Origin of the sequence: Streptomyces sp. NPDC047014, assembly GCF_040644195.1 — a bacterium.
GTDB lineage: Bacteria > Actinomycetota > Actinomycetes > Streptomycetales > Streptomycetaceae > Streptomyces.
Genome location: NZ_JBEYVX010000045.1, coordinates 1 through 45,952, shown reverse-complemented (window position 1 = coordinate 45,952; position 45,952 = coordinate 1). Strand labels below are relative to the sequence as shown.

The window sequence follows — 45,952 nt, the reverse complement described above, 5'->3', positions numbered from 1 at the left end:
ATTTTTCCCACCAACCATATTTTCCCCCCTTTGGCGCCCCGCCGGGGCGGGGGGCCCCCACCCCGGGGGGTGTCGTTACCAACCGCCCCCCCCCCGCCCCGCCCCCGCCGCCCGCCCGGCGCGGGCCCCCGGGGCGCGGAAGCCTTCGCCGGACGCGCGCGGTCAGTAGGAACGCGCGACGATCGCGAGGGTACCCGGGGCGTCGTCCGCCTCCGGCACCGACCCGTCCTCGGCCACCAGGCAGCGCACGGACACGGCCTGCTCGGCCAGCTTCGCCTCGCCCTCCGGGCCCAGGTCGGCCCACGGGATCCGCGCCCAGCCGCCCGCGACGGCGGCCTCGCCGGCCTCCTCGATGGTGGCGACGTCGGTGGTACGGGCCTCACGGCGCTCGCGGGACTCGCGCAGCAGCTGCGCCTGGTCCTCGTCCAGCACCTTGGGCAGCAGGTCGGCGAGGGCGTCGATCTGCACCGGGGTCTTCCCGCCCGGGATCCGGCGGGCCAGCATCGCGGTGCCGGCCTCCAGGTCGCGGGGGCCGATCTCGACGCGCACCGGTACGCCCTTGAGCTCCCAGTCCACGGCGCGGCGGCCGAAGGGGGTGTCGACGCGGTCGTCCACGTGCACGCGGATACCGGCGGCCTTGAGCCGGTCGCCCAGCTCGCGGACCTTGGCCACGGCCTCGTCGCCCTTGATCGCCATGACGACGACCTGGACGTGCGCCAGCCGCGGCGGGACGCGCAGGCCGTTGTCGTCGCCGTGCGACATGATCAGGCCGCCGACCATGCGGGTGGAGACACCCCACGAGGTCTGCCAGACCAGCTCCTGCTGGCCCTCCTTGGACAGGTACTGCGTGTTGAACGCCTTGGCGAAGTTGGTGCCGAGCTCGTGGCTCGTGCCCATCTGGAGGGCCTTGCCGTCGCCCATCATGCCTTCGAGCGTGAGGGTGTTGATGGCGCCGGCGAAGCGCTCCTTGGCGGTCTTGCGGCCGAGGACCACGTCGATGCCGAGCACGTTGGTCATGAAGTCGCCGTACACGTCCCGGTGGATCCGCGCCGCGTAGTCGCGCGCGTCCTCGTAGGTGGCGTGGGCCGTGTGGCCCTCCTGCCAGAGGAACTCGCTCGTACGGAGGAACACGCGGGGGCGCATCTCCCAGCGGACCACGTTCGCCCACTGGTTGATCAGCAGGGGCAGGTCGCGGTAGCTCTGGACCCACTTGGAGAAGTAGTCGTTGATGATCGTCTCGGACGTGGGCCGGACGACGACCGGCTCCTCCAGCTCCTTGCCGCCGCCGTGGGTGACGACCGCCAGCTCGGGGGCGAAGCCCTCGACGTGCTCGGCCTCCCGCGTCAGGTAGGACTGCGGGATGAAGAGCGGGAAGTAGGCGTTCTGGGCCCCCGCGTCCTTGATCCGCGCGTCCATCTCCTGCTGCATCCGCTCCCACAGGCCGTAGCCGTACGGTCGGATGACCATGGTGCCGCGGACCGGACCGTTGTCGGCCAGCTCGGCCTTGTTGATCAGATCCTGGTACCAGCGGGGGAAATCCTCCGCCTGGGGGGTGAGAACGGGTGCCTTAGCCATGCCGCGCATCGTACGGCGCGTGGCGCGGGATGCGTGAATCGGGTGCCGCGCTCCTCTGGACGGGAGGGCGATTGGGGAGTTCTCTGTCAACGGGGGCAGGGGGGCGACACGGAATCAGGAGCGCTCTTTCGATGACACCGACGCCGACCGCGACACTCGTCGCCCGGGACTGGGCGGAGATCCAGGAACGGATGCTGGTACCGCTGTACGAGGCGGTCTACGACCGGCTGGAGGTCGGGCCGGGCGACCGGCTGCTCGATCTCGGCTGCGGGGCCGGGCTGGCCCTGCTGCTGGCCGCCGGGCGGGGAGCCGCGGCCACGGGGGTGGAGCCGGACCCGGCCCGGCGGGCCCTGGCCCGCGAGCGGCTGCTCGACGTACGGGCGGCCCCGCAGCAGGGGGCCCGGCCGTACGACGCGCTGCTGGCCTTCTCGCCCCCGGCGGGGGCGCTGGCGGCGGCGCTGCCCGCGGTGCGGCGCGGCGGGGCCGTGGTGCTGGCGGGCTGGGGTCCCGCGGAGCGCTGCACGGTGCCCTCGGTGCTGGGCGGCGGCCCGGCGCCCCGGGACCTGGACGCGCTCGCGGAGGAGGCCGGGCTGCGGCCGGACGGCTCGGGGCGGGTGTTCTGCCCGTTCGGCTACGCGGACGTGGACAGCGCGGTGCGCGGGCTGCTGTCGACGGGGCTCTACGACGGCGCGGCCGATTCCGCGCTGGCGGAGAAGGAGCTGGCGGAGGCGCTTCACCCGTTCGGGCGAGCCGACGGCGCGGTGTGGCTGCCGAACATCTTCCGGTACGTGATCGCCCGCGTGGGCTGACGTCCCCCGGGCGGATGCGGGCCGCCCGGTGGACCGTCAGGCGGTGCCGTGGTCCTTCGTCAGCCGGGTGATCCCGGCGGCGGCGTAGGCGGCGGCCTCGTCCAGGGTCTCCTCGGCGAGCAGGGCCCGCGCCAGCGCGTCCAGCCTGGGGCGGTTCTCGCGGAGCAGCCGGCACGCCTCCTCGTAGCACTCGTCGACGATGCGGCGCATCTCGTGGTCCACCGCGTCGAGGGTGGCGGGGGCGGCGGAGAGTCCGTAGGGGCTCTGTCCGTCGGAGGGCACGGCGGTCAGGCGTCCGACGCGCTCGCTCATGCCCCAGCGGCCGACCATGCCGCGGACGATGGTGGTGACCTGCTCCAGGTCGTTCTCCGCCCCGGTGGTGACGACGTTGTAGACGAGGTGCTCGGCCGCCATACCGCCGAGCGCTCCGATGATGCGGCCGCGCAGGTACTCCTCGGTGTACGCGTACCGGTCGGCGTCCGGGGTGGAGAGGGTGACGCCGAGCGCGCGCCCCCGGGGCACGATGGTGATCTTGCGTACGGGGTCGGCGCCGGGCTGGAGCATGCCCAGCAGGGCGTGCCCGCCCTCGTGGTAGGCGGTGCGCCGGCGCTCCTCCTCGGGCATGACGAGCGGCCGTTCCGCGCCGAGCTGGACCTTCTCCAGGGCGTCCGAGAGGTCGGAGGCGGTGACCTCGGACCGCCGGCGTTTGACGGCGAGCAGCGCGGCCTCGTTGGCGAGGTTGGCGAGCTCGGCCCCGGTCATGCCGGGGGTGGTACGGGCCACCTGCGCCAGGTCCACCCCCTCGGCGAGCGGGATGTCCCGGGTGTGGATGCGCAGGATGGCCTCGCGCCCGGCGCGGTCGGGCGGCGGGACGACGACCATGCGGTCGAAGCGGCCCGGCCGGGTCAGCGCGGGGTCCAGGACATCGGCGCGGTTGGTGGCGGCCAGCACGACCACGCCCTCGGAGCCGGAGAAGCCGTCCATCTCGGTGAGGATCTGGTTGAGGGTCTGCTCGCGTTCGTCGTGGCCGCCCATGCCGGCGGCGCCGCCCCGGGCCCGGCCGATGGTGTCGATCTCGTCGATGAAGATGATCGCGGGGGCGACCTTGCGCGCCTCGGCGAAGAGCTCCCGGACCCGGGAGGCGCCGACGCCGACGATCATCTCGATGAACTCGGAGGCGGAGGCCGAGAAGAACGGCACCCCGGCCTCCCCCGCGACGGCCCGCGCCAGGAGGGTCTTGCCGGTGCCGGGCGGTCCGGAGAGCAGCACCCCGCCGGGCATGCGGGCCCCCATCCGCCGGTATTCCTGCGGGTGCTCCAGGAAGTCCACGACATCGTTGAGCTCGCCCTCGACCTCGTCGATGCCCGCGACGTCCTCGAAGGTGGTGCGCCGGGCGCCGCTGTCCAGTTCCACCGGCTTGGGCGGCGCCTTGCGGCCGAGCCCGCCCACGGCCCCGCCCATCGCGCCGCCCATCCGGCGGGCGATGACCACCCACAGCAGGACGAGCAGCAGCATGGGGGCGAGGGAGAGCAGGAGGTTGGCGAGGAAGCTGCGCTGTACGACGACGGGTGAGGCCGTGACGGTGACGTTCTGCCGCGTGAGGTTCGCCCACAGGTCGTCCTCGGCGAAGGCGGGCCGCTGGGTCTCGAAGGTCTTGTAGTCGCCCTTGCCGCCGTCGGGCTTCGGCCGGCCGGATTTCAGCTCGCCCTGGATGGCGTCGCCCTTGGCGTAGATCGTGGAGACGTTCCCGGCGGCGACCTGCTTGCTGAACTCGGTGTAGGAGATCGTCGGCTCGTCGCCCTCGTTGAAGAAGGAGAGCACGACGTTGGCGATGACGAAGACCACCGCGGCGGCGAGGATCAGCCCGCGCCAGCCGCCGGGCATGCGCCTGCGGGGCGGCGGGGTGGGCGGCGCGCCCTCCGAGCGCCAGGGCGTGTCGGCCCGGTCGCGGGGAGGTACCGGGGTGGGGCTGGGCACGGGGCGCCTCCTTCGGGCGTCCGGAGGTCCGGACGTCCTTCCTCCCCGACGACCATAAGCGACAAATCGACATGTCGCTCTGGTGGCAGCGGAAGGGCCCCGGCCGTTCGTACCCGGCCGGGGCCCTCGTCGCGGGAGCTCCCGCGTGCTACTTCATGAACTTCTTGAACTCGTCCGGAAGGTCGAAGTTCTGCCCGTCCAGGCCGCCCGGGGGCAGACCGAAGGGGTTGGAGGCGGCAGCCGGGTCGGCCGTCTGCGGACCCTGCTCGCGGCGCGCGGCGGCCGCCTCCTCGTCCGCCTTGCGCTTCATGGGGTTGCCGCTCTTGCGCTTGCCCTTGGCCTGCTTGATCTGCTTCTTCTGCCGGCCGGGGCCGCCGCCCATCCCGGGGATGCCCGGCATACCGGGCATGCCGCCGCCCTGGGCCATGCGGGACATCATCTTGCGGGCGTCGAAGAACCGCTCGACCAGCGCCTTGACCGCGCTGACCTCGGTGCCGGAGCCCTTGGCGATACGGGCGCGGCGCGAGCCGTTGATGATCGTCGGGTCCTGGCGCTCGGCCGGGGTCATCGACTTGATGATCGCCGCGGTGCGGTCGACATCGCGCTCGTCGATGTTGTTGATCTGCTCCTTGATCTGCCCCATGCCGGGCAGCATGCCGAGCAGCTTGGAGATGGAGCCCATCTTGCGGACCTGCTCCATCTGGGCCAGGAAGTCGTCGAGCGTGAACTCCTTGGGGCCCTTGGCGAGCTTGGCCGCCATCTTCTCGGCCTCGGCCTGCGAGAAGGTCTTCTCGGCCTGCTCGATGAGGGTGAGCATGTCACCCATGTCGAGGATCCGGCCCGCCATGCGGTCGGGGTGGAAGGCGTCGAACTCGTCGAGCTTCTCGCCGTTCGAGGCGAACATGATCTGCTTGCCGGTGACGTGCGCGATGGAGAGCGCGGCACCACCGCGGGCGTCGCCGTCGAGCTTGGAGAGCACCACGCCGTCGAAGCCGACGCCGTCGCGGAACGCCTCGGCGGTGTTGACCGCGTCCTGGCCGATCATGGCGTCGACGACGAAAAGGATCTCGTCGGGGCTGACGGCGTCACGGATGTCCGCGGCCTGCTGCATCAGCTCGGCGTCGATACCGAGGCGGCCGGCGGTGTCGACGATGACGATGTCGAACTGCTTGGTGCGCGCGTACTCGACGGAGTCCTTCGCGACCTGGACCGGGTCGCCGACGCCGTTGCCCGGCTGGGGCGCGTAGACGGCGACGCCCGCGCGGTCGGCGACGACGGAGAGCTGGTTGACGGCGTTGGGGCGCTGGAGGTCGCAGGCGACGAGCAGCGGGGCGTGGCCCTGCCCCTTGAGCCAGAGGCCGAGCTTTCCGGCGAGAGTGGTCTTACCGGCACCCTGGAGACCGGCCAGCATGATCACGGTCGGGGCGGTCTTGGCGAAGCGCAGCCGGCGGGTCTCGCCGCCGAGGATGGTGATGAGCTCGTCGTTGACGATCTTCAGCACCTGCTGGCCGGGATTCAGCGCCTTGCTGACCTCTTCGCCGCGCGCGCGTTCCTTGACGTTCGCGATGAAGGAGCGGACGACCGGGAGGGCGACGTCGGCTTCGAGGAGCGCGATACGGATTTCCCGGGCCGCCGCGTCGATGTCAGCCTCGGACAGCCGGCCTTTGCCGCGCAGGCCCTTGAAGGTATTCGCCAAGCGGTCGGAGAGCGTATCGAACACGGTGGTCGCGATTCCTCGGGTCGGGGGCGTGGTGGTCGTCCCCCAGGGTATCCGCCCCCGCCGCTCCTCCGGTCCTGTGGTCGGGATTCCCCGGGGCGGGTGCCCCGGGGAACGGCGGGGTCCGGTGCTCGCGGAGGCTAGGCCAGGGCCGATGCCACCCGCTCGGCGAGGGCCGTGGCCGCCGCCGGGTCCAGGGGTTTGCCCTCCGGGGTGGTCACGTACAGGGTGTCGACCGCGTTCGCGCCCAGCGTGGAGACGTGCGCGCTGCGGACGCGGACCCCGCCGGATTCCAGGGCGCGGCCGATCCGGTGCAGCAGCCCCACCGCGTCCGGTGCCCGGACCTCCAGGACCGTCGCCAGCGGGGAGACCTCCGGGACCACCGTGACGCGGGGCGGCGGCGGGACCACCCCGCGCCGGCGCGGGTAGGCGGCCTCGCGGTCCGCGAGCCGGGCGGGGACATCGAGCGAGCCGTCCAGCGCGCGGACCAGGTCGGTACGGAGCCGGGCCGCCTCCGGGAGCGCCCCGTACTCCGCGGCCACCCGCCAGCGCAGCACCAGTACCTCCCCGAGCCGGTCGGGAAGCTCGACGGAGCGCAGGTCGGCCGCCCGTACGGTGAGCCGGTGCAGGGCCAGCACCCCGGCGGCGGCCGGGAGCAGCCCCGGCTGGTCGGGGACGGCCAGGACCAGTTCCACGCCGACCGCGTCCTCCTCGTGGCGGGCGTGCAGCGCCAGCACCGGCTCCCCCGTACGCAGGGCCTCCACGGCCAGCCGTTCCTGCTCGGTGCTGGGGATCTCCGGTGCCCGTTCGGCGGGGGCGGTGCCGCGCAGTACCGCGGCGACGCGGGCGACGAGGTCCGCCACGAGGGAGCCGCGCCAGGCGCTCCAGGCGGCGGGGCCGGTGGCGAGGGCGTCGGCCTCGGTCAGGGCGTGCAGTATCTCCAGGGTCCCCACGGAGCCGACGGCGTCGGCGACCGACCGGAGGGTGGCCGGGTCGTCGAGGTCGCGCCGGGTCGCGGTGTCGATGAGCAGCAGGTGGTGGCGGACGAGCGTGCCGAGCACGGCGACGTCCTCGGGGCCGAAGCCGACGCGCGCGGCCATGTCCTGGGCGATGGTCTGCCCGACCACGGAGTGGTCGCCGGGCCAGCCCTTGCCGATGTCGTGCAGCAGGGCGGCCATGAGCAGCAGGTCGGGGCGGTGGACGCGGCGGGTGAGGGCCGCGGCGCGGACGGCCGTCTCGATGAGGTGGCGGTCCACGGTCCAGGTGTGGACGGGATTGCGCTGGGGGCGGCAGCGGACGCGTTCCCAGTCCGGGAGCAGCCGGGTGATCAGCCCCTCGGCCTCCATGGCCTCCCAGACGGCCACGGTGGGCTCGCCCGCGCCCAGCAGGGTGAGCAGCTGCTCGCGGGCCTCGGCCGGCCAGGGCACGGGCAGCGGTTTGGCCTGGGTGGCGAGCCGGCGGACGGCGTGCGGCGAGACGGGCAGTCCGGCCTGCGCGGCGGCCGCGGCGAGGCGCAGCGGCAGGACGGCGTCCCGGTCGGGCCGGGCGGCGAGGGCGAGGACGGCCTCGCCGTCGGACTCGACGATGCCTTCGGCGAGGGGTGCCCGGGGGACGGTCCGCTCCCCGCGCCCGCCGAGGAGGCCGCGCAGCCGGGGCCGGGCGGCGCGGGCCCGCAGGACCCGCCCGACCTCGCGCCAGGTGACGTCTCCGGCGTACGCGACCACGCGCGCGGCCTCGTACACCTCGCGCAGCAGCGCGTCGGCGTCGAGCAGTCCGAGCTGGGCGGCGACCTGGTCGTGCTCCTGGAGCGAGAGGCGGTCGGTGGCCCGGCCGGTGACCAGGTGGAGGGCGTCGCGGGTGTCGAGGAGCCGGCGCCGGGCCTCGGCCAGGCCCTCGCGGGGGGCGTCGGCCAGCCAGGAGGCGGCGACGGCCCGCAGCGCGGTGATGTCGCGGAGCCCGCCGCGGGCCTCCTTGAGGTCGGGTTCGAGGAGGAAGCGCAGCTCCCCGGCCCGTTCGGCGCGCTCGCGGCAGAGGGAGTGCAGTTCGGGGAGCCTCCTGGGCGCCTGGTTGCGCCAGTCGGCCAGGACGGAGGTGCGCAGTCCGGCGAGGAGGCCCGCGTCCCCGGCGACGGAGCGGGCGTCCAGCAGGCCGAGGTGGACCTTGAGGTCCTCGGCGGCGGTCCTGCGGGCCTCGGCGGGGGTGCGTACGGAGTGGTCCAGGGCCAAGCCGAGGTCCCACACCGGGTACCAGAGGCGGTCGGCCAGGGCGGCGAGGGCCTTCGGGTCTGCCTTGCCGTCGTGGAGCAGGACCAGGTCGAGGTCGCTGCGGGGGGAGAGTTCGGCCCGCCCGTAGCCGCCGACGGCCACGAGGGTGGCTCCGCGGACCCCGCTCTCGCGTACGGCGGTCGTGAACAGTGCGCTCAGCCAGTCGTCGGTCAGCCCGGCCAGGGCGGAACGCCGGGCGGGCCCGGACCGCGACTCCTCCTGGAGGAGTCGCAGCCGGGCCGCGGCGTAGCCGCTGGGTCCCGAGCCGGCGGTGCGGCCGGTGGTGTCTTCGACGCTCGTCACCCAGATGCTCCCGTCGTCTAGAGCGCGTCGGCGCCGCGCTCGCCGGTGCGGACCCGGACGACCGAGTCCACCGGGACGCTCCACACCTTGCCGTCACCGATCTTGCCGGTGCTGGCGGCGCTCACGACGACCTCGATGAGCTGTTCGGCGTCGTCGTCCTCGACCAGGACCTCGATGCGGATCTTCGGGACGAGGTCGACCTGGTACTCGGCGCCGCGGTAGACCTCGGTGTGGCCGCGCTGGCGGCCGTAGCCGCTGGCCTCGCTGACGGTGAGGCCCTGCACTCCGAACGCCTGGAGCGCGTCCTTGATCTCGTCCAGCTTGTGCGGCTTGACGATGGCGGTGATCAGCTTCATGCGTCGACCTTCTTGCTCGTGGCGGAGAGGGTGGGGGCGGTGGTGCTCCGCGCGGCTGCTCCGCCACCGGCGCCGCTGAAGTCGTACGCGGTCTCGGCGTGCTCGGTCTGGTCGATGCCGGTGACCTCGTCGTCCTCGGTGACCCGCATCCCCATGGTGCGGTCCAGGAGGAAGGCGAGCAGCGCGGATGCCACCAGAGAGTAGGCGAGGACGGAGAAGACGCCGATGGCCTGCTTGCCGAGCTGTTCCAGGCCGCCGCCGTAGAAGAGGCCGGCCGCGTCGGACTGGACCCCGCCGGTGGCGAAGAAGCCGACGAGCAGGGAGCCGGCGACTCCGCCGACGAGGTGGACGCCGACGACGTCGAGGGAGTCGTCGTAGCCGAACCGGTACTTGAGGCCCACGGCCATGGCGCAGAGCAGACCGGCGATGGCGCCGACGGCGATGGCGCCGAGCGGGCTGACCGAGCCGCCGGCCGGGGTGATGGCGACGAGTCCGGCGACGGCGCCGGAGGCGGCGCCGAGGGTGGTGAAGGAGCCGTGGCGCAGCTTCTCGTAGCCGAGCCAGGCGAGCATGGCGGCGGCGGTGGCGACCTGGGTGTTGACGAACATGACGGCGCCGACGCCGTCGTCGTTGCCGAGCCAGGAGCCCGCGTTGAAGCCGAACCAGCCGAACCAGAGGAGGCCGGCGCCGAGCATCACCAGGGGGAGGCTGTGGGGGCGCATCGGGTCCTTCTTGAAGCCGACGCGCTTGCCGATGACGAGGATCACGCCGAGGGCGGCGGCGCCGGCGTTGATGTGGACGGCGGTGCCGCCGGCGAAGTCGATGACGCCGAGCTCGAAGAGCCAGCCGCCGGCGCCCCAGACCCAGTGGGCGACGGGGAAGTAGACGACGGTGACCCAGAGGGCGGTGAAGAGGATCCAGGCGCTGAATTTGACGCGGTCGGCGAGGGCGCCGCTGATCAGGGCCGGGGTGATGACGGCGAACATGAGCTGGAAGACGGCGAAGACGTAGACCGGGATGGTGTAGCCGTCCCAGAGCTCGGTGATGCCGATGCCGCTGAGGCCCACGTAGTCGGAGTTCCAGCCGATGAGGGAGCCGGAGTCGGTGCCGAAGGCGAGGCTGAACCCGTAGAGGACCCAGAGGATCGTGACGATCCCGAGGCTGATGAAGCTCATCATCAGCATGTTCAGGCTGCTCTTGACGCGGACCATGCCTCCGTAGAAGAAGGCGAGTCCCGGGGTCATCAGCATGACCAGGGCGGAGCAGATGAGCATGAACCCGGTGTTCGCGGCAGACAGGGTCGGGGTGTCTGCCGCGAGGGTCGTGATGGCTGATGCCATCGGCGTCTCCTCGTCGTCGTACGTTCGCGTGCGGGCGATCGTGGGAACCTGAGCGGCGGCTGTGGGGAGCTGGCCGGTTATTGGCCCTGAGATTCGCGCAGGCCGGTTTCCGGCGGCGCCGCTCGGTGTTTCGCCCCGATGACGAAGAGGTCGGGCGTGTTACGCGTCCATGAACTGGGTGGTGGTGCGGCCGGCCGCGGCAGTGCCCGGAGGTCCTGGCTGGGGGAGCCTGATCGGGCTTCTCGGGGTGGACTGCCGCGGCCGGGGCCTCGGGGGACGGCCTCGGGCCGTCAGACGGCCTCCGCCGCCTCGGGGAGGCGGGAGGCGAGGTGGTCGGTGAGCCGGACCACGTCGGCGACGTCGCCGTATTCACGGGCGGCGCTGTCGACGGTTTTGCGCAGCCGGGTGTTCACCCGTTCGGAGCGCACCTTTCCCGCCACGTCGAGGGCCCGGTCGACGAAGCTCGCGGCCTGCTCGGGCTCGCGCCGGAGCAGGTGGACGGTGGCCATGCCGATGAGGTTGAGGGCGTAGGAGCGCTGGTGCTCCTCGTCCTTCCCGAAGAGCTCGACGGCGCGTTCCATGACGGGCTCGGCGAGGGAGGCGTACATCGGGCTGCGCCCGGCGACGTAGGCGAGGTCGCGGTAGGAGTGGGAATTCTCGCCGTTCAGTTCGGCCTCGGAGAAGAAGCGGATCCAGTCGGGCTCGGGCTCCCCGCCGAAGCCGGCGTCGGAGAAGGTGTCCTCGGCCATCCGCACGGCCCGCTTGCAGCGGCTGGGCTGGCCCATGTTGGCGTAGGCGCGGGCCTCCATCGCATACAGCATGGCCTGGGTGCGCGGGCCGGCGCAGTCGCGGCTGCCGTACTGCGCGAGGTGGATGAGTTCCAGGGCGTCCTCGGGGCGGCCGAGGTGGATCATCTGGCGGCTCATGTTGGAGAGGATGTAGGAGCCCAGGGGCTTGTCGCCGGCCTCCTTGGCGGCGTGCAGGGCGAGGACGAAGTACTTCTGGGCGGTGGGGTGCAGGCCGATGTCGTAGCTCATCCAGCCGGCCAGTTCGGCCAGTTCCGCGGCGACCTTGAAGAGCCGCTTCATGACGGGGGCCGGGTGCTTCTCCTGGAGCAGGTCGGTGACCTCGTGGAGCTGGCCGACGACGGCCTTGCGGCGCAGTCCGCCCCCGCACTGGGCGTCCCACTGACGGAACATGACGGTGGTGGCGTCGAGGAGGTCCAGTTCCGGTGCGGAGAGCCGGGGCGGGCGGTGGCCGCCCAGGGCGCCCGAGGGCCCCGCCCCGCGCGCTCCCGGGTCGGCGGCCGGGGCCGGGACGAGCCAGCGCTGCATGGGCTCGATGAGGGCGGGCCCGGCGGAGAGGGCGAGCGAGGTCCCGAGGAAGCCGCGGCGGGCCAGCATCAGGTCGCTGCGGGAGAACTCGCCGAGCAGTTCGACGGTCTGCGGGCCGGCCCAGGGCAGGTCCACCCCGGAGACGGAGGGGGTCTGGTGGGCGGTGCGCAGGCCGAGCTGTTCGATGGCGACGACGGAGCCGAAGCGTTCGGAGAACAGCTCGGAGAGGATGCGCGGTACGGGCTCGCGGGGCTGCTCGCCGTCCAGCCAGCGGCGTACGCGGGAGGTGTCGGTGCTGATGTGGTGGGCGCCCATCTGGCGGGCGCGGCGGTTGACCTGGCGGGCGAGCTCGCCCTTGGACCATCCGCTGCGGACGAACCACGAGCTCAGCTGGTCGTTGCGCGCGGCGGCGCCCTCGCTCGTTCCGCTTGCGCCGTTGCCGCTCACTGGAACGCCCCCATCCGCTCAGTCTCTTCCTCACGAAACCCTGGCCCGGAGGCGGTGTGCCTCCAGGGACCTTCACAGGTCCTCCACCGATTGCCTCCGGCATACCCACGGGCGGGCAGACCTTGGGGCTTCGTGTACCGAAAGTAATCCTACGATCACCCCTGCGGCGAGGGCGTTCGCGGAAACGCCACCATTCGCCACCCCTTCGAATGAACCCGCCACCGGCCAGGCGCGATTCACTTGACACCACGGTGAAACGGACCGGTTGGACTGGAGTGCGCCAGGGGCGCGCGCGGCGAGGAGTGCGCCGGGCGGCGGCCGGGACACCTCGCGGCGGGCCGCCGCGGCGGCGCCGGCGAGCCCGTCACCGCAGGCGTCGTAACCACCGGCGCGTCCGACCCGTTGGAGGGGGCATGGGCATGGGAATGGGCATGGGCTTCACGATCGGCGGCAGCCGCGGTACCAGGGAGTTCCGTTCCGGCACCCGGCGCCGCGGCCGGACCTCCTCGGAGTGCACGGCGGTGGCGGAGTACACCGGGCTGTGGGGCTGGGACGTGGTCCCCGGGGCGACCGGCGCGCACCCGCTCGCCTTCGCCCCCACGGTGGCGGCCGGGGCCACCCTCGACGAGGTCACGCGGACCTGGGAGCGCTGTCCGGGCGCGGCGATCCTGCTGCCCGTGGGCCGCTCCTTCGACGTCATCGAGGTGGCGGAGGAGGCCGGCCGGCGCGCGCTGGTGCGGCTGGAGCGGATGGGCCTGCCGCTCGGCCCGGTCCTGGTGACGGCGGAGGGCCGGACGCAGTTCTTCGTGGCCCCGGGCGCGGCGGCGGAGCTGCCGCAGCTGCTGTACCGGATGGGCTGGGACGACGCCGACCTGGACCTGCGGGCCCTGGGCCAGGGGTGCTACGTGACCGCCCCGTCCTCGGATCGGCCGGGGCTCGGGCAGGCCGGCTGGCTGCGGCCGCCCACCCTGGACTCGGCGGGCCGCCCCCCGCAGGCCCGCCTGCTGCTGGGCACGCTGGCGTACATCTGCCACCGCTTCCGCCGCTAGGCCCCGCGCCTCCCCCGCGTACGACGGTGCCCCCGCGTTCCGGGCGGAACGCGGGGGCACCCGTATGCGCGCTGTCGTGTGCGCCGCCGATCGGCCGATCGGCCGCTCAGTCGCCGATCAGGGCGTCGACGAACGCCTCGGGCTCGAAGGGGGCCAGGTCGTCGGCGCCCTCACCGAGGCCGATGAGCTTGACCGGGACGCCCAGCTCACGCTGGACGGCGATGACGATGCCGCCCTTGGCCGTGCCGTCGAGCTTGGTGAGGACGATGCCGGTGATGTCCACGACCTCGGCGAAGACGCGCGCCTGCATCAGGCCGTTCTGCCCGGTGGTGGCGTCCAGGACGAGCAGGATCTCGTCCAGCGGGCCGTGCTTCTCCACGACGCGCTTGACCTTGCCGAGCTCGTCCATGAGGCCGGTCTTGGTGTGCAGCCGGCCGGCGGTGTCGATGAGCACCACGTCGGCGCCCTCGGAGATGCCCTCCTTGACCGCGTCGTAGGCGATCGAGGCCGGGTCGCCGCCCTCGGGGCCGCGCACGGTACGGGCGCCGACGCGCTCGCCCCAGGTCTGGAGCTGGTCGGCGGCGGCGGCGCGGAAGGTGTCGGCGGCGCCGAGCACCACGCTGCGGCCGTCGGCGACGAGTACGCGGGCGAGCTTGCCGGTGGTGGTGGTCTTGCCGGTGCCGTTGACGCCGACGACCATGATCACGCCGGGGGTGTCCTCGCCGCTCTCCGTCTTCACGGCGCGGTCGAGGTCGGTGCCGACGAGGGTCAGCAGCTCCTCCTTGAGCAGGGCGCGCAGGTCCGCCGGGGTCCGGGTGCCGAGCACCTTGACCCGCTCGCGGAGCCGGTCGACCAGCTCCTGGGTGGGGACGACACCGACGTCGGCGATGAGGAGGGTCTCCTCGATCTCCTCCCAGGTGTCCTCGTCGAGGTGCTCGCGGGAGAGCAGCGTGAGCAGCCCCTTGCCGAGGGTGTTCTGCGACCGGGCGAGGCGGGCGCGCAGCCGGACCAGGCGGCCGGCGGTGGGCTCCGGCACCTCGATCGCGGGCGCGGCCGGAGCCTCGGGCTCGGCCACCGGCGCTTCGACGGGAGCCTCGGCCTCCGGGAGTCCGACCTCCTCGATCGTGCGGCGCGGCTCTTCCGCCGTCTCTACGGCGTCCTCCCCCACCTGCGGTTCGGCAGGCGGGGCAGTGATGGTCGGCGTGCTCGGGGGCGGGGGCGGCAGCTGCTTCTTCTTGCGGCCGCCGACCACGAGCCCCGTGATCGCGCCGACCGCGACCAGGGCGATGACTAGAGCAAGGATGAGGATGTCCATAACCCCCCCAGTATCGGCCACGGCCGCCTCGGAGCCGGGGACCCCGGGCGCCGGAGGCGGGAACGCCTCCGGCCGGGGCCGGAACCCGGTCGCCCCGGCGGGGACGAAGCCGCCGTTTGTCGTTTTAGCGGCACATCTACGATGATGGGCGACTTCCCCTCACACCTCCCAGGGAGCAGCCGCATGCCTGCCGAGCCCGCCGACGGCGGAACCGAATCCGCGCTGGAGACCCGCGGCCTGGAGCCCGTCCCGGACGGTGAGCGCACCGGCCGGGTCCGCGAGCTGGTCCCGACCTGGGTGGCCGCGAACATCAGCGTGCTGCTGCTGACCATGGGCGCGGGCCTGGTGATCTTCAACGGGCTGAACATCTGGCAGGTGCTGGTCGTCGCGGCCGTCGCGCCGGTGGTCTCGTACGGGATGGTCGGCCTGATATCCATCGCCGGGAAGCGCGGCGGCGCCCCGGGCATGGCGCTCTCGCGGGCCGTGTTCGGGCAGCGCGGCAACCTCTTCCCGGGCGCGCTGATCTGGGTGGCCCGCTGGGGCTGGGAGACGATCAACGCGGTCAGCGGCGCCTACGCCGTGCTGACGGTGCTGGACCTGCTCTTCGGGGTGCGCGGCAGCACCCCGCTCATCGTCGTCACCCTGTTGTTCTTCGTGGGCTGCACCTTCGTGGTCTCGGGCCTCGGCATCAGCGCGCTGCGGGTGTGCTCGACCTGGTCGACGTACCTCTTCGGCGCGTTCAGCGTGCTGGTCCTCGGCTATCTGCTGTTCACCACCGACTGGTCGGCGGTCTTCGGCAAGCCGGCGGGCTCCACCGCGATGATGATCGCGGGCATCGGCACGATCGCGGCCGGCGGCATCAGCTGGGTGCCCTCGGGCCCGGACTTCACCCGCTACCTGCCGCGTACGGCCTCCTCGCGGGGCGTGGTCGGCGCGACCGTCGGCGGCGCCGGCATCGTGGTCCTGCCGATGGTGCTGATGGGCGCGGTGATGGCGGTGGGCACCCCGGACCTGGCCACCGCGCAGGACCCGGTCTCCTTCATCGGCGAGCTGCTGCCGACCTGGATCGCGGTGCCGTACCTGCTGGTCGCGCTGGTCGGCATGCTGCTGATCAACTCGATGTCCATGTACTCGGCCGGCTTCACCGCGCAGACCCTGGGCATCAAGGTCCCGCGCGCCTGGGCGGTCAGTGTGAACGCGGTGATCAGCCTGGTCTTCGGCTTCCTGCTGATGGTGGTCGCGACGAGCTTCTTCGGCTCCTTCATCTCCTTCCTCACCCTGCTGGCCGTGGCCTTCTCGGCGTGGATCGGCGTCTTCGGCGTGGACATGCTGCGCCGCCCGTCCTACGACGGCCCCGCGCTGCTGGACACCACCCGGACCAGCGCCTACTGGTACAGGGGCGGCTTCGCCTGGCAGGCGATGAGCGCGTGGGCGGTGGCGCTGGTGGTGGGGCTGCTGTTCACGAAGGTGGACTGGTTCGCCGGCCCGCTGGCCGGCACCTGGCTCGGGCGCAACGGCCTGGGCTGGGTGGTGGGCATCGTGACCTCGGGCGTGCTGTACGCCGTCCTGCCGCGCGCGGTGCCGGCCGCTCCGGCGGCCGCCCCGGAGCGGGAGTCCGTAGCGGCCGGATCCCTGTCCAACTGACGCTGCGTCAGCTAACGTCCCCCTTCGCCCACCCCATCCGGCGAAGGGGGACCTCTCCATGCCCGTCACCGTGGCCCGCTTCAACCTGGTCGACCCGCACGGCACCCCCGGCTCCCTCTCCGACCGCTACCGGGCGGCGCTGGAGATGGCGCGGTACGCCGACGACCGCGGGATCGACACCGTCCAGACCGAGGAGCACCACGGCACCGCCAACAACTGGATGCCCTCCCCCTTCGTCTTCGCGGGCGCCGTCCTCGGCGCCACCCGCCGGATCGCCGTCACCGTGTCGGCGATCATCGGCCCGCTGCACGACCCGCTCAAGGTGGCCGAGGACATCGCGGTGCTCGACCTGCTGAGCGGCGGACGGCTGGTGACCGTCGCGGGCATCGGCTACCGGCCGGAGGAGTACGAGCAGCACGGCGTGGAGTGGGGCCGGCGCGGGCGGCTCCAGGACGAGCTGCTGGAGACCCTGCTGAAAGCGTGGACCGGCGAGCCCTTCACCTTCCGCGGCCGCACGGTGCGGGTCACCCCGGCGCCCTTCACCCGGCCGCATCCGCTGCTGCTGGTGGGCGGCAGCTCCGAGGCGGCGGCCCGGCGGGCGGCCCGGCTGGGGCTGCCGTTCTTCCCCAGCGCGCACCTGCCGGAGCTGGAGGCGTACTACGCCGCGCGGCTGGCGGAGTACGGCACTGAGGGCTTCTGCATGATGCCGGCGGCCGAGACCCCGCTGCTGCACATCGCGGAGGACCCGGACCGGGTCTGGGCCGAGTACGGCGGGCACTTCCTGCACGAGGCGGGGATGTACGCCTCCTGGCAGTCCAAGGACATCCGCAGCGCCGTACGGTCGGCCGCGCGCTCGGTGGCGGAGCTGCGCGAGGAGGGCGTCTACCGGGTGCTGACCCCGGAGGAGGCGGTCGCGTACGGCCGCGCCGCGGGCGAGGCGGGGAACCTGGTCCTGCACCCGCTGTGCGGCGGGATGCCCCTGGACGAGGGCTGGCGCAGCCTGCACCTGCTCTGCGAACGGGTACTGCCCCGGCTCAAGGGCTGAGCCGGGGCAGTACCGAGGAGAAGGGGTGGTGGCGGGGGATGGTTACCCCATCTCCTCCAGCGCCTTGCCCTTGGTCTCCGGCACCCACTTGAGGACGAACGGGATCGAGAGCAGTGCGAAGACGGTGTAGATCACGTAGGCACCGGAGAGGTTCCAGTCCGAGAGCGACGGGAACGACACGGTGATGATCCAGTTGGCGATCCACTGGGCCGAGGCGGCGACGCCGAGCGCGGCGGCCCGGATGCGGTTGGGGAACATCTCGCCGAGCAGGACCCAGACCACCACGCCCCAGGAGAGGGCGAAGAAGAGCACGAAGGTGTGCGCGGCGACCAGGGCGACGGTGCCCTGGGCGTCGGGCATGGTGATGTCGTCGCCGGTGCCGGTGGTGAAGGAGAAGGCCCAGGCGCAGAGGCCGAGGGAGATCGCCATACCGGCGGAGCCGATGAGGGCGAGCGGCTTGCGGCCGATCCGGTCGACGAAGATCATCGCGATCACGGTGCCGATGATGTTGATGATCGACGTGGTGAAGGAGTAGAGGAAGGAGCTGGACGGGTCGATGCCGACCGACTGCCACAGCGAGGAGCTGTAGTAGAAGATCACATTGATGCCGACGAGCTGCTGGAAGACGGAGAGGCCGATGCCGATCCAGACGATGGGCAGGAAGCCGAAGCGTCCGCCGAGCAGGTCCCGGAAGGTGGACTTGTGCTCGGAGCGCATCGCGTGCTCGATCTCCCGGACCCGGCCGTCGAGGTCGATCTTGGTGCCCTCGACCTCGGTGAGTACCTTGCGGGCCTCGTCGGTGCGGCCGACGGAGATCAGGAAGCGGGGGGACTCCGGGATGACGAAGGACATCAGCCCGTAGAGCACGGCCGGGACGACCATGACGCCCAGCATCCACTGCCATGCCTCCAGGCCGGCGAGGTCGCCGCGCTGGTCCCCGTCGGCGAGGTTGAGGATGCCCCAGTTGACGAGCTGGGAGACGGCGATGCCGATGACGATGGCGGCCTGCTGGAAGGAGGCGAGCCGGCCGCGGTAGGCGGGCGGGGAGACCTCCGCGATGTAGGCGGGGCCGATGACGGAGGCCATGCCGATGCCGAAGCCGCCGATTACGCGCCACATGGCGAGGTCCCAGAGGGCGAACGGCAGGGCCGAGCCGATGGCGCTCGCGGTGAAGAGCACGGCCGCGATCTGCATGCAGCGGATGCGGCCGATCCGGTCGGCGAGGCGGCCGGCGGTGGCGGCGCCGATGGCGCAGCCGATCAGCGCGGCGGCGATCACCTGGGCGAGCGCCTCGGAGCCGACGTCGAAGCGTTCGCGGATGGCGACGACGGCGCCGTTGATGACGGAGCTGTCGTATCCGAAGAGGAAGCCGCCCATGGCAGCGGCCGCGGTGATGAAGATGACGTGACCGAGGTGGTCGGGCTGCGGCGAGGATCCGCCGCCGGGCGTCGGCGCGTGCGCTGTGCTGCTGGTCAAGGTGGGCTCCGTGGGGGTTTCGTCCGTCCTTACAGTGGCGCACAGGTCAAGATCGGGCACCACCCGAAGGCGGGAGACAGCGGAGCGAGCCTATGCGTTCATTTCGTGAAGTCAATACTTCGGATGAACTTCATGTGAACCACATAGCGCCGCATCTGAATTCACTTCTTGAAGGAATCGGACTCAGCGAAGCCTCTGACTGATGACCTTGGACACCCCGTCGCCCTGCATGGAGACGCCGTAGAGCGCGTCCGCGACCTCCATCGTCCGCTTCTGGTGCGTGATCACGATCAGCTGGGAGCTCTCCTGCAGCTCCTCCATGATCCGGATCAGCCGCTGGAGATTGGTGTCATCGAGCGCGGCCTCCACCTCGTCCATCACGTAGAACGGGCTGGGCCGTGCCTTGAAGATGGAGACCAGCAGTGCCACGGCCGTCAGCGAGCGCTCGCCGCCGGAGAGCAGCGACAGCCGCTTCACCTTCTTCCCCGGCGGGCGGGCCTCCACCTCCACCCCCGTGGTGAGCATGTTGTCCGGGTCGGTCAGCAGCAACCTGCCCTCACCGCCCGGGAACAAGCGCGCGAACACCCCCTCGAATTCGCGGGCCGTGTCCCGGTACGCCTCGGTGAACACCTGCTCGACCCGCTGGTCGACCTCCTTCACCACTTGAAGGAGGTCGGCCCTGGTCTTGCGAAGATCCTCCAGCTGCTCGCTGAGGAACTGGTGGCGCTCCTCCAGCGCGGCGAACTCCTCCAGCGCCAGCGGATTGACCTTGCCGAGCTGCTGATAGGCCCGTTCGGCCGCCTTGAGCCGCTTCTCCTGCTGCACCCGTACGAAGGGGCCGGGCCGGTTGCGCGGGTGCTCCGGATCCTCCGGCAGCGTCTCGCCGTCGGCGGGCGGGGACGGCGGAACGGGCTGGTCGGGGCCGTATTCGGCGACGAGCCCGACCGGCTCCATGCCGAACTCCTCCAGCGCCTTCGCCTCCAGCGCCTCGATGCGCAGCCGCTGCTCGGCGCCCAGCACCTCGCCGCGGTGGACGGAGTCGGTGAGCTTGTCCAGCTCGCTCTTGAGCTCGCGGCCGGTGGTGCGCGCCTCGCCGAGCTCCTGTTCGCGCAGCCCCTTGGCCCGCTCGGCCAGGGCGCGTTCGGCCTCGGCCCGGTGGAGGGAGACCTCCACATGCGCGAGGAGCTGGCGGGCCCCGTCCGCGACCGCCCCGGCCACCTCCGCCTCGTGCCGGCGCCGGGCGCGGCGGCGCTCGGCGCGGGTGCGGGCCTCGCGTTCGGCGCGGGCCGCCCGGTCGAGGGAGTCCGCCCGCCCGGCGAGCCCCTTGACCCGTTCCTCATGGGTACGCAGCTGGAGCCGCGCCTCCATCTCGGTCTGGCGGGCGTTCGCCCCGTCGGCCGCGAGGCGGTCCCGGCGGGAGCTGTCCGGCTCCTCCTCCACCGGGATCTCCTCGGCCACCGCGAGCCGTTCCGCGCATTCCTCGACCTCGGCCTGCGCCTGCTCCAGCGCCTCCTGGGCCTTGGCCGCGGCGGCCGCGGCCCGTTCGGCCTCTCCGGCGGCCCCCTTCGCCTGCCCGGCGAGCCGCCCGAGCTGCTGCGCGACCCCGGCGCGGGCCTGCTCGGCGGCGCGCCGCCGCTCCGCCAGCTCGTCCACCAGGGCCGCCGCGTCCTGCCGCCGCTCCTGCGCCGCTGTCCGCGCCGCGTCGAGTTCCCCGCAGCGTTCGTCCAGGCGGGTGAGCTCGGCCGCGGCCTCGTCCACCGCCGCCTGCACCTCGATCAGGCTCGGCGCCCCGGCCGAACCCCCGTGCGCGAGACGCGCGCCGAGCACATCCCCCTCCCGGGTGACCGCCACCGTGCCCGGCTCCCCCGCGACCCGCGCTGCGGCCTCGTCGAGGGTGCCGACCACGACGTGCTCCCGCAGCACCCAGGCCACGGCCCGCACCAGGTCCTCGTCCCCGCCGATGAACTCCGCGGCGGAACCCGGCCCGGCGGGCGGGGTCTCCGGGTGGGCCGCGCGGGGCGAAGCGATCAGGAAGGTGGCACGGCCCGCGTCGGCCTCGCGGAGGTGGCGGATGGCCCCGGCCGCCGCTTGCGGGGAGGCCACCGCCAGGGCGTCCGCCGCCGAGCCCAGCGCCGCCGCCACGGCGGCCTCGTACCCCGGGGTCACCGTGAGCCGTTCCGCCGCGGGCCCGAGCAGGCCCGCCAGCCGTTCCCGCGCCGCGAGCAGCGCGCCCGTACCGTCCTTGCGGCGCAGCCCCAGCGCCAGGGCGTCCCGGCGGGCCGAGACCGCCGCCCGCGCGCGTTCCGCCGCCGCCAGGTCCTCCCGCGCGGAGCCGAGCGCGGCCTCGGCCTCTTCCAGCCCGGCCCGCGCCGTCTCGTGGTCCGCCTCCGCCGAGGGCTCGTCGAGCCCGCCGACCTCCTCCGCCAGCGCCTCGTACTCCGCCTGCGCCCCGGCCGCCCGGGCCTGCGCCTCGTCCCGCGCCAGGCTCAGCCGGTCGATCTCGGCCTGCGCCGCCCCCGCGCGGGAGCGGGCCGCGCCGAGCCGTCCCGTCAGCCGGGCCAGCCCCTCGCGCCGGTCCGCGAGGGCCCGCGCGGCGTCCCGCAGCCGCCGTTCCTCGTCCGCGAGCTCCCGTTCCAGCTCGGCCCGGTGCCCGCTGGTGTCCTCCAGGGCCCGGGAAGCCGCCTCCAGGGCCGCCGTCAGCTCGGCCTCCTGCTCGCGGATCCGCTCGGCCTCGCGCTCCAGGTCCTCCGGGTCCCGGCCGCGCCGCTCCTCCTCCACCGGCGCGGTCGCGGACTTGACCCGCGCGTCCGCGAGGGAGGCGGTGCCGCGGATCCGCTCGGCCAGCTGGGAGAGCTCGTACCAGGTCTGCTGCGCCCGCTGGAGCCGCGGCGCCAGCTCCCGTACGGCCTCCTCCAGCTCGGCCTCGCGCCGCAGCGCCACCGCGAGCCGCGCCTCGGCGCTCTCCTTGCGCTCCTTGAGTGCCGCCTCGTCCGCGATCTCCGCGTCGAGTGCGCGCCGCAGACCGACCAGGTCGTCGGCGAGCAGCCGCAGCCGCGCGTCGCGCAGGTCGGCCTGGATGACGGCCGCGCGCCGGGCGACCGCCGCCTGCCGTCCCAGCGGCTTGAGCTGCCGGCGCAGCTCGTCCCCGAGGTCCTGCACCCGCGCGAGATTGGCCTGCATCGCGTCGAGCTTCCGCAGCGCCTTCTCCTTGCGCTTGCGGTGCTTGAGTACGCCGGCCGCCTCCTCGATGAAGGCGCGGCGGCCCATGGGGTCGGCGTGCAGGACGGAGTCCAGCTGGCCCTGGCCGACGATCACGTGCATCTCGCGGCCGATGCCGGAGTCGGACAGCAGGTCCTGGATGTCCAGCAGCCGGCAGGTGTCACCGTTGATCTGGTACTCGCTGCTGCCGCCGCGGAACATGATCCGGGTGATGGTCACTTCGGCGTAGTCGATGGGCAGCGCGCCGTCGGAGTTGTCGATGGTCAGGGACACCTCGGCGCGCCCGAGCGGCGGCCGGCCGGTGGTCCCGGCGAAGATGACGTCCTCCATCTTCCCGCCGCGCAGGGACTTGGCCCCCTGCTCGCCCATGACCCAGGACAGCGCGTCCACCACATTGGACTTGCCCGAGCCGTTCGGCCCCACCACACAGGTGATGCCCGGTTCGAAGCGCAGGGTGGTGGCGGAGGCGAAGGACTTGAAGCCACGCAGGGTCAGGGACTTGAGGTGCACGCAGCCGGACTCTACCTCTCGCCCCCGGTTTCACCCATGAAGGTGCCGGGCACGATCGACGTCACAAGCACCACGCCCCCCACCTGGCCCTGCGGGCCCGAGCGGCGCGGCGGGCAGGGGGTGACGAGGCGCGGAAATGAAAAGAAGGGACGCCGGAGCGTCCCTTGCAGATCATGCGGTGCTGGAAATCGAGCGACGGGTTGAGCGATCAGGTGAGCGCAGGCTCCGCCTGGGGTACGTCGATGTCGATGCTGTCCAGCAGCGAGTCTCCGTCGTGCTGAGCGGCGGCCGCGTTCAGCGCGTCATTTTCGGACTGAATCCGTACGAGCTCGGACTCGAGGTCCTGGACGCGCTGCTGAAGCCGTCGCATCTCGGCGAGGAGTCGCGGGTCGGAACCGCCGACGTAACCGAGAAGCGCCTTTGCCATGATGGATGGTCCTCCACACTGAGTGACCGACCGAAGCGGTGTGGGTCGTGAGGGAATCGCACCCGCGGATGTCCGGCAGCGACTGTCAGTCACTGCGCTTACTACTGCCAGCACTGCCAAACAGCTCAGGTGCGCGGGGCTTCCAGCGTCTCACCAAAAAGTTTGACGGTCAACACGATCACGCCCCGTATCGGCGGGCGCCGCGCCCCGCGTGAGCGATGTGGAGATCATCCTCATCTCCGAGCCTTCCACGGATCCGGGGCCCCGGCAACGCGTCGGCGGTAAACGCCCAGTTCCGACCGTATGCGGCGGTCCCGAGATGTGATCAGTGCATGATCAGTCGAATCGCTCAGCGCATCCCGAAGCCGTCGTAGCCACCACGCGGTGTGCCCCAGATCTCTGTCACCCCGTCCACCCTGCCGGGCGTGTCGGCGGAGCGCAGCCAGTCGAGGAGCCGGTGGCAATTCTCACGTTGACCTTCGGCGACCACCTGTACCCGCCCGTCGTCGAGGTTGAGCGCGAAGCCGACCACGCCACCGATCTCCAGAGCGTTCTCCCTGGTGAACCAGCGGAAGCCCACTCCCTGCACCCGACCGCGCACCCAGGCGGTCATGCGGACGTCTTCATTCATGCGTGCACGCTAACCGGGCCCCCGGTTTCAGGTCACATCGCCCCCGGGGCCCCATGCCGTACAGTCGCGCAGCAATGAACTCACCCTTTTGGGTGGTTTAGGGATGATCTTGATCCGGTCAGGAAGGCACGACACCGATGGGACGTCACCGGCTCCCCGCCCCGCCGCGCCGCGGCGGCACGCACGGCACCGCCCTGCGCACCGGCCTGCTGGCCGGCGCGGTGGCCGTGGCCCTCGGCACCGCCGCCGTCACCACCGGCATGCTGCCGGTCGGCGACTCCTTCCCCTATGTGGGCGTCGGCGGTACGGACACCACCTCGCCCGCGGCCAAGGCCAAGCCCTCCCCCTCCCCCGACGCCGCGCTCCGGCAGCAGGGCGGTCTGGTCAACCTGACCGGCCGCGACGCCACGGCCCCCGCCACCGGCGGCACCTCCCCGCGCCCGCCGGCCTCCCCGAGCGCCCCGGCCTCTCCCACCCCGTCGGCCTCCCCTTCCCCTTCGGCCCCGCCGAGCCCGGAGACCCCCGCGGCACCCGCCCCGTCGGCCCCGGACACCCCGCAGGCCCCGCAGGCCACCCGCCCGCCGGTGGTCCCCGTACCGGCGCCCTCCACCGAGACCCCGCGGCAGAAGCCGGCCCCGGAGACCCCGAAGCCGACCCCGCCCGCGCCGCCCTCGAAGGCACCCGCCTCCCCCACGCCTCCGCCGGCTCCCCCGACTCCCCCGGCCCCCGCTCCCCCGACGACCAAGGCGCCCGAGCCGGCCCCCTCCGCCTCCGCGACCCGCCCCAGCCTCACCGGCCACTCCGCCGAGGAGGAGGCCGTGGTGACCCTGGTGAACCAGGCCCGCGCCCAGGCCGGCTGCGGCCCGGTCCGCGCCAACCCGCCGCTGGCCTCCCTGGCCGGGGCCTTCAGCAAGGACATGGCCACCCGCGGCTTCTTCGCCCACGAGGACCCCGACGGCAACACCCCCTGGGACCGCGCCGCCAAGGCCGGCCTCTCGGGCCTCGGCGCCGAGAACATCGCCCGGGGCCAGGGTGACGCCGACGCCGTGATGCGCGCCTGGATGGACAGCCCGGGCCACAAGGCGAACATCCTGAACTGCGATTTCCGCACCCTGGGCGTCGGCCTGTACTCCGCCGACGGCGGCCCCTGGTGGACCCAGGACTTCGGCTTCTGACCCGGGGAACGACCCGTAACTAACTTTCAGAAAGCGCAATCCTCCAGTTAGCGCTGCCTGGCGGTACGCTTGTGTGATGGACACCCCCGCCTGTACCGAAGCCGAGCTGGACGCCGGGCTGCCGTTCGACGTGTTCGCCCGTGCCTGCCCCTCGCGCGAGACGCTGGAACATGTCACCGGCCGCTGGGGCAGCCTCACCGTGGGCGCCCTGCGGGAGGGGCCGGTCCGGTTCAACGAGCTGCGCCGCCGGGTGGACGGCGTCAGCGAGAAGATGCTCTCGCAGACACTGCACGCCCTGGAGCGCGACGGCATCGTCCACCGCGAGGCGCAGCCGACCAACCCGCCGCGCGTGGACTACGAGCTGACCCCGCTCGGCATCGGGGTCGCGGACCGGCTGCTCGCCCTCATCCACCACCTGGAGGGCAGCATGCCGGCGGTGCTCTCCGCCCGCGAGTCCTACGACGCGACCCGCGGCGGACGCTGACAGCGCGGGCAGAAGTAGCTCGACCGGTTCATCCACGGCCGCCGCCGCATCGGGGTGCCGCAGCGCCGGCAGGGCTCGTCCTCGCGTCCGTAGGCGTCGAGGGAGCGGTCGAAGTAGCCCGACTCCCCGTTCACGTTCACGTAGAGGCTGTCGAAGCTGGTGCCGCCGACGGCGAGGGCCGCGTTCATGACGTCCCGGACATGGCCGAGGAGTTCCATGCTCCGGGGGCGCGTGAGCTGCCCGGTGGGGCGCTCGTAGTGCAGCTTCGAGCGCCACAGCGCCTCGTCCGCGTAGATGTTGCCGACCCCGCTGATCAGCGACTGGTCGAGCAGCGCCCGCTTGACGGTGGTCCGCCGGGCGCGCAGCGCGAGGTGGTAGGCCAGCTCGTCGAACATCGGGTCCAGGGGGTCGCGGGCGATGTGCGCGATGACATCGGGCAGCCCGTCCGCTCCGCCCGCGGCGACCTCGTGCAGGGAGAGCCCGCCGAAGGTCCGCTGGTCCACGAAGCGCAGCTCCGTTCCGGTGGTGTCGGCGAAGCGGACCCGGATGCGCAGGTGCTTCTCGTCCGGGGCGTCCTCGGGCTGGACGAGCAGCTGCCCGCTCATGCCCAGGTGCCCGAGCACCGACAGCTCCCGCCCCTCCAGGGGCAGCCACAGGTATTTGCCGCGCCGCCGCGGCACCCCGATGGTCTCGCCGCGCAGCCGGGCCGCGAAGTCGGCGCCACCGGCGGGGTGGCGGCGTACGGCCCGGGGGTGGAGGACCTCAACGGCGGCCACGGTCCGCCCGGCGACCCAGCGCTCCAGCCCCCGCCGCACGACTTCGACTTCGGGCAGCTCGGGCACGGGGGACCTCCGGTGGATACGTTCTGGGCGCTCCCGCGAGGGTACCGGCCGCCCGGAAACGGCAGCGCCCGCCCCTGCTTTCGGCAGGGGCGGGCGTGGAAGGACCCGAAGGAGGGGTCAGGCGTCCGGCGTGCGGTCGGCGGGCGCCGGAGCCCCGCCGTCCACGGCCGGTACCGGGGCCGGGGCCCCGTCCGCGGCGGCCGCTGCCGCCGCGATCCGCTCGTCCGCCGCGGCGCGGATCCCGCGCCACGCCGACTCGGCGGCCTGCTGTTCCGCTTCCTTCTTGCTGCGGCCGGTGCCGGTGCCGTACGAGACACCACCGACGCGGGCAGCAGCGGTAAAGGTCTTCTCGTGGTCCGGACCGGTCTCGGTGACCAGGTACTCGGGCACGCCGAGACCTTCGGCCGCCGTGAGCTCCTGCAGGCTGGTCTTCCAGTCCAGGCCGGCCCCGAGGTTCGAGGACTTCTCGATGAGCGGGTCGAAGAGCCGGTGGACCAGCTCCGAGGCCGCGTCGAGGCCCTGATCGAGGTAGACCGCGCCGATGACCGCTTCGAGCGTGTCGGCGAGGATGGATGCCTTGTCCCGGCCGCCCGTGCCCTCTTCGCCCCGGCCGAGCCGGATGAAGGAACCGAGGTCGAGGCCGCGCCCGACCTCCGCCAGTGCACGCGAGTTGACCACCGCGGCCCGAAGCTTGGCCAGCTGGCCTTCGGGGAGATCCGGGTGGGTCGTGTACAGCGTGTCCGTGACCACCAGGCCCAGCACGGAGTCCCCGAGGAACTCCAGCCGTTCGTTGGTGGGCAGACCGCCGTTCTCGTACGCGTACGAGCGGTGGGTCAGTGCACGCACCAGAAGGGCGGACTCGAGTCGATACCCGAGCCGCCCTTCCAGAAGCGTGTGGGACGAGGCCGCGTTGTTACTGTCTGCCTGCTTCTCAGCGTTGGACAGTTCAGACATTGCGCCTCTCACCAGCCGCTCAGACCTCGAGGACCTGGCGCTTGTTGTAGGTGCCGCAGCTCGGGCACGCGATGTGCTGGAGCTTCGGCTCCTGGCAACGCTCACACGAAACCAGGGTGGGGACCGCAGCCTTCCACTGCGACCGGCGGTGGCGCGTGTTGCTGCGCGACATCTTCCGCTTCGGAACAGCCACGGCTACTTCTCCTGCTTCTCGGCGGCGCTCTGAACGTCGTCAGATGCAGTGCCGCTCATGTTGTCCTTCTCGTCGTCCTGATCGGTAACGACGAGTTCCTGCAATGCCGCCCAACGGATGTCGACGGCGTCGTGGTGGTGCTCCGGGTCGTCGTTCAGGCTGAGCCCGCAATCGGGGCACAGTCCCAGACAGTCCTCCCGGCACACCGGCTGCATCGGCAGTGCGAGCACCACCGCATCGCGCAGCACGGGTTCGAGGTCGAACAAGCCGTCCTCGAGGAAAAGCGTGTCCTCGTCGTCCTCGGCGTCGTCGGCCGGCTCCGCCTTGGCGCGGCCCCGGTCGTCGGCGTCAGGGTACGAGAACATCTCCTGGAAGTCCGCCTTGAGCTCACGCTCGACGGCCTCCAGACACCTTACGCACTCCCCCGCCGCCGATGCACGGACGGTGCCTGTGACAAGCACCCCTTCCATGACCGACTCGAGGCGGAGGCTGAGCTTCAGCGGAGCGCCTTCCGGCACTCCGATGACACCGGCGATACCGAGGTCCGCCGGCGCCGCGATCTCACGGGACAGCCGCTGCATGGCACCAGGACGCCGACCCAGCTCGTGCGTGTCGAACACGAGGGGGTTGCGGTGGTCGAGGCGGGTGTTCAGGGCCGTTCCTGCTTTCACAGATCGCTGAAGATCGAAGAGTGCTGCGTGAATTCCGCATGTACGGGCAGCACGGATCGCGGTGCATACGCGCGACCGAAGAGCCAGGATACCCGGCGCTTCGCTCTGAGCCCAATCCGGGTTCAGCGCCCCTGCTCGTACTGGCGCAGCTGGTCCAGGTTGATCATGCTCGTGTCGAAGAAGCTGGTCTCGTCGAGCGCGGGCTGCTGCCCCTGCTGTCCGTGCTGACCCTCCTGCCCGTGCTGACCCTGGTGCCCCTGCTGACCCTGGTGCCCCTGCTGGGGCTGCTGCTGCGGGTACGCGGCGTACGGATCGGGCTGCTGGTAGGCCGCGTACGGGTCGGGCTGCTGCCCGTAGCCGCCGTAGGGGTCCTGGTAGCCGTACGGGTCCTGCTGCGCGGCCGCGGCCGGCTGCTGCGGGTAGCCGTACGCGTCGTACACCGGCTCCGGCTGGGCCGTGAGCGGCGCCGCCGCGGGCCCGGCGGGCTCGGGCTCCGCGAGGCCCGCCAGGAAGTCCGCGTCGCTGGCCGTCCGGGAGGGCTGGCCGCCCGCCGCGTCCTGCGCCGCCATGTGCGCGCCCAGCTCGTCCGTCGGGACCCGGCCCAGCAGCTTCTGCCGGCCGCGGCCCACGGCCTCCAGGGTGCCCGCGAGCACGGCCTCGAAGGTGGCCAGCTTGGCGTCCACGTAGGCGTCGGCCTGCTGGCGCTGCGTCTCGGGGTCGTGGCTGCGCTCCGGGGCGTCCGCGTCCGGGTAGCCCTGCTCGTCCAGGCCGGGGCCGCGGCCCAGCAGCTTCTCGCGGCCCCGGTCCACGGAACCGATGGTCTTGGTCAGGACGACCTCGAAGTTCGCGAGCTTGCTGTCGACGTAGTCGTCGGCCTCCGCCCGGATCGTCTCCGCCTCCCGGCGGGCCTCCTCCAGCACCCGGTCCGCCTCGGCCTGGGAGCGCCGTACGACCTCGGTGTCGGAGATCAGCGAGCCGCGCCGGTCGTGCGCGGCGTCGATGATCCGCTCCGCCTCCCGGCGGGCCTCCTGGACCATGTGCTCGCGGTCGCCGATGAGTTCCTGGGCCTGGGCGAGCGAGCCGGGCAGCGCCTGGCGGACCTCTTCCAGCTGCGCGAGCAGTTCGGCGCGGTTGATCACGCAGGAGGCCGACATGGGCATGGACCGGGCGCCGCCGACGGCCGCGACGATCTCGTCGAGCTTCTTCTGCACGTCCATGGGGGCTCGCACTCTCTCGGCCTCGGGCGGTTCCCGAGACGGACGGGACGACTGTACGGCCGGCGGGCCGGCTACCGGCACCGCCTGACGGGCCGTCAGGCGGTCAGCGGTCGCGCAGCCGTTCCAGCAGCGCCGTGTGCACGGGGGCGGGCAGCAGGTGGGCCACGTCGCCGCCCCAGGTCGCGACCTCCTTGACCAGCGAGGAGGACAGGAAGCTGTAGGTGGGGATGGTCGGGACGAACAGCGTCTCGACGCCCGACAGGCCCAGGTTCATCTGGGCCATCTGGAGCTCGTAGTCGAAGTCGCTGACCGCGCGCAGGCCCTTGACGATGGCCGGGATGTCCCGCTCCTTGCAGAAGTCGACGAGCAGTCCGTGGAAGGACTCCACCTCGACGTTGCCGTAGTCGGCGGTCGCCTCGCGGATCAGCTCGACCCGCTCCTCGACGGTGAACAGGCCCTGCTTGGACTTGTTGATCATCACGGCGACGTGCACGACGTCGTACAGCCGGGAGGCGCGGCCGATGATGTCGAGGTGTCCGTTGTGGATGGGGTCGAAGGATCCCGGACAGACGGCGCGGCGCAACTGAACTCCCTCGTTCATGAGTCTTCGCGGGTGCTGGCGGCGCGGCCGTACCACAGGGTGCCCTCGCCGTACTTGCGGGACCGGAGCGGCTCGAAGCCCTCGGGCCACGGGAAGGCACCGCTCCTGGTGCTCCGCTCCACGGTGACCATCGCGTCGTCCGTGATCCAGCCATTGGAGCGGAGTGTGATCAGGATCTCGCGCAGTTCGGCGCTGTCCACGGCGTACGGCGGGTCCAGGAAGACGACGTCGTACGGTTCCCCGGCCGCGCGGGCCGCCACGACCTGCTCGGCCTTGCCGGCGCGGAACTCGGCGCCGGGCAGGCCCAGCGTCCGGATGTTGTCGCGGATCGCCTTGGCCGCCTTGGCGTCGGCCTCGACGAGCAGGGTGTGGTCCGCGCCCCGGGACAGGGCCTCCAGGCCGACGGCGCCCGAGCCGCCGTACAGGTCGAGCACCCGGGCCCCCTCGATGCCGTGCAGGGACTCCCAGGTGGAGAACAGGCCCTCGCGCATCCGGTCCGAGGTGGGCCGGGTGCCGGTGCCGGGGGGCACGGCCAGCCGTCGCCCGCCGGCGCTGCCGGCGATCACGCGGGTCATCTGGGGTCCTTCGGTACGACGACAGGGGGTGCCGCGGCGCTCGTCGCGGCACTCCCACGATAGGTCGTACCGGTCAGCCCTTCTCCAGGTACTGCTCGCGTTCGGTGTCGAGCAGGGCGTCGAGGGCGGTGCGCAGGCCCGGCAGCCCGTCGAGCGCGGGGTCCTCGGCGACGACGCGGGTGGCCTCCTCGCGGGCCTGGGCGATGACCTCCTCGTCCTCGATGACGGCGAGCATCCGCAGGGAGGAGCGCACCCCGGACTGGGCCTGGCCGAGGACGTCTCCCTCGCGGCGCTGCTCCAGGTCGATCCGGGAGAGCTCGAAGCCGTCGAGGGTGGCGGCGACGGCGGCGAGCCGGGCCCGGGCGGGGCTGGCCTCGTGCATCTCGCTGACCAGCAGGCACAGGCCCGGGGCGGAGCCGCGGCCGACGCGGCCGCGCAGCTGGTGGAGCTGGGAGACGCCGAAGCGGTCCGCGTCCATGATCACCATGACGGTGGAGTTGGGGACGTTCACCCCGACCTCGATGACCGTGGTGGCCACCAGGACGTCGACCTCGCCGGCCGCGAAGCGGCGCATGACCTCGTCCTTGTCGGCGGGGTCCATCCGGCCGTGCAGTACCTCGACGCTCAGCCCGGCCAGTGGTCCGCGGCCCAGCTGCTCGGCGATCTCCAGGACGGCGAGCGGGGGCCGCCGGTCGGCCTCGTCGGCGGCCTGCTTCTTCTTCGGGTCGTCCTCGCCGTCCCCGATGCGCGGGCACACCACATACGCCTGGTGGCCCTTCTCCACCTCCTCGCGGACCCGCTCCCAGGCGCGGGCGAGGAAATGCGGCTTGTCCTTGGCGGGGACCACATGGGTGGCGATGGGCGAGCGGCCGGCGGGCAGCTGGTCGAGGACGGAGGTCTCCAGGTCCCCGAAGACGGTCATGGCGACGGTGCGCGGGATCGGGGTGGCGGTCATGACCAGCAGGTGCGGGGGCTGCTTGCCCTTGGAGCGCAGGGCGTCGCGCTGCTCCACGCCGAAGCGGTGCTGTTCGTCGACGACGACCAGGCCGAGGTCGTGGAACTGCACCTTGTCCTCGATGAGCGCGTGCGTGCCGATGACGATCCCGGCCTCGCCGGTGACCAGGTCGAGCAGGGCCTGCCGGCGCGCGGCCGTGCCCATGGACCCGGTGAGGAGTACCACCTTGGTGCCCTGGTCGGAGCCGCCGAGCATGCCGCCCTCGGCCAGCTCGCCCATCATCTCGACGACGGACCGGTGGTGCTGCTGGGCCAGTACCTCGGTGGGCGCGAGCATGGCCGCCTGCCCGCCGGAGTCCACGACGGCGAGCATGGCCCGCAGCGCCACCATCGTCTTGCCGGAGCCGACCTCGCCCTGGAGGAGGCGGTGCATGGGGTGGCTGGTGGCGAGGTCGTCGAAGATCTCCCGCGAGACCGTGTGCTGGCCGTCGGTGAGGGTGAAGGGGAGCTTGGCGTCGAAGGCGTCGAGCAGCCCGCCCGGCGTGGGGCGGCGGGGAACGGCCGGGAGCTGGGAGTCGGCGTGCCGGCGGCGGGCGAGGGCGACCTGGAGGACGAACGCCTCGTCCCACTTGAGGCGTTGGCGGGCGTCCTCGATGTCGGCCTTGGTGGCGGGCCGGTGGATCTTCAGCAGGGCCTCGGTGAGCGGGATCAGCCCGCGGCCCTCGCGCAGGGCGGGCGGCAGCGGGTCCACGGTCTCCTGGGCGGCGGGCAGGACCGCGTCCACGCATTTGGCGATCTTCCAGGACTCCAGCTTGGCGCAGGCCGGGTAGATCGGGATGAGCTGGTTGGCGAAGGCGGTGGCGGCGTCCCGGTCGGAGGCGTCCCCGCCGAGGGGTTCGTACGCCGGGTGCGCGAGCTGGAGCTTGTTGTTGAAGCGGGAGACCTTCCCGGCGAACATCGCGCGGGTGCCGGGCAGCAGGTCCTTGTGCGGTTTGTGGACGCCCGCGCCGAAGAAGACGAGCTGGAGCCGGCCGCTGCCGTCGGTGATGGTCACCTCCAGGCGCTTGCCCCGGCCGCCGTTGAAGCTCAGGACGCGGGCGTCGGCGACCTGCGCGACGACGGTGACGTGCTCGTCGATCTGGTCCGCGAGCTCGGCCAGCGAGGTCAGCTCACCGCGCTCGGCGTACCGCCGCGGGTAGTGGTGGAGCAGGTCCAGGGCCGTGTGCAGGCCGAGCTGCTCGGCCAGCACCTTGGCGGTGGCGGGACCGAGCGTCTTCTTGAGGTCTTCGTCGAGCGCGGGCACGTGTTCCATTGCACACCATGGCGCTGACAAGCCCGCTATTCCACCCCGATGAGGAGCGGCGCCGAGTACCGCCCGCCCCGGTAGGTGACGGTGTCCACGGCGAGGTGGCCGTGCTGCACGTACGCCTCCAGGCGTTCGGCGACGCCGTCCGGCACCTCGGGTCCGAGGACCAGGGTGACGAGTTCGCCGCCGGAGCCGAGCATGCGGTCCAGGACGGCCTCGGCGGTCTCGGCCAGGGCCGCGCCGATCACGGCGACGTCGCCGTCGATGAGGCCGAGCACGTCCCCGGCCTGGCAGATGCCGGCCGAGGTGAAGGACCGGCTCTCGGCGACGGCGAGTTCGCCGTAGCGGGTGGCGCCGGCCGCGGCGGTCATGGCGACCACGTCCTCGTCGAAGCTGCCGTCCGGGTCGTGCACGGCGAGCGCGGCCAGGCCCTGGACGGCGGACCGGGTGGGGATGACGGCGACCCGGACCCCGTCGGCGCGGGCCTGTTCGGCGGCCGCGGCCGCGGCGGCGCGCAGTTCGGCGCCGCCCGCGAGGAGGACCACCTCGCGGGCGTGGGCGCGGCGTACGGCGTCGAGCAGTTCGGCGGCGGCGGGCGCCTCGCCGGGGCGGACGAGCACGGTGGTGGCCCCGGCCTCCCCGCACAGCACGGCCAGTCCCTCGCCCGGGACCACGGCGACCACGGCCCGCTGGGCGCGTTCGCCCCGGCCGTGGCGGCGCGCGTCCCCGAAGTGGGTGATCCGTATCCGGTACGGCCGGCCGGCCTCGACGCCCGCCTCCACGGCGGCGCCGGGGTCGTCGACGTGGACGTGCACGTTCCACAGCCCGTCCCCGCCGACCACGACGAGGGAGTCCCCGAGCGCGTCGAGCCGTTCGCGCAGGACGGCGACGGCCTCCGCGGACGCCTCCAGCAGGTAGATCACCTCGTACGCGGGCCCCTCCTCCTCCCGCGCGCAGGGGTCCCCGGGCTCCGCCGCGGCTCCGGCGGCCGGTCCGGCCACGGGCTCCGCGGCCGGTTCCTGCCCGGACAGCGCCTGCCACAGGGCCCCGAGTACGGCGACCAGCCCGCAGCCCCCCGCGTCGACCACCCCGGCCCGGTCCAGCGCGGCGAGCTGCCCGGGGGTCTCGGCGAGGGCGGCGCGGGCGGCGTCGTAGGCGGCCCTGGCCACGTCCACGGCGGTGCCGGCGGCGGCCGAGGCGGTCTCGGCGGCCCGCGCGGCGGCCCCGGCGACGGTGAGCATGGTCCCCTCCACCGGGTGCGCGACGGCCGCGTACGCCTCCTCCGCGGCCCGGGTCAGCGCCCGCGCCAGCAGCCCGCCGGGGCCGGGTGCCGGGGCACCGGCGGGTTCCCCGGGGTCGGTGCCGAGTACGTCGGCCACCCCGCGCAGCAGCTGCGCCAGGATGGTCCCGGAGTTCCCGCGGGCGCCTACGAGCGCCCCGTGCGCCCAGGCCCGTACGGCCCGGGACAGGGAGGCGGGGGCGGTGTCCGTGAGGGCGTCGGTCAGCGCGCGGTCGGCGGACTCGGCGGTGAGGTAGAGGTTGGTGCCGGTGTCGGCGTCGGCCACCGGGTAGACGTTGATCGCGTCGATGTCCTCGCGGGCCCGGCCCAGTGCGGCGAGGGCCAGGGAGCTCCAGGTGCGTACCGCTTCGGCGTCGAGCTCGTCGGCGGGCTGCGGCTGCGGCTCGTGCGGCACCGGGCGTTCCTCCTTGTGCGGGCCAGGGTTCACCGCAGGGTAACGAAGGGCTGCCCCGGAGACAGGACCGTGGGGCGGGCCGGGCGGCCGCCATGGTAGTTTTCTTGGACGGGCGCAGTCGTTGTATGCTGCTCCGGTTGCCCGATGAGAGTCGGGTCTTTCCCCCGGCAAACCACTTCAGACCTCTGATTCCGGTGCGCCGGATTCACTGTAATTGCATCTGAAGTCTTTGGAGTGACCTGTGGCTGCCAACTGCGACGTTTGCGCCAAGGGGCCGAGCTTCGGCAACAACATCTCCCACTCGCACCGCCGCACCTCGCGTCGCTGGAACCCGAACATCCAGCGCGTCCGTGCCGTGGTCAATGGGACGCCGAAGCGCCTCAACGCCTGCACCTCGTGCATCAAGGCCGGCAAGGTCTCGCGCTGACGCCCGTCGTAGCGCAGCCCCTTCCGGTTGCCAAGAAGGCCGGTCCACCTCTGGTGGACCGGCCTTTTGCCTTGTCCGGGCGGCTTTAGAGGCCCGGTCGGCGCAGCTGCCAGGCGTGGTCCACCGGGCCGATGCCCGCCCCGAGGGCGAAGCCGGCCGCGATGCCGCCGGTGACGTACTCCTTGGCTGCGGTGACGGCCTCCGGGACGGCGAGGCCCCTGGCGAGGCCGGCCGCGATCGCGCTGGCGAGGGTGCAGCCGGTGCCGTGGGTGTGCCGGTTGGAGTGGCGGGGGGCGTCGAGCCACCGCTCGGCGGTCCCGTCGGTGAGCAGGTCCACCGCCCGGTCCGCGTGCGCGGCGAGGTGCCCGCCCTTGATCAGGGCCCAGCGCGGGCCGAGCCCGAGGACGGCGTCGGCGGCCCGGCGCATGTCGTCCTCGGTCTCCACGACGACGCCGGTGAGCTGCGCCACCTCGTCGAGGTTCGGGGTGGCCACGGTGGCGCGCGGCAGCAGTGCGGTGCGTACGGCGCCCACCGCGGAGGCGGCGAGCAGCGCGTCCCCGTGCTTGGAGACGCCGACGGGGTCCACGACCACGGGTGCGGCGATGCCGTCGAGCAGTTCGGCCACGGTCTCCACCAGGACGGCGGAGGAGAGCATGCCGGTCTTCACGGCGTGCACGCCTATGTCGTCCACCACGGCCCGGTACTGGGCCCTGACGGCCTCGGCGGGCAGGTCCCAGGCTCCGCGTACCCCGAGGGAGTTCTGCGCGGTCACGGCGGTCACCACGCTCATGCCGTGCACGCCGAGCGCGAGCATGGTCTTGAGGTCGGCCTGGATGCCCGCGCCGCCGCCGGAGTCGGATCCGGCGACGGTGAGGCAGAGCGGCGGGGCGGCGTTCACAGCGCGTTGCCCTCGGCCACCGGGTCGTCCCCGAAGTGGTCCCAGCCGCCGGTGCTGGTCCAGGGGGCGCCGTCGACGGTCACCTGGGGCAGCGCGGAGCGGTTCAGCACCTCGCCGATGACCTTCCAGCGGGCGGGCAGCTTCACGTCGGGCGGGAAGGTGGCCACGATCGCGTGGTCCTCTCCCCCGGTGAGCACCCACTGGAGCGGGTCCACGCCGACGGCCTGGCCGATGTCGTGCATCTGCGTGGGGATGTCGACGGCCGCCGAGCGCAGGTCGATGCGTACCTTGCTGGCCTCCGCGATGTGCCCGAGGTCCGCGATCAGGCCGTCGCTGACGTCGGTCATGGCGCTGGCGCCGAGCCCGGCGGCCGCGGGGCCCGCGTGGTAGGGCGGTTCGGGGCGCCGGTGGGCCTCGACGAAGGCCCGCGGGGAGCGGAAGCCGCGGGAGAGCACGGCGAAGCCGGCCGCGGACCAGCCGAGCCAGCCGGTGACGGCGACGACGTCGCCGGGCTGGGCGCCGGAGCGCAGCACGGGCTCGTGGTTGCGCAGGTCGCCGAGGGCGGTGATGGAGACGGTGATGGTGTCCCCGCGGACGACGTCCCCGCCGACCACGGCGGCGCCGGCGACCTGGCATTCGTCGCGGATGCCGTCCATGAGCTCCGTGGGCCAGGTGACCGGGAGTTCGGCCGGGACGACGAGGCCCAGGAGGAGCGCGGTGGGTACCGCGCCCATGGCCGCGATGTCCGCCAGGTTCTGCGCGGCGGCCTTGCGGCCGACGTCGTAGGCCGTGGACCAGTCGCGGCGGAAGTGCCGGCCCTCCAGGAGGATGTCGGTGCTCGCCACGACGCGCCGGTCGGGGGCCGAGACCACCGCGGCGTCGTCGCCCGGTCCGAGCCGGACGGCCGGGGTGGTGGTGAGCCGTGAGGTGAGCTCCCTGATCAGCCCGAACTCCCCCAGCTCGCCGACAGTGCCCTTCATCGCTGTGCCCCTTCTTGCCCAGTCCGCTTGCGGTCGCGAGCCGTCACAGCTCTGGGTACCGTCAACAGATACGTCAACTTCTGTTCTCCGCACGCCCCGCTGTGCGTGGCGCCGGGGCCCCGGGTCTCCCCGTGGCGCGCGGCGACGCGGTACCGTGGCGTCCCTTCTTCCCCCGGCCCTGTCCCTCGTGTGGGGTCCACCCGAAGGTTAGGGGAAATGATCCTCGTGGCCGCCCTGGAGGTTCCGTGGTACAGGCGTACATCCTCATCCAGACCGAGGTGGGCAAGGCGTCGTTCGTCGCCGAGTCCATCGGCCAGATCCCGGGGGTGATCCAGGCCGAGGACGTGACGGGGCCGTACGACGTGATCGTGCGCGCCCAGGCCGACACCGTCGACGAGCTGGGCCGCATGGTCGTCGCCAAGGTCCAGCAGGTGGAGGGGATCACCCGCACCCTGACCTGCCCGGTGGTCCATCTGTAGCCCCCGTCTACTCTTGGCCGGTGATGTCCCTCCACCGCCGGCCCCTCCGTGTCCTGGCCCTGCCCGCCGCCCTTGCCCTGCTGGCACTGGCGGCGTGCTCACCGGGTGGTTCCGAGGCCCGGGTGGATCCGCCGCCCGCGCCGCCCGCCGACGTCGCGAAGCTCTGTGCGGCGCTGCACGAGGAGCTTCCGGAGACGGTGGCCGGGCTGGCGCGGACCGGCACCGATCCGGAGTCGGACCTCACTGCCGCGTGGGGCGGCTCGGCGATCGTACTGCGGTGCGGGATCGCCAAACCCCCCCAGATGCTGGATCCGAAGCAGGAGGGCATCCACGTCAACGGCGTGGCCTGGCTGCTGGAGAAGCTTCCCGACGGTGCGGGCGGCGGATTCCGTTTCACCACCGGTCTGCGGCTGGCGTACACGGAGGTCCGTGTGGACAAGGAACACGCCACGGACGCGGGCATGCTCGTCGGCCTGTCCGCGGCCGTCGCCGCGACCGTTCCCGAGGGTGTGGCCTCCTACTGAGCCCCGCCCGCGCCCCACCGGGGCACCGGGCACACCGCCGCCCGCCGGCCGGTCGTCGTGGACCGGCGGCGGGCGGTCGGCTGTCCGGGCCCGGGAGAGCGGCTAGCGCAGCCCGGTGGAGCGGCGCAGGGCGGCCTGGATCAGCCGGTCCACGAGCTCCGGGTAGGGCACGCCCGACTCCTGCCACATCAGCGGGTACATGGAGATCGGCGTGAATCCGGGCATCGTGTTGATCTCGTTGATGACGAACTCGCCCTCCTCCGTGAGGAAGAAGTCGGCGCGTACGAGACCTTCGCAGGACGCGGCCTCGAACGCCTCGACCGCGAGCCGCTGGACCTCGGCGGTCTGCTCCGGGGTGAGCGGGGCGGGCACGATCCCGGAGGCGGAGTCGATGTACTTCGCCTCGAAGTCGTAGAAGTCGTGGCTGGAGACCGGCGGGATCTCGGCGGGGACGCTGGCGCGCGGCCCGTCCTCGAACTCCAGGACGCCGCACTCGATCTCGCGGCCGCGCAGCAGCGCCTCCACGATGATCTTCGGGTCGTGGCGCCGGGCCTCCTTGACGGCGGCCTCCAGCCCCGAGGCGTCGTCGACCTTGGTGATGCCGATGGAGGAGCCGGCGCGGGCGGGCTTCACGAACAGCGGCCAGCCGTGCTCGGCGGCGAAGTCCAGGATCCGGGCCGTCGCGGCGTCCCGGTCGGCCTCCCACTCGCGGGGGCGGATGGTCACGTACGGGCCGACCTTGAGCCCGAAGGAGGTGAACACCCGCTTCATGTAGTCCTTGTCCTGGCCGACGGCCGAGGCGAGCACGCCCGAGCCGACGTACGGGATCCCGGAGAGCTCCAGGAGGCCCTGGAGGGTGCCGTCCTCGCCGTAGGGGCCGTGGAGCACCGGGAAGACCACGTCGACCTCGCCCAGGGCCTTCGGGACGGCGCCGGGCTCGGTGTAGACGACCTGGCGGCTGGCCGGGTCCACCGAGAGCACGACGGTGCCGTCCTCGGATTCCGCGAGCTCCTGGACGCTCGGGAGGGTGCGGTCCGCGATGGCCATCCGCTCGGGCTCGTCGGCGGTCAGCGCCCACCGGCCGTCCGTGGTGATGCCGATGGGCAGCACCTCGTACTGGGACCGGTCGATGGAGCGCAGTACGGCGCCCGCCGTGACGACCGAGATGGCGTGTTCCGAGCTGCGGCCGCCGAACACGACGGCCACGCGGGGCTTGCGGCCCTGCTGCTCAGGGGTCTGGGGGAGGTTCTCGCTGCTCATATCGGCATGAGCGTACCCGCTCACGCGTCCGGAAAGGAGCTAGCGACGTTCCGGTTTGGCGCTGCGTCCCATCAGCTCCTTGAGGGCCACCAGGGTGGGCTTGCCGTGGTGGACGATGTCCACCACCGTGTCGGTGATCGGCATGTCGACCCCGTGCCGGCCGGCCAGATCGGCCACCGACTGGCAGGACTTGACCCCCTCCGCGGTCTGCTTGGTGACCGCGATGGTCTCCTCCAGGGTCATCCCGCGGCCGAGGTTGGTGCCGAAGGTGTGGTTCCGGGAGAGCGGCGAGGAGCAGGTGGCGACGAGGTCGCCGAGGCCCGCGAGGCCGGAGAAGGTGAGCGGGTCGGCGCCCATGGCCACGCCGAGGCGGGTGGCTTCGGCCAGGCCGCGGGTGATGAGCGAGCCCTTGGTGTTGTCGCCGAGGCCCATGCCGTCCGCGATGCCGACGGCGAGGCCGATGACGTTCTTGACGGCGCCGCCGAGCTCGCAGCCGATGACGTCGGTGCTGGTGTAGGGCCGGAAGTACGGGGTGTGGCAGGCGGCCTGGAGGCGCTGGGCGGCGGCCTCGTCCACGCAGGCGACCACGGAGGCGGCGGGCTGGCGGGCGACGATCTCGGCGGCCAGGTTGGGGCCGGTGACCACGGCGATCCGCTCGGCGGGGACCTTGGCCACCTCCTCGATGACCTCGCTCATCCGCTTGGCGGTGCCGAGTTCGATGCCCTTCATGAGGGAGACGAGCACGGTCTCGGGGGCCAGCAGCGGGGCCCAGGCGGCGAGGTTGTCGCGCAGGGTCTGGGAGGGGATGGCGAGGACGGTGAAGTCGGCGCTGGCCGCGGCCTCCGCCGGGTCGGTGGTGGCCCGGATGTTCGCGGGGAGTTCGACGTCGGGGAAGTAGTCCGGGTTGGTCCGGCCGGTGTTGATGGCGTCGACGATCTCCCGGCGGCGGCCCCACAGGGTCACCTCGCAGCCGGCGTCGGCGAGCACCATGGCGAAGGCCGTGCCCCAGGAGCCTGTTCCGAAGACGGTCGCCGTCACGGGACGTGTCACTTCTTGCCCTCCCCCGCGGCCTTGCGCCGCTGTTCCGCCCTGGCGTTGCGATGGTCGTACGGCCGTGCGGGCGCGCTCTCGCCCCGCACGTCCTCCAGCAGCCGGGTGACGGCCGCCATGATGGCCTCGGTGGCCTCCCGGAGCACCTCCGGGGTGGGTTCCCGGTCGTAGTAGGCGGAGAGGTCCACGGGCGGCCCGGCGAGCACCTGGAGGGTCTTGCGCGGGAACAGCCGGACCTTGTTCTCCCTGGCGTACGGCGGCATGGCCAGGTTGGCGCCCCACTGGGCCACCGGGATGACCGGGGCCCTGGTGATCAGCGCGACGCGGGCGACGCCGGTCTTGCCGGCCATGGGCCACATGTCGGGGTCCCGGGTGAGGGTGCCCTCCGGGTAAAAGGCCACGCATTCGCCGCGCTCGATCGCGTCCACGGCGGCCCGGAATGCGTCCAGGGCGTTGGTGCTCTCCCGGTAGACGGGGATCTGGCCGCTGCCGCGCAGGATGGACCCGACAAAGGGGACCTTGAAGAGGGCGGCCTTGGCGAGCAATCGGGGCACCCGGCCGGTGTTGTACTGGAAGTGCGCGTAGGAGAGCGGGTCCAGATACGAGTTGTGATTGACGGCGGTGATAAATCCACCGTCGGCCGGAATGTGCTCCATTCCCCGCCAGTCCCGCTTGAAGAGCACTACCAGCGGCGGTTTCGCGATGACCGCCGCCAGGCGGTACCAGAAGCCGATTCTGCGGCGGGACACTCGGACACCTTCCTCTAGGACCGGTGCGCGGCTGGGGCACCTCGTGGTCGGACGGACAAGTGTCACCCCGGGCCCGGTCTCTGTCGAGAACACCGTACGCCCCGCTCGCGCCACCGGAGTCCCGGGTGGCACGGGTGAAGGCGACAATGGGCCGACACATGACCGGGCCATGACCTGACCTTGGCACGGGGAGGGGTGCGGGCGCACCGGACGGAAAGGGGTCGGCCACGGACGCCGTCTGGAATCTGGTGGTCCCGCTCAAGCCCTTGGCGGCGGCCAAGAGCCGGCTGGCGGCGGCGGTGGGCACCGCCCGCCCCGGGCTCGCCCTGGCCTTCGCGCTGGACACCGTCGCGGGGGCCCTGGCCTGCGCGGCCGTGGCCGATGTGGTGGTCGTCACGGACGACGCGGCGGCCGGCGCGGAGCTGGCCGGGCTGGGCGCGCGGGTGGTCCCGGACCTGCCGGGCGCGGGCCTCAACGCGGCGCTGGCGCACGGGGCCCGCGTGGTCCGCGCGGCGCGCCCGGGCGCCGCGGTCGCCGCGATGAACGCCGATCTCCCGGCACTCCGCCCCGCCGAATTGCAACGCGTGCTCGAAAACGCCTCGGTATTTCCGCGGGCATTTCTGGCGGATGCGGCCGGAATCGGGACGACTCTGCTTTCCGCCGCCCCGGACCGGGAATTGGCTCCCGCGTTCGGGGGCCCCTCACGGGCCCGGCATTCGGCTTCGGGAGCGGTGGAAATCGCGCTGGCGGACGTCGACAGCGTGCGCCGGGACGTGGACACGGCGGCGGATCTGCGGACGGCACTCGCCCTCGGCGTGGGGGCGTACACGGCCCGATACAGTGCGGGTATGCAGGCGACCGCTTACACGTACGACTCCCGGACCCGCAGCGGCAGTGTGCTGCTGGACGACGGCACGCCGGTGCCCTTCGGGGCCCCCGCCTTCGACGCGGGCGGCCTGCGCCTGCTGCGGCCGGGGCAGCGGGTCCGCATCGAGACGGACGGCAAGGGCGCGGACCTGCGCATCACGCTGGTGACGCTCCAGACCTTCTGATACGAGGGCCCTCTCGCACGGCGGCCTTCCGGCACGGCGGCCCTCCGGCAGCGCGCGCACCGCGGGCCGGCCTCCCCGAACGGGGGAAGCCGGCCCGGCGTGTGTGACCCGGCCCTACTTCTTGCGGGCGGTGGTCTTCTTCGCGGTGGTGGCCTTGCGCGTCGCCGTCTTCTTGGCGGGCGCCTTCGTCGCCGCGGTGGTCTTCTTGGCCGCGGGGGCGGTCTTCTTGGCGGCCGGCGTGGTCTTCTTCGCGGCGGCCGTGGTCTTCTTGGCCGTGCTGGCCTTCTTGGCGGCGGCCGTGGTCTTCTTCGCCGTGGTGGTGCTCTTCACCGCCGCCTTCTTGGCGGTCGCGGTGGTCTTCTTCGCCGTGGTCTTCTTCGCGACCGCGGTCTTCGCCGCGGCCTTCTTGGCGGTGGTGGCCCTCTTCGCGGCGGCCTTCTTGACCGTGGCGGAGGCGCCGCCGGTGAGGCTGCCCTTCGGGGCCTTCTTCACGGACACCTCGCCGCCCTTGGGCAGCTTCTTGGTGCCGCTGACCAGGTCCTTGAAGCCCTGGCCGGCGCGGAAACGGGGCACCGAGGTCTTCTTGACCCGGACGCGCTCACCCGTCTGCGGGTTGCGGGCGTAACGGGCCGGGCGGTCGACCTTCTCGAACGAGCCGAAGCCCGTGACCGAGACCCGGTCGCCCGCGACGGTAGCGCGGACGATCGCGTCCAGCACCGCATCGACAGCATCCGCGGCCTGCTGGCGGCCGCCCAGCTTGTCGGCAATCGCTTCTACGAGCTGCGCCTTGTTCACGTCTTCCCCTTCGGAGACATCGCCAGAACGAATGTGTTCAAGCTTATTTCGCACGTTAGGCGGATATATACCGCAAATCAAACACGAAACGGGCTAATCACCCTAGTGCCGCAACGGCGGAGGCCGTTACGGAGTTCCTTCGCATCAGTCGCCTTCAGGGAATCGACCCTCGTCGAGGTCCTTCATCAACCTGTCCAGGCGCCTTGCCGCATCGGCGAGATCGTGCTTCGCCGCGGCCGTGACGACCAACAGCTTCCGGGACAGCGCCATCCTTACGCCCTCCGGGACTTGCAGTGAGCGCACCCTTGTGTGTGCTTCTTTCAACCGGTCCGCGACGAGTTCGTAGAGCTCGAGTTGACTGTCGCGTTCCATGCACAGATTGTGCCATCTGGGGCGAGTTGTCGCCTCACGGGGCCTCAACAAACGGCTGTGCCCCCCGCCGGAAGGCGGGGGGCACCGTGTTGTCGATGTGATCACCCGGGGGTGAATAAGCGCTGATCAGGCAGGAATCACAGCTGAATCGTGCGCGGCTTGAAGGCGGGACGGGCGCTTTCGTAGGTGGCGATGTCCGCTTCGTTCTGAAGGGTGAGCGAGATGTCGTCCAGCCCCTCCAGCAGTCGCCAGCGGGCGTTGTCGTCGAGTTCGAACTCCGCGACGAGTTCCCCGGCCCGCACCTGCCGGTCGACCAGGTCGACGGTGATCTCGACGGTGGGGTCGGCCTCGGTCAGCTCCCACAGCCGGTCGACGGTCTCCTGCGGGAGGACGACGGTCAGCAGGCCGTTCTTCAGCGAGTTCCCGCGGAAGATGTCGGCGAAGCGGGCGGAGATGACCGTCTTGAAGCCGAAGTTCTGCAGGGCCCAGACGGCGTGCTCGCGGGAGGAGCCCGTACCGAAGTCGGGGCCGGCCACCAGGACGGTCGCCCCCGCGCGCTCGGGGCGGTTGGTGACGAACTCCGGGTCCTTGCGCCACGCCTCGAAGAGCCCGTCCTCGAAGCCGTCACGGGTGATCTTCTTGAGCCAGTGGGCCGGGATGATCTGGTCGGTGTCGACGTTGCTGCGGCGCAGCGGCACGGCTCGGCCGGTGTGGACGGTGAAGGCTTCCATGGTCAGACTCCGGCGGTGGCGGTGGCTTCGGACAGGTCGGCGGGCGAGGCCAGATGGCCCAGTACGGCGGTGGCGGCGGCCACCTGCGGCGACACCAGGTGGGTGCGCCCGCCCTTCCCCTGCCGGCCCTCGAAGTTGCGGTTGGAGGTGGACGCGGAGCGCTCGCCGGGGGCCAGTTGGTCGGGGTTCATGCCCAGGCACATGGAGCAGCCCGCGTGCCGCCACTCGGCGCCGGCCTCCTTGAAGACGGTGTCCAGACCCTCCTCCACGGCCTGCAGGGCGACCCGGACAGAGCCGGGGACGACCAGCATCCGTACGCCGTCGGCGACTTTGCGGCCCTCGATGATGCCCGCGACGGCGCGCAGGTCCTCGATGCGGCCGTTGGTGCAGGAACCTACGAAGACGGTGTCGACCTTGATGTCGCGCAGCGGCTGCCCGGCGGTCAACCCCATGTACTCCAGGGCCTTTTCGGCCGCCAGCCGCTCCGAAGCGTCCTCGTACGAAGCGGGGTCGGGGACGTCGGAGGAGAGCGGGGCGCCCTGGCCGGGGTTGGTGCCCCAGGTGACGAACGGGGAGAGCGCGGCGCCGTCGATGACGACCTCGGCGTCGAAGACGGCGTCCTCGTCGGTGCGCAGGGTCTGCCAGTAGGCGACGGCGGCGTCCCAGTCCTCGCCCACGGGAGCGTGGTCGCGGCCCTGGAGGTAGTCGAAGGTGGTCCGGTCGGGGGCGATCATGCCCGCGCGGGCGCCGGCCTCGATCGACATGTTGCAGATGGTCATGCGGGCTTCCATCGACAGCTTCTCGACGGCCTCGCCGCGGTACTCCAGGACGTAGCCCTGGCCGCCGCCGGTCCCGATCCGGGCGATGATGGCGAGGATCAGGTCCTTGGCGGTGACCCCTTCGGCCAGCTCGCCCGTGACCGTGATGGCCATCGTCTTGGGGCGGGCCATCGGCAGCGTCTGGGTGGCCAGCACGTGCTCGACCTGGCTGGTGCCGATACCGAAGGCCAGCGCGCCGAAGGCGCCGTGCGTGGAGGTGTGGGAGTCGCCGCAGACCACGGTGGTGCCCGGCTGGGTCAGTCCCAGCTGGGGTCCCACCACGTGGACGACGCCCTGCTCGACGTCGCCCAGCGAGTGCAGGCGGACGCCGAACTCGGCGCAGTTCGCGCGCAGCGTCTCCAGCTGGGCCCGGGAGACCGGGTCCGCGATGGGCTTGTCGATGTCGAGGGTGGGGGTGTTGTGGTCCTCGGTCGCGATGGTGAGGTCGAGGCGGCGGACCTCGCGGCCGGCCTGGCGCAGTCCTTCGAACGCCTGCGGGCTGGTCACCTCGTGCAGCAGGTGCAGATCGATGAAGAGGAGGTCGGGCTCGCCCTCGGCGCGCCGGACGACATGGTCGTCCCAGACCTTCTCCGCGAGTGTCCTACCCATCGCTTTCCCTCCGGCCGGCCCGGTGGGGCCGGCGCTTCATAGAGATCCCGTGCGCCTGCCGTCCGTACCCCACGTCCCGGACGACGGCTCGGACCCAGTGGTTCGTGGACCCGCACATACAGAGTCTCTGGTTCTTGGAAAAATTGAACTTGCGTTTCACAGTGTGAGACGCGAATATCGTTTCATGGACAACTCTAGCGGCGTCGGCGTTCTCGACAAGGCAGCTCTGGTACTGAGCGCACTGGAGTCCGGTCCGGCCACCCTCGCCGGGCTGGTCGCGGCGACAGGGCTCGCACGACCCACGGCACACCGGCTGGCCGTGGCACTGGAACACCACCGGATGGTGGCGAGGGACATGCAGGGCCGGTTCATCCTCGGCCCGCGGCTGGCGGAGCTCGCCGCCGCGGCCGGCGAGGACCGCCTGCTGGCCACGGCGGGACCGGTTCTGACCCACCTGCGGGACGTGACGGGTGAGAGCGCGCAGCTCTACCGCCGGCAGGGGGACATGCGCATCTGCGTGGCGGCCGCGGAGCGGCTGTCCGGCCTGCGGGACACCGTCCCGGTGGGCTCCACGCTCCCGATGAAGGCCGGTTCGGCCGCGCAGATCCTGATGGCGTGGGAGGAGCCCGAGCGGCTGCACCGCGGTCTGCAGGGCGCGCGTTTCACGGCGACGGCGCTCTCCGGCGTACGGCGCCGCGGCTGGGCCCAGTCGATCGGCGAGCGGGAGCCCGGCGTGGCCTCCGTGTCGGCGCCGGTGCGCGGGCCGTCGAACCGGGTGGTGGCCTCCGTATCGGTCTCCGGGCCGATCGAGCGGCTGACCCGGCACCCGGGGCGCATGCACGCCCAGGCCGTCATCGACGCGGCCGCCCGCCTGACGGAGGCCCTGCGCCGCTCCGGCTGATCCCCCCACTCCCCCGCGGGCCCGGGGCGCGTACGACGCCGCACACGTCCGAACGCGCGCCTCCGGGCCCGCACTTGTGCCCCGCGCGCCCGCGCCGGAGCACAGCGAGAAGGCCCTCCGCGATGGACGCGGAGGGCCTTCTCTGTAGGTACCCCCGACCGGATTCGAACCGGCGCTACCGCCTTGAGAGGGCGGCGTGCTAG

40 protein-coding genes and 1 pseudogene are annotated in these 45,952 nt (G+C 72.5%); 11 read left to right on the top strand and 30 right to left on the bottom strand.

The window, feature by feature from the left end:
- Positions 1-162: 162 nt before the first annotated feature.
- Positions 163-1,575, bottom strand: a complete 1,413-nt coding sequence (proS, locus tag ABZ873_RS22540) for a proline--tRNA ligase (protein ID WP_360874919.1) — start codon at positions 1,573-1,575, stop codon at positions 163-165.
- Positions 1,576-1,706: 131 nt separating this feature from the next.
- On the opposite strand from proS, the gene ABZ873_RS22535 reads away from it, so the two are divergent.
- Complete coding sequence (locus ABZ873_RS22535; RefSeq protein WP_360874917.1) at positions 1,707-2,384, top strand: methyltransferase type 11; 678 nt, start codon at positions 1,707-1,709, stop codon at positions 2,382-2,384.
- Between the two features lie 36 nt (positions 2,385-2,420).
- On the opposite strand, the gene ftsH is transcribed toward ABZ873_RS22535, so the two are convergent.
- From ftsH to ABZ873_RS22505, 6 genes are all read right to left on the bottom strand, one after another.
- Entirely contained in the window at positions 2,421-4,361 is a 1,941-nt protein-coding gene (gene ftsH / locus ABZ873_RS22530) for an ATP-dependent zinc metalloprotease FtsH (protein WP_360874915.1), read from the bottom strand.
- A gap of 148 nt (positions 4,362-4,509) precedes the next feature.
- A complete protein-coding gene (gene ffh / locus ABZ873_RS22525) occupies positions 4,510-6,081 on the bottom strand; it encodes a signal recognition particle protein (RefSeq protein WP_360874912.1) in 1,572 nt (523 codons plus the stop codon).
- A gap of 137 nt (positions 6,082-6,218) precedes the next feature.
- The gene (locus ABZ873_RS22520) at positions 6,219-8,645 is read right to left on the bottom strand and encodes a [protein-PII] uridylyltransferase (protein WP_360874910.1); all 2,427 of its coding nucleotides are present in this window, start codon (positions 8,643-8,645) and stop codon (positions 6,219-6,221) included.
- A gap of 17 nt (positions 8,646-8,662) precedes the next feature.
- Complete coding sequence (locus tag ABZ873_RS22515) at positions 8,663-9,001, bottom strand: P-II family nitrogen regulator (protein ID WP_360874907.1); 339 nt, start codon at positions 8,999-9,001, stop codon at positions 8,663-8,665.
- The gene (locus tag ABZ873_RS22510; RefSeq protein ID WP_360874904.1) at positions 8,998-10,341 is read right to left on the bottom strand and encodes an ammonium transporter; all 1,344 of its coding nucleotides are present in this window, start codon (positions 10,339-10,341) and stop codon (positions 8,998-9,000) included. The genes ABZ873_RS22515 and ABZ873_RS22510 overlap by 4 nt, the downstream gene beginning before the upstream one ends.
- Positions 10,342-10,631: 290 nt before the next feature.
- Positions 10,632-12,122 carry a hypothetical protein gene (locus tag ABZ873_RS22505; RefSeq protein ID WP_360874902.1) on the bottom strand — a complete coding sequence of 497 codons (1,491 nt, stop codon included), beginning with the start codon at positions 12,120-12,122 and terminating at the stop codon, positions 10,632-10,634.
- Positions 12,123-12,553: 431 nt separating this feature from the next.
- Here ABZ873_RS22505 and ABZ873_RS22500 point away from each other — a divergent pair, with 431 nt between their 5' ends.
- Positions 12,554-13,171: a bifunctional DNA primase/polymerase gene (locus ABZ873_RS22500; RefSeq protein ID WP_360874928.1), complete on the top strand. Its 618-nt coding sequence runs from the start codon at positions 12,554-12,556 to the stop codon at positions 13,169-13,171.
- A gap of 106 nt (positions 13,172-13,277) precedes the next feature.
- Here the strand turns inward: ABZ873_RS22500 and ftsY are convergent, their stop codons facing one another.
- The gene (gene ftsY / locus ABZ873_RS22495; RefSeq protein WP_360874899.1) at positions 13,278-14,486 is read right to left on the bottom strand and encodes a signal recognition particle-docking protein FtsY; all 1,209 of its coding nucleotides are present in this window, start codon (positions 14,484-14,486) and stop codon (positions 13,278-13,280) included.
- 183 nt (positions 14,487-14,669) lie between these two features.
- Here ftsY and ABZ873_RS22490 point away from each other — a divergent pair, with 183 nt between their 5' ends.
- Together ABZ873_RS22490 and ABZ873_RS22485 are read left to right on the top strand one after the other, a co-directional pair.
- On the top strand, positions 14,670-16,130 hold the full coding sequence (locus tag ABZ873_RS22490; protein WP_360874897.1) for a cytosine permease: 1,461 nt from the start codon (positions 14,670-14,672) through the stop codon (positions 16,128-16,130).
- A 58-nt stretch (positions 16,131-16,188) separates the two neighbouring features.
- A complete protein-coding gene (locus ABZ873_RS22485; RefSeq protein ID WP_360874894.1) occupies positions 16,189-17,175 on the top strand; it encodes an LLM class flavin-dependent oxidoreductase in 987 nt (328 codons plus the stop codon).
- Between the two features lie 42 nt (positions 17,176-17,217).
- Here ABZ873_RS22485 and ABZ873_RS22480 read toward each other — a convergent pair whose 3' ends face one another.
- The 4 genes from ABZ873_RS22480 to ABZ873_RS22465 all read right to left on the bottom strand — a co-directional run bounded on the left by ABZ873_RS22480 (position 17,218) and on the right by ABZ873_RS22465 (position 23,438).
- Positions 17,218-18,651: a sugar porter family MFS transporter gene (locus tag ABZ873_RS22480; RefSeq protein WP_360874891.1), complete on the bottom strand. Its 1,434-nt coding sequence runs from the start codon at positions 18,649-18,651 to the stop codon at positions 17,218-17,220.
- Positions 18,652-18,834: 183 nt separating this feature from the next.
- Positions 18,835-22,380, bottom strand: a complete 3,546-nt coding sequence (gene smc / locus ABZ873_RS22475) for a chromosome segregation protein SMC (protein WP_360874889.1) — start codon at positions 22,378-22,380, stop codon at positions 18,835-18,837.
- Positions 22,381-22,588: 208 nt separating this feature from the next.
- On the bottom strand, positions 22,589-22,807 hold the full coding sequence (locus ABZ873_RS22470; protein ID WP_030032603.1) for a hypothetical protein: 219 nt from the start codon (positions 22,805-22,807) through the stop codon (positions 22,589-22,591).
- A 349-nt stretch (positions 22,808-23,156) separates the two neighbouring features.
- The gene (locus tag ABZ873_RS22465; RefSeq protein WP_360874886.1) at positions 23,157-23,438 is read right to left on the bottom strand and encodes an acylphosphatase; all 282 of its coding nucleotides are present in this window, start codon (positions 23,436-23,438) and stop codon (positions 23,157-23,159) included.
- A gap of 137 nt (positions 23,439-23,575) precedes the next feature.
- Here ABZ873_RS22465 and ABZ873_RS22460 point away from each other — a divergent pair, with 137 nt between their 5' ends.
- Together ABZ873_RS22460 and ABZ873_RS22455 are read left to right on the top strand one after the other, a co-directional pair.
- Complete coding sequence (locus tag ABZ873_RS22460; RefSeq protein WP_360874884.1) at positions 23,576-24,613, top strand: CAP domain-containing protein; 1,038 nt, start codon at positions 23,576-23,578, stop codon at positions 24,611-24,613.
- A gap of 76 nt (positions 24,614-24,689) precedes the next feature.
- Entirely contained in the window at positions 24,690-25,097 is a 408-nt protein-coding gene (locus tag ABZ873_RS22455; RefSeq protein ID WP_360874881.1) for a helix-turn-helix domain-containing protein, read from the top strand.
- On the opposite strand, the gene mutM is transcribed toward ABZ873_RS22455, so the two are convergent.
- The 9 genes from mutM to ABZ873_RS22410 form a co-directional block, all read right to left on the bottom strand.
- Positions 25,070-25,939 carry a bifunctional DNA-formamidopyrimidine glycosylase/DNA-(apurinic or apyrimidinic site) lyase gene (mutM, locus tag ABZ873_RS22450; RefSeq protein WP_360874878.1) on the bottom strand — a complete coding sequence of 290 codons (870 nt, stop codon included), beginning with the start codon at positions 25,937-25,939 and terminating at the stop codon, positions 25,070-25,072. The genes ABZ873_RS22455 and mutM overlap by 28 nt on opposite strands.
- Positions 25,940-26,056: 117 nt before the next feature.
- Positions 26,057-26,893, bottom strand: coding sequence for a ribonuclease III (rnc, locus tag ABZ873_RS22445; RefSeq protein ID WP_360874875.1), 837 nt, complete (start codon positions 26,891-26,893; stop codon positions 26,057-26,059).
- A gap of 19 nt (positions 26,894-26,912) precedes the next feature.
- The gene (rpmF, locus tag ABZ873_RS22440; protein ID WP_003965982.1) at positions 26,913-27,086 is read right to left on the bottom strand and encodes a 50S ribosomal protein L32; all 174 of its coding nucleotides are present in this window, start codon (positions 27,084-27,086) and stop codon (positions 26,913-26,915) included.
- A gap of 2 nt (positions 27,087-27,088) precedes the next feature.
- Complete coding sequence (locus ABZ873_RS22435) at positions 27,089-27,757, bottom strand: DUF177 domain-containing protein (RefSeq protein WP_360874872.1); 669 nt, start codon at positions 27,755-27,757, stop codon at positions 27,089-27,091.
- A 122-nt stretch (positions 27,758-27,879) separates the two neighbouring features.
- The gene (locus tag ABZ873_RS22430) at positions 27,880-28,974 is read right to left on the bottom strand and encodes an ATP synthase F0 subunit B (RefSeq protein ID WP_360874870.1); all 1,095 of its coding nucleotides are present in this window, start codon (positions 28,972-28,974) and stop codon (positions 27,880-27,882) included.
- A 103-nt stretch (positions 28,975-29,077) separates the two neighbouring features.
- Positions 29,078-29,557 (bottom strand): pantetheine-phosphate adenylyltransferase, encoded by a 480-nt coding sequence (coaD, locus tag ABZ873_RS22425; RefSeq protein ID WP_360874925.1) that lies wholly within the window; start codon positions 29,555-29,557, stop codon positions 29,078-29,080.
- 14 nt (positions 29,558-29,571) lie between these two features.
- Positions 29,572-30,150, bottom strand: a complete 579-nt coding sequence (gene rsmD / locus ABZ873_RS22420) for a 16S rRNA (guanine(966)-N(2))-methyltransferase RsmD (RefSeq protein ID WP_360874867.1) — start codon at positions 30,148-30,150, stop codon at positions 29,572-29,574.
- Between the two features lie 73 nt (positions 30,151-30,223).
- Positions 30,224-32,416 (bottom strand): ATP-dependent DNA helicase RecG, encoded by a 2,193-nt coding sequence (gene recG, locus ABZ873_RS22415; protein ID WP_360874865.1) that lies wholly within the window; start codon positions 32,414-32,416, stop codon positions 30,224-30,226.
- Between the two features lie 26 nt (positions 32,417-32,442).
- The gene (locus tag ABZ873_RS22410; protein ID WP_360874862.1) at positions 32,443-34,104 is read right to left on the bottom strand and encodes a DAK2 domain-containing protein; all 1,662 of its coding nucleotides are present in this window, start codon (positions 34,102-34,104) and stop codon (positions 32,443-32,445) included.
- Between the two features lie 241 nt (positions 34,105-34,345).
- Between ABZ873_RS22410 and rpmB the strand changes: the two genes are divergently transcribed.
- Positions 34,346-34,531, top strand: a complete 186-nt coding sequence (gene rpmB, locus ABZ873_RS22405; protein ID WP_007266795.1) for a 50S ribosomal protein L28 — start codon at positions 34,346-34,348, stop codon at positions 34,529-34,531.
- Positions 34,532-34,616: 85 nt separating this feature from the next.
- Here rpmB and thiD read toward each other — a convergent pair whose 3' ends face one another.
- Both thiD and ABZ873_RS22395 read right to left on the bottom strand, forming a co-directional pair.
- The gene (gene thiD / locus ABZ873_RS22400; RefSeq protein WP_360874857.1) at positions 34,617-35,429 is read right to left on the bottom strand and encodes a bifunctional hydroxymethylpyrimidine kinase/phosphomethylpyrimidine kinase; all 813 of its coding nucleotides are present in this window, start codon (positions 35,427-35,429) and stop codon (positions 34,617-34,619) included.
- Complete coding sequence (locus ABZ873_RS22395) at positions 35,426-36,409, bottom strand: thiamine-phosphate kinase (protein WP_360874854.1); 984 nt, start codon at positions 36,407-36,409, stop codon at positions 35,426-35,428. Before ABZ873_RS22395 ends, thiD begins: the two co-directional genes overlap by 4 nt.
- 245 nt (positions 36,410-36,654) lie before the next feature.
- On the opposite strand from ABZ873_RS22395, the gene ABZ873_RS22390 reads away from it, so the two are divergent.
- Both ABZ873_RS22390 and ABZ873_RS22385 read left to right on the top strand, forming a co-directional pair.
- A complete protein-coding gene (locus ABZ873_RS22390; RefSeq protein ID WP_030028650.1) occupies positions 36,655-36,888 on the top strand; it encodes an Lrp/AsnC ligand binding domain-containing protein in 234 nt (77 codons plus the stop codon).
- Between the two features lie 23 nt (positions 36,889-36,911).
- On the top strand, positions 36,912-37,412 hold the full coding sequence (locus ABZ873_RS22385; protein ID WP_360874922.1) for a DUF3515 family protein: 501 nt from the start codon (positions 36,912-36,914) through the stop codon (positions 37,410-37,412).
- A gap of 102 nt (positions 37,413-37,514) precedes the next feature.
- Here ABZ873_RS22385 and ABZ873_RS22380 read toward each other — a convergent pair whose 3' ends face one another.
- From ABZ873_RS22380 to ABZ873_RS22370, 3 genes are read right to left on the bottom strand one after another with little or no spacing between them, the layout of a single operon-like run.
- Positions 37,515-38,672 (bottom strand): D-alanine--D-alanine ligase family protein, encoded by a 1,158-nt coding sequence (locus ABZ873_RS22380; RefSeq protein ID WP_360874851.1) that lies wholly within the window; start codon positions 38,670-38,672, stop codon positions 37,515-37,517.
- Positions 38,673-38,711: 39 nt separating this feature from the next.
- Positions 38,712-39,722, bottom strand: a complete 1,011-nt coding sequence (locus tag ABZ873_RS22375; RefSeq protein ID WP_360874848.1) for an NAD(P)H-dependent glycerol-3-phosphate dehydrogenase — start codon at positions 39,720-39,722, stop codon at positions 38,712-38,714.
- On the bottom strand, positions 39,719-40,471 hold the full coding sequence (locus ABZ873_RS22370; protein ID WP_360874846.1) for a lysophospholipid acyltransferase family protein: 753 nt from the start codon (positions 40,469-40,471) through the stop codon (positions 39,719-39,721). Before ABZ873_RS22370 ends, ABZ873_RS22375 begins: the two co-directional genes overlap by 4 nt.
- A gap of 245 nt (positions 40,472-40,716) precedes the next feature.
- On the opposite strand from ABZ873_RS22370, the pseudogene cofC reads away from it, so the two are divergent.
- Positions 40,717-41,319, top strand: a pseudogene (gene cofC / locus ABZ873_RS22365) (2-phospho-L-lactate guanylyltransferase); the annotation flags it as partial.
- 318 nt (positions 41,320-41,637) lie between these two features.
- Here cofC and ABZ873_RS22360 read toward each other — a convergent pair.
- The 4 genes from ABZ873_RS22360 to leuC form a co-directional block, all read right to left on the bottom strand.
- Positions 41,638-42,318 (bottom strand): HU family DNA-binding protein, encoded by a 681-nt coding sequence (locus ABZ873_RS22360; RefSeq protein ID WP_360874843.1) that lies wholly within the window; start codon positions 42,316-42,318, stop codon positions 41,638-41,640.
- A 144-nt stretch (positions 42,319-42,462) separates the two neighbouring features.
- The gene (locus tag ABZ873_RS22355) at positions 42,463-42,690 is read right to left on the bottom strand and encodes a hypothetical protein (protein ID WP_030009267.1); all 228 of its coding nucleotides are present in this window, start codon (positions 42,688-42,690) and stop codon (positions 42,463-42,465) included.
- Between the two features lie 137 nt (positions 42,691-42,827).
- A complete protein-coding gene (gene leuD, locus ABZ873_RS22350) occupies positions 42,828-43,421 on the bottom strand; it encodes a 3-isopropylmalate dehydratase small subunit (RefSeq protein WP_360874838.1) in 594 nt (197 codons plus the stop codon).
- A gap of 2 nt (positions 43,422-43,423) precedes the next feature.
- The gene (leuC, locus tag ABZ873_RS22345; RefSeq protein ID WP_360874835.1) at positions 43,424-44,848 is read right to left on the bottom strand and encodes a 3-isopropylmalate dehydratase large subunit; all 1,425 of its coding nucleotides are present in this window, start codon (positions 44,846-44,848) and stop codon (positions 43,424-43,426) included.
- Between the two features lie 184 nt (positions 44,849-45,032).
- Between leuC and ndgR the strand changes: the two genes are divergently transcribed.
- Entirely contained in the window at positions 45,033-45,749 is a 717-nt protein-coding gene (gene ndgR / locus ABZ873_RS22340) for an IclR family transcriptional regulator NdgR (RefSeq protein ID WP_007266782.1), read from the top strand.
- Positions 45,750-45,952: the final 203 nt, after the last annotated feature.

Bases quoted from the DNA above. Each gene is read 5' to 3' on its own strand.
- proS (WP_360874919.1), bottom strand. From the start codon at position 1,575: ATGGCTAAGGCACCCGTTCTCACCCCCCAGGCGGAGGATTTCCCCCGC.
- ABZ873_RS22535 (WP_360874917.1), top strand. From the start codon at position 1,707: ATGACACCGACGCCGACCGCGACACTCGTCGCCCGGGACTGGGCGGAG.
- ABZ873_RS22515 (WP_360874907.1), bottom strand. From the start codon at position 9,001: ATGAAGCTGATCACCGCCATCGTCAAGCCGCACAAGCTGGACGAGATC.
- ABZ873_RS22510 (WP_360874904.1), bottom strand. From the start codon at position 10,341: ATGGCATCAGCCATCACGACCCTCGCGGCAGACACCCCGACCCTGTCT.
- ABZ873_RS22500 (WP_360874928.1), top strand. From the start codon at position 12,554: ATGGGCTTCACGATCGGCGGCAGCCGCGGTACCAGGGAGTTCCGTTCC.
- ftsY (WP_360874899.1), bottom strand. From the start codon at position 14,486: ATGGACATCCTCATCCTTGCTCTAGTCATCGCCCTGGTCGCGGTCGGC.
- ABZ873_RS22490 (WP_360874897.1), top strand. From the start codon at position 14,670: ATGCCTGCCGAGCCCGCCGACGGCGGAACCGAATCCGCGCTGGAGACC.
- ABZ873_RS22485 (WP_360874894.1), top strand. From the start codon at position 16,189: ATGCCCGTCACCGTGGCCCGCTTCAACCTGGTCGACCCGCACGGCACC.
- ABZ873_RS22470 (WP_030032603.1), bottom strand. From the start codon at position 22,807: ATGGCAAAGGCGCTTCTCGGTTACGTCGGCGGTTCCGACCCGCGACTC.
- ABZ873_RS22465 (WP_360874886.1), bottom strand. From the start codon at position 23,438: ATGAATGAAGACGTCCGCATGACCGCCTGGGTGCGCGGTCGGGTGCAG.
- ABZ873_RS22460 (WP_360874884.1), top strand. From the start codon at position 23,576: ATGGGACGTCACCGGCTCCCCGCCCCGCCGCGCCGCGGCGGCACGCAC.
- ABZ873_RS22455 (WP_360874881.1), top strand. From the start codon at position 24,690: ATGGACACCCCCGCCTGTACCGAAGCCGAGCTGGACGCCGGGCTGCCG.
- rnc (WP_360874875.1), bottom strand. From the start codon at position 26,893: ATGTCTGAACTGTCCAACGCTGAGAAGCAGGCAGACAGTAACAACGCG.
- ABZ873_RS22430 (WP_360874870.1), bottom strand. From the start codon at position 28,974: ATGGACGTGCAGAAGAAGCTCGACGAGATCGTCGCGGCCGTCGGCGGC.
- rsmD (WP_360874867.1), bottom strand. From the start codon at position 30,150: ATGACCCGCGTGATCGCCGGCAGCGCCGGCGGGCGACGGCTGGCCGTG.
- recG (WP_360874865.1), bottom strand. From the start codon at position 32,416: ATGGAACACGTGCCCGCGCTCGACGAAGACCTCAAGAAGACGCTCGGT.
- ABZ873_RS22395 (WP_360874854.1), bottom strand. From the start codon at position 36,409: ATGAAGGGCACTGTCGGCGAGCTGGGGGAGTTCGGGCTGATCAGGGAG.
- ABZ873_RS22385 (WP_360874922.1), top strand. From the start codon at position 36,912: ATGTCCCTCCACCGCCGGCCCCTCCGTGTCCTGGCCCTGCCCGCCGCC.
- ABZ873_RS22380 (WP_360874851.1), bottom strand. From the start codon at position 38,672: ATGAGCAGCGAGAACCTCCCCCAGACCCCTGAGCAGCAGGGCCGCAAG.
- ABZ873_RS22355 (WP_030009267.1), bottom strand. From the start codon at position 42,690: ATGGAACGCGACAGTCAACTCGAGCTCTACGAACTCGTCGCGGACCGG.
- leuD (WP_360874838.1), bottom strand. From the start codon at position 43,421: ATGGAAGCCTTCACCGTCCACACCGGCCGAGCCGTGCCGCTGCGCCGC.
- leuC (WP_360874835.1), bottom strand. From the start codon at position 44,848: ATGGGTAGGACACTCGCGGAGAAGGTCTGGGACGACCATGTCGTCCGG.
- ndgR (WP_007266782.1), top strand. From the start codon at position 45,033: ATGGACAACTCTAGCGGCGTCGGCGTTCTCGACAAGGCAGCTCTGGTA.